Raw genomic sequence first — 57,671 nt, 5'->3', positions numbered from 1 at the left:
CGAGTCCAGTCAAAGGTGCCCGATGGCGGTCCCGAGGTGCCGATCAAGGCGACCGAGGCGACCTACGGCCTGATGATGCACATGGCAGGGTCGCTCGGGGTTAATTGCGACTATTGCCACAACAGCCGGGCATGGTCGGATTGGTCGCAGAGCCGGCCCCAGCGGGTCACCGCATGGTACGGCATCCGCATGGTTCGCAACATCAACAACGTCTATATCAACAAGGTCGCGTATGCGATGCCGGCGAACCGCAAGGGTCCGCTCGGCGACCCGTACAAGGTCAATTGCAACACCTGCCACCAGGGCGTGAACAAGCCGCTGTACGGCGTCAGCATGCGCAAGGAGCATCCGCAGCTCTGGGGGCCGGTGACGGCCGACACGAGCCACCAGATGGCTCCCGGCGTACCCGCGGCTGCGGTGCCGACCCCGACCGGGGCCGCGCCGAAGGTTGCTGCGGTAACCGCTCCGGCTAAGGGCGCGACCGCTGCCGCGACGCCTCAGGCGAATGGCAAGACCGCGTCGGCTCAGGGAGCTGTTCCGGCAGGCTGAACCAAATGGTAACTATCCGGGCCGGTCCGCCGATATGGCGGGCCGGTTTTTTTGTGTCTGGAGGTTCCGCCGATTCTCCAAACCGGCTGAGAGCGGACGGTAGAATGCGCGCTATCGGCAGGTCGTGTAGCTTGGGCCGTCGCGCGCACATGGTGCCGCACATGCCCGCACGTCGTCGCGATCAGCCTGCTCGCGCCAAGGCACACTTCGCGCGAGGCGATTTGAGTTAGGGCAGGGTTTCCTGAACCAGCGAGGCGTTATCGGAGCGATAAACGAATTTGCTAAGCGTGTGGGCTTCAAGACGGACCGGGTCCTGGCTTTCGCCTGGATGACGACGTCGCGCGAGTTCGTACGAACCGTCGCGGGCGTCGGATTCGAGCACGCCTCACGGACTTGCCTCCATCTGCGCAGCACGTCCAAGGCGCTAAGTTAGTATGTAGCGGTCATCCCGCGTAGGCGGGGACCCATCACGAATGTTGGAATTATGAGTCCCCGCCTTCGCGGGGGGGATGACGATTTATGGATTGCTTGTCGGGCCTCGTAGCGAACGGCAATCCGCCTCTACCTCACGCGGCGGCGGCGACCCGGGCCAGCGCGCACTGGCTCCAAATTTCCGACAGCGCGCGGACGAGCTTGTCGATGTCGTCGTCGCTGTGGACCGGCGACGGCGTGATGCGAAGCCGCTCGGTGCCCTTTGGAACGGTCGGGTAGTTGATCGGCTGGACGTAGATGCCGTGGTTGTCGAGCAGCCAGTCGCTGATCATCTTGCAGTGGCGCGGGTCGCCGACCATCACCGGGATGATGTGGCTGGGGTTGTCCATCACCGGGATGCCGATCGCGTTCAGGCGGCGGCGGACCTTGGCGACGCGCTCCTGGTGGGCAGTCCGCTCGGCGGACGACGCCTTGAGGTGGCGGACGCTCGCGGCGGCGCCGGCGGCGATCGCCGGGGGCAGCGCGGTGGTGAAGATGAAGCCACTGGCGAAGCTGCGGACGAAATCGACCATCGGCTTCGACCCGGCGATGTAGCCGCCCATGACGCCGAACGCCTTGCCGAGCGTGCCCTCGATCACCGTCAGCCGGTCCATCAGACCTTCGCGATCAGCGATCCCGCCGCCGCGCGGGCCGTACAGGCCGACGCCGTGGACCTCGTCGAGGTACGTCATCGCGCCGTGCATGTCGGCGACGTCGCAGAGTTCCTTGATCGGGGCGATGTCGCCGTCCATCGAATAGACGCTCTCGAACGCAACGAGCTTGGGCAGCGACGGGTCGAGCCGCGACAGGCGGCGGTCGAGATCCTCGGGGCTGTTGTGGGTGAAGACCTGGCGTTCGGCACGGCTGTGGCGGATGCCCTCGATCATCGAGGCATGGTTGCCGGCGTCGGACAGTACGACGCAGCCGGGCAGGCGCGCGGCGATCGTCCCGAGCGCGGCCCAATTCGATACGTAGCCGCTGGTGAACAGCAGCGCCGCATCCTTGCCGTGGAGGTCGGCAAGCTCGTTCTCGAGGAGAACGTGATGATGGTTGGTGCCGCTGATGTTGCGCGTGCCGCCAGCACCGGCGCCGCACTGGTCGAGCGCGGCGTGCATCGCGTCGAGGACGATCGGCGACTGGCCCATGCCGAGATAGTCGTTCGAGCACCAGACGGTGACCTCCGACTGCTCGCCATCGAGGTGGCGAGTCGCGCGCGGGAACTGGCCGTTGCGTCGCTCGAGATCGGCAAACACCCGGTAGGCGCCTTCGCCGCGGAGGGCGTCGAGCTGATCCTGGAATAGTGCGTCGTAGTTCATCGCAATCCCCATTCTTGTTCTTACTTGGCTTGTCCAGCCTTAGATGTCATCGCCCAACGCCAAAGTGCCGCATCGGGCAGCGGCAGTACCAGAAACCAGTGTTCGAGAATCGCCAACGCGACGAGCGCGAACAACAACGTCAGGCCGACGGCTTCGGCCCCGGCAGAGACCGCGCCGAACGCCGCTTCCGCCAACCCGACCGCAACGATCGTCGACGCGACGATCGACACCGGGAACAGCCAGTTGAAGCGCTTGGTGCGGAAATAGCTCTTCAGATAGCCGAGGTGGTCGGGCAGGAAGTCGACCGTCAGGTTCGGCACGCCGATGAAGATGTTGAGCTTGGTCGACAGCCGCATGACGAACAGGATCGCGAAAGTCGCGGCGGCGGTCTGGTTGGGCTTGCCCCAGCTCAGCGCAACGAGCACGGCGGCGGTCAGGGCGAGCGCGATCTCGTGGTAGATCAGCGTCGCGGCGGCGAGCTTGAAGCGCGTCCAGCCGGTCGCATGCGGCGGGCAGGGGGCTTTGCGCGGGCCGGTGATGATGCCCATCAGGAAGCTCATCTCGTGCCAGCCCCAGACGGCGAGGGCGCAGGTGAAGCCGAGGTACGCGCCCATCGCGCTCGGGTCGGCGGCGCTGCGGGCGACGCCGAACAGCGCGGCGACGGCGACGACGCTCGCGGCGGCAAAGCTCCAGCGGAAGGTACGCTTCGGCAGCCCGTCAAGCCAGATGATGACCCCGGTGCTGACGAACCAGATCAGCAGCGCGTAAAGCACGGGAAGGCCGTCGCGTGCGGCCATCAGTAGGCCGGCTGCAGGCGGATGGTGGCGGGAAGCGGGTTCTCGACGCTGCGCGAGGTCATCAGCCGGACGAAGGCGGCCCCAGCGGCGAGCATCCAGCCAGCCCGCTTGACGGCACCACCGATTCCGCCCTGCGCCTTGGCGCGGCCAAGGCCGTCCGACGCACGGAGCATCGCGTCGAGCCCGGCGCGAAACGCGGGGGCGTCGGCGTCGAGCGTGATCGGGAAAACCTGGCGGCTGATCTCGGACGTCACGCGGAAAACCTTATAGTCGTAATCGTCGATATCGACCCCGAGTGCCGTGTGGAATGCCGTCCGGCCATGATCCCGGACAAACATCGTCGCGTAAACCGATACGAGGAAGAAGCGGACCCAGAAGCGGTTGAACCCGGTCAGCAGCTTCGGGTCGGCGCGCATCAGCAGCGCGAAAGCGTCGCCGTGGCGGAACTCGTCGTTGCACCACCGGTCGAAGAACTTGAAGATCGGGTGGAAGCGATGCTCGGGATGCTGCGCGAGGTGGCGGAAGATCGTGATATAGCGGGCATAGCCGATCTTCTCCGACAGATAGACCGCGTAGAAGATGAATTTCGGCCGGAAATACGTGTATTTCTTGGTCTTGGTGAGGAAGCCGAGGTCGACGCCGATGCCGGCGTCCTTGAGCGTGTCGTTGAGGAAACCGGCGTGGCGCGCCTCGTCGCGGCTCATCAGCTTGAACAGGTTGCGGATGTCGGGGTTGGTCACGCGCTTGGCGATCTCGGCATAGAGGATGCAGCCCGAGAATTCCGACGTCATCGACGAGACGAGGAAGTCGATGAATTCCTTGCGGAGTTCGGGCTCGAGATTGTCGAGGACGCCGTCGAATTCGGGGGTGCGGCGGAAGTGGCGCTTGTTGGTGTCGGTCCGCATCTCGGCGATCAGCGAGTCCCATTCGGCGCGCACCGGCTCGACGTCGATCCGGTCCATCGCCGCGAAATCGGTCGTGTAGAAGCGTGGGCTGAGGACGGTGTCCTCGGTCGCCATGCCGAACGTGTCGGTGACGCGGCTACCCTTGGCCTGCGGCGCCTGGCTATTGGCGGCACCGTCGATCTTCGTGTGGGCGTTCACAGGCCCCTCCCGGTAAAGCTGACTTCGTAGAGTTCGCTCATGCCGAAATGCCCGGCGAAGCGCGTCCAGGCGCGGAGCAATGCCCCGGCGCGAGTGAGCGTGGCGTCACGCCGGACGACGATCTTCTCGCCGAATGCGACGCGGATCGCCGCGCCATGGACGAGGACGCGGTCGCCCGGGCCGATCGCCGGGTTGCCGTCGAGCGCGACATGCGCGTGGAGGCTTTCATTGCTGTGCTCGACCTCGACGGTGCAGGCGATCGTCTCGGCGGTGCTGAAGACGCCCATCACAGGTCGACCTTCCCGAGCACGGCTTCCTTGCTCGCGACCGGGCGGTGGGTCAGCAGCAGGTCGGCGAACGACTGCTTGTTGGTCGGGCCGAACGAGCCGAGCTCGACGTTACGCCCGGTCGACGGGTCGAACAGGGTCAACGCGCCGTCGCTGAACAGGGTCAGGCGGAACGGCGGGGTCTTGCCGATGCCGCGGAGCAGCCGGTCGCGCGCCATGCCGCGGAGGACGCCGCGGATGAAGCCGTTGTTGGTGCCGTGCGGCAGGACCGCGGCGACGGTGCCGCGCGTCGTATCGTCGATCACCAGCGCGCCGTCGGTGCGGTCGGTGAAGCGCAGGTCGCGGGTCTCGACGACGGTGACGTGATGCGCCGCGCGCTCGGTCGTCGCGGTCTGGATCGGCGGCAGATAGCCCAGCCGGGGGCCGGCAGCGAACAGGATCGTCACGCCGACGAGAAGCCCGGCGCCGATCAGCGGCGCCTTGGGAAATGGCTGGGAGTCGATCTCGCTCATGCCGCCAGCGATCCCTTCGACGCAGCGGGAGCGAAGACCTGCGCGGCAGTCGGCTCGGCGAAGCTGCCGCGGCGGCCGGGGACGGCGGCGGCGAGCGCCTCGCCGAGGATGCGGGCGACGGCACGCGGCTCGGGGAGCGAGCGCAGCATCGGCTCGGGCTTGCCCACCCGCCACGGGCGGACGTGCGGCCAGAGGTGGATGTAGCCGAGGCGGGTCTCCTTGACCGCGAGCGGCAGGTCGCCGGTGCCGTCATTGTGGATCTCGAGCCCGGCGGCGGCGATCTGGGTGAAGGGCAGGTTGACGCATTTCGGCAGCGCGATGCCGAAGCGCAGGACGACGCGCTTGTTGGTGATCGTGTAGACCGTCGCGCGCGCAGCCATCCAGCCGAGCAGCGTCAGCAGGCTGAACGCCGCCGCACCGACGCCGAGCGTGATCTCGAGACCGGGCAGCGCGCTCGCGAAGGTCTTGTGTCCGGTCGCGACGTTGAGCAGGCTCCACGCGATCAACACCGCGAAATAGCCGCCGACGAGGTACGTGTGCATCGCCTTGCGCGCGAGCGACCGCCACGCCGGGCTGCCCTGCCAGACGATATGCTCGCCCGGCGGCAGCAGCCCCGGCAGGCCGCGGATCGGCTCGTTGGCGTACTCGCTCACAGGAACGGCTCGATGCGCGAACGCTTGGAATAGAGGTATCCGCCGCCGAAGTAGCCGATCACGCGCTCCTCTTCGTTGAAGGTGATCTGGCTATCGCTGGCGAGCGCGGGCGCGGCGGCGAACTGGTCGGCGCGGATCGCATCGACCTTGACCGTGCCGCGCCGCGAACTGACCTGGCACATCGCCATCGGCGCGGTGACGGTCCGTCCGGCGCCGCCGGCGTCACCCATCAGCCGGACCTCGATGTAGCGGATGACCCGCTCCATCTGGTCGACCCAGACGTTGCTGACGACACCCGCCATGACGTTGTCGCAGCCGAACACGGGCATCCCGATCGGGTTGCGGTCCTGACGGGCGATCCAGAAGCCGTGGCTTTTGTCGAGCGGCACGATCTTGGGGCTGCCGTCGAGCATGATGTCGGGGGCATGTGCGCGCTCGGCCCACGCCGCCGGGCCGACGCCGTCGATCAGCGGGTTGCCGGTCGGCTCGATCGGCGCACCTTCATACGGCGACATCCGGCGGGTCTTGGGGTTGGGGGCCTCGAAGACGCGCTTGCCAGGGGCGTGTACGACGCCGCGGCCGTTCGACAGGATGAAGGTCTTGTCATCGGGGCGGAACAGCCAGCCGGGGTTTTCGAGGCGGCCGGTGACGTCGCTTTCGAGCGGATAGCCCTCGCGCCGGTCTTCGCGCCGCAGGTAGATGATCAGCCCGATGAAAAACAGGAAGAAGGCCCAGAGCGCCAGTTCGGCAAGGTCGGTGTTACCGACGAGATAATAGTTCACGGGCGTCTCCCCTCAGGCTGGAAGTTCGGACATGCCGAACTTCCGGTTTGCATTTTGCGGCGAATAGTTCGGCAACGCCAGCGGTCCGATCGCCGCAAGCGTTGCAAACAACAGAATAATCTCGATACCGTACAAAAGTCCGTAGGCGCTCGCCGGGCCGGTCAGCGCGGTGCCGAGATCGCCGCGCATCGCCATGCCGGTGACGACGTCGCGGAAGATGCCGGCAAGCGCGATCGCGACTCCGGCGCACGATGCCTGCACCGCGCCCCACGCACCGATCGCCAGCCCCGATTGACCGTTCGTCGACAGCGCCATCGCTGCGGTCAGCGTCCCCACCGAGAACAGCCCGCCGCCGAGGCCGATGCCCGCGACGCCGATTGCGAGCAGCCACGGCGACCCGAGCGGCCCCGACAAAGCGACCGCAGCGAACGCGATCAACCCCGGCACGACCCCGTAGCCCGCGAGGCGGCTCGGATCATACTGGCGGCCGAGCAGCCGCGCGGCGATGCCCAGCCCGATCAAGGTGCCGAACGCCCACAGCGCGGTCAGCGCGGTCGTCTCGCCGACGGTCATGTGGAGGACTTCGCCGCCATAGGGTTCGAGCAAGACGTCCTGCATGTTGAACGCCGCCGCGCCGAGCCCGACCGCCACCAGCAGGCGGACGGTGCGCGGCTGGGCGATGAAGTCGGCCCATGCCCCGGAGAACGCCTGCGCCTCGCCGACGGTGTCGACGCGGGTCGCGGCGGGGTTGCGTGCCTCCTGCTTCCACAGCGCGATCAGATTGACGACCATCGTCAGCGCGCCCGCGCCTTGGACGACCTTGACGAGCTTGAGCGCGTCGAAATGGTGGAGCAGCGCGCCGATCACGAGGCCCGAGATCAGCATGCCGATCAGTAGCATGACGTACATCAGCGCGACGACCCGCGGCCGCGAATGTGCGGGAGCGAGGTCGGTGGCGAGGGCGAGGCCGGCGGTCTGGACGGTGTGCATCCCCGCACCGGTCATGAGGAAGGCGAGCGCCGCGCCGATCTCGCCGACCACCGGCGAACCGTGGGTGTCGCCCGACATGATCAGCAGTGCGAACGGCATGATCGCGAAGCCGCCGAACTGGAGCAGCGTCCCGAACCAGATGTACGGCACGCGCTTCCAGCCGAGGATCGAGCGGTGGTTGTCCGACTTGTGGCCGATCAACGCGCGCAGCGGCGCGAACACCAGCGGCAGCGACACCATCATCGCAACGAGCCACGACGGGACGTGGAGCTCGACGATCATCACACGGTTTAACGTGCCGACGAGCATCACCGCCGCCATCCCGACGGTGATCTGGAACAGCGACAGGCGGAACAGGCGAGCGAGCGGGAGTTCTTCGGTCGCGGCGTCGGCGAACGGCAGGAACTGCGTCCCCATCCGCTGCCAGAACTTGCCCTTCGGCGCCGCACCCTCGCCGAGCAGCGGCATCGGCGGGACGCCGGGGAAGGACGAATGCGCGGTCACGGGCGGACCAGCTCGAGCGCCTGGCTCTTGTAGAAGCCGCCCGAAATGCGCTCGCACCGCGGCTGGCCCCAGCCCGGCAGCGCGGCATCGAAGCGGCGGCTGAGGTCGTCGGCTCCGGCGGGGATGATCGCCGGCGCGCGGTCCGAGCGGGGCAGCAGCTTGCCGACATTGTGCATGACCGTCAGCGCCGGGGTGCGCGGGGCGAAGGTGAATTCGACCGAGCGGTGCGTCCGCGCGGCGAGCGCGGCCACCGTCGCGACGATGTCGGCGACTGGATAATGGATCAGTGAGTCCATCGCGACGACATGGTCGAAGCTGCCGAGCGCGGGGTCGAGCATGTCGCCGACGCGCCAGTCGATGCTGCCTTCGCCGAGGTCGGCGGGTGCGCGGTCGCGGGCGATGCCGACGAGCTGCGCCGAAATGTCGATTGCGGTGACGCGCGCGCCGCGAAGCGCCGCCTCGACCGCGAGCGCGCCTGTGCCGCAACCCGCGTCGAGCAGCGTCAGCCCGGTCATGTCGCCCGGGAGCCAGTCGAGCAGCATCGTCCGCATCGCGTCGCGTCCGGCGCGGACGGTGGCGCGGATGCGGCTGACCGGGGCGTCGGTCGTCAGCGTCTTCCACGCATCGAACGCGGTGCGGTCGAAATACGTTTCCAGGCGGCCGCGGTAACGGTCCCAGTTCGCGCTTGGAGCGGGGGTGGGGGCGAGGCTGGCCATGCTGCTCACTCGAATCCGAGGAACTCGAAGATGTCGCGGTCTTTCATCGGCATCGCGTCGAGCGGCTCGGTCCCGGCGTAGAGCGTCGCTGCGAGGCGCATATATTCGAGCTTCACCGCCTCGAGCTCAGGCGTCGAATCCATCTCGAACACCGTGCACTTCTTGAGCCGCGAGCGGCGGATCGCATCGAGGTCGGGGAAATGCGCGAGCCGCTTGAGCCCGGTGGCGGCGTTGAAGCGGTCGATCTCGTCGGTCGCGGCGCTGCGGTTGGCGATCACGCCGGCCATGCGGACCTCGTAGTTCTTCGACTTCGCCTTGATCGCCGCGACGATGCGGTTCATCGCGAAAATGCTGTCGAAGTCGTTCGCTGCGACGACGACGGCGCGCTCGGCGTGCTGGAGCGGCGCAGCGAACCCGCCGCAGACGACATCGCCGAGAACGTCGAAGATGACGACGTCGGTGTCTTCGAGCAGATGGTGCTGCTTGAGCAGCTTGACCGTCTGGCCGACGACATAGCCGCCGCAGCCGGTTCCCGCCGGCGGGCCGCCCGCCTCGATGCACATCACGCCGTTGAAGCCCTCGAAGCAATAATCCTCGGGGCGAAGCTCCTCCGAGTGGAAGTCGACGGTTTCGAGGATGTCGATGACCGTCGGCATCAGCTTCTTGGTCAGGGTGAAGGTACTGTCGTGCTTGGGGTCGCAGCCGATCTGAAGGACGCGCTTGCCCATGAGCGACAGCGCCGCCGACAGGTTCGAGCTCGTCGTCGACTTGCCGATCCCGCCCTTGCCGTAGACGGCAAAGACCTTCGCCGCGCCGATCGTGTCGGTGGCATCGAGGTGAACCTGGACGCTGCCGTCGCCGTCTGCCCCGCGCATCGCCTTGAGCAGCGACGAGGAAACCGGGCGTTCGAGTTCGATGACTGCCATAATCTAATTCCTAAGCCGCCATCGCGTGTGCTGGGGCGGCGGTGATGCCTTCGAGCCGGTCTTCGAGGTCGTCGCTCGCCGCACGCAGCGCGGCGAGGGTGGCCGCATCGGGCGACCAGAAGTTGCGATCGTGGGCTTCGAGCAACCGGTTGGCGACGCGCATCGCCGCCTTCGGATTGAGCGTGGCGAGCCGCTCGCGCATCGTGTCGTCGAGGACGTAGGTCTCGCTGATCCGCTGGTAGACCCACGGCGCGACTGCACCGGTGGTCGCTGACCAGCCCATCGTGTTGGTGACGTGGACCTCGATCTGGCGAACGCCTTCGAACCCCGACTTGAGCATGCCCTCGGTCCACAACGGGTTGAGCATCCGGGTGCGGGTTTCGAGCGCAACCTGCTCGCCGAGCGTGCGGACCTTGCCCTCGCCCTGCGTCTGGTCGCCGATATAGACCGGGGCCGCCGACCCCTTGGCGCGCGCGATCGAGCGGCTGATCCCGCCGAGGCTGTCGACATACTGATCGACCGAGGTCACGCCGAGTTCGACCGAGTCGAGGTTCTGGTACGTCAGGTCTACCGTCGACAGGTTGCTGCTGAGCATCTTCGCCTGCCGCACCGGCGCACCGCTGCGGCCGTAGGCGAAGCCCTTGCGGGTCTCGTAGGCATCAGCCAGTTCGTTTTCGTCGTTCCACACCCCGGCGTCGATCATCAGGTTGACGTTCGCGCCATATGCACCCTCGGCGTTCGAGAAGACGCGGAGCGCGGCGGTGTCGAGGTCGCAGCCGAGCTTCGCCTGATGCGCGAGGCTGTGCTTGCGAATGAAGTTCATGTCCTCGGGCTCGTCGGCCATCGTCGCGAGATAGGCGGCTTCGGCGATCATCCGCGTCTGCATCGGCAGCAGGTCGCGGAAGATGCCCGACAGCGTGACGACGACGTCGATCCGCGGGCGGCCGAGGTCGGCGAGGGGGGTCAACTCGGCCCCGCACAGGCGGCCGTAGCCGTCGAAGCGCGGGCGCGCGCCCATCAGCGCCATGACCTGCGCGATCTGCTGCCCCTCGGTCTTGAGGTTGTCGGTGCCCCACAGGACCATCGCGATCGATTCCGGGGCTGCGGCGCCATCGGCCATGTGGCGGTCGATCAGGCGCTGCGCCTGTTGCGCGCCGTCGCGGCAGGCGAAGGCGCTCGGGATGCGGAACGGGTCGAAACCGTGGATATTGCGCCCGGTCGGCAGGACAGCCGGGGTCCGCAGCACGTCGCCGCCGGGGGCGGGCATGATGTACTTGCCGTCGAGCGCACGGACGATCGCGTCGAGTTCGGTGTCGACCGCAAGGAGCGCGTCGGTCGCGGCGAGGTCGGCGAACAAGGTGTCGCCGACGGCATCGTCGGGGACGTGCCCGGCGACGAGGCTTTCGACCTGGTCGCGGTAGACGATGCGGCCCTTGGCGTCGGCGATCGCAAGGAGGAGGTCGACCCGCTCGGCGGCGGTGCAGCCGCGCCCGACGATGTGGAGGCCGTGCGGGATCAGGGTCTGTTCGAGCTCGTAGATCCGTCCGGCGAGCGTCAGGACCGCTTCGCTCGCGTCGCCCTCCCACGTCGGTTCGGCGGAGACGAGGTCGAGTCCGGCGGCCTGCTCCTGGATCAGCAACGCGAGCATCGCGCGCTCGTTGACCGCGTCGGGAGTCGTCGCACGGAAGCGCTCGATCGAGGCATTGAGGTCGAGCAAGCCCTTGTAAAGTCCCGACTGCGCGATCGGCGGGGTCATGTAGCTGATCAGTGTCGCGTTCGACCGGCGCTTGGCGATCGTGCCCTCGCTCGGGTTGTTCGAGGCGTAGAGGTAGAAGTTGGGCAGGTCGCCGATCAGCCGGTCGGGCCAGCATTTCGCCGATAACCCGGCTTGCTTGCCCGGCATGAATTCGAGCGCGCCGTGGGTGCCGAAGTGGAGCGCGGCGTGGGCGCCGAAGTCTTCGCGGATCCAGCGGTAGAAGGCGCTGAAGGCGTGGGTCGGGCTGAAGGTGCCGTCGAACAGCAGCCGCATCGGGTCGCCCTCGTAACCGAACGGCGGCTGAATGCCGATGAAGACGTTGCCGAAAATACCGCCGAGGACGTTGATGCCGTGGCCGTCGGCGAGGCTGCGGCCCGGCGCGGGGCCCCATTGCGCCTCGATCTCGGCGAGATACGGTTCACGGCGGACATGGTCGTCGGTGGCGATCCGCGCGGCGACGTTGGCGTCGGCACCGAAACGCTCGGCGTTGCCGCGGAGGATGGTATCGCGCAATGCATCGACGCTGGCGGGCAGGTCGACCGCGTAGCCCTCGGCCTTCATCCGCTCCAACGTGTTGTAGACGCTGTCGAACACCGACAGATACGCGGCGGTCCCGACCGCGCCGGCGTTCGGCGGGAAGTTGAAGATGACCAGCGCGACCTTGCGGTTGGCGCGCTCGGCGACGCGGAGGTCGATGAGCTTGTGGGTGCGGGCGGCGAGGGCCTCGGCGCGCTCGGGGCACGGCTGCATGACCCGGGTGCCCTCCGACGCGGGGAACGAACAGCCACGCGCGCAGCCCGTGCACACGCTGCCCACACCGTCGGAACGGCCCCCGAACACCGTCGGCACCGTTGCACCGTCCAATTCGGGGATCGCGACCATCATCGTCGCTTCGAGCGGGAGCAAACCCTGGCTGCCCGCGCCCCACGCCTGGAGCGTCTGGAACTCGAGCGGGTGCGCCGCGAGATAGGGAATGTCGAGCTTCGCCAGCGCTTCGGCGGCGGCGGCGGAGTCGTTGTACGCGGGGCCGCCGACGAGGCTGAAGCCGCTGAGCGAGACCATCGCGTCGATAACCGGCTTGCCGTCGGCCATGAAGAACGCATCGATCGCCGGGCGCGCGTCGAGGCCGCTCGAGAAGGCCGGGATCACGCGCAGGCCGCGTGCTTCGAACGCTGCGATCACGCCGTCGTAATGGCCGGTGTCGCTGCCGAGGACGTACGACCGCAGGACGAGCAGCCCGACGGTGCCGGTGACAGGCACGGCGGGGAGCGGCAGGTCGGCGACGCGCTCCGACATGCGGGCCACCATGCGCGGGTGGTAGACGCCGAGTTCGGGATAATCAGCGGGGGCGGCGGCGGTCATCGTGCCGCGAAGCGCGCGGCGCGGGCCGTCGGCGTAGCGGTCGACCAGGTTCTTGACGAGATTGGTGAAATTCTCGTCCGATCCCGCCAGCCAATATTGCAGCGTCAGGAAATAGGCGCGGACGTCCTGCGCGGTGCCGGGGATGAAGCGGAGGATCTTCGGCAGCCGCTTGAGCATCGCCATCTGCCCCGACCCCGAACTCGACGTGCCGGGCTTCGACGAGCCGCGCAGCTTCTTGAGCAGCGCCAGCGGGCCCTTGGCGGGCTTGTCCATCCGGTACGCGCCGAGGCGGGTCAGCTTGACGACGGCGGCGTCGCTCATCACCCCGACCATCGCGTCGCACGCGTCGCGCCGCGCTTCGAGCGCGGGCATGACCGCCTTGATATGGTCGTCGAGGAACAGCATCGACGCGATGACGATGTCGCCGCGGCCGATGTCCTCCTGACACTGCGCGAGGCTCGCGGGTGAGCTTTCCCAATCGGCGGCGGCGTGGAACTGGAGGCTGAGGCCGGGGTGTTCGCGGCGCAGCGCGGTTTCGGCGCGGCCGGCGGCTCCCGACAGGTGATTGTCGAGCGTCACGATGACGACGCGAACCGGGGTTGCCCCCGACGCGTCGATCGCTGTGTCAGCGAGCGAAGTGCGACTTGGCATCATACAGCGTCTCGATGTTGATGGCGGCGAGCCCGCGCTCGCTGGCGAAGCGCTCGGTATTGCGGCGCGCCTTGCCGCGGACGAAAAACGGGATCTTGGCGAGTTCCTTCTGCGCGTCGGCAGTCCATTCGATGTCGTTTGCTGCGGCCGTCACCGGGGTCGCGGGATCGGCAACCAACTCGGGCGTCGCGACCGGCGCAGCGGCACCGTGGCCGCCGAGGTGCGACGCCCCGGCGGCGTCGTTGAACTCGAAATCGTCGCGGAACATCACCAGCAGATGCTCCTCGAGTCCCATCACCAGCGGGTGGACCCACGTGTCGAACAGCACGTTCGCGCCCTCGAACCCCATCACCGGCGAGTAGCGCGCGGGGAAATCCTGGACGTGGACCGGGGCCGAGATCACCGCGCACGGGATGCGCAGGCGCTTGGCGATGTGGCGCTCCATCTGCGTGCCGAGGACGAGTTCGGGGTGGAGGGCGGCGATCGCTTCCTCGACCTCGAGATAGTCGTCGGTGATCAGCGGCTCGATGTTGTATTTCTTCGCGGCGACGCGGATGTCGCGGGCGAACTCGCGGTTGTAGCAACCGAGCCCGACGACGTCGAAACCCATCTCCTCCGACGCAACGCGCGCGGCGGCGATCGCATGGGTCGCGTCGCCGAAGATGAAGACGCGCTTGGCGGTGAGGTAGGTCGAGTCGACCGACCGCGAGTACCACGGCAGCCGCGACGGGTTGGCGGCGATGAACGCCTCGGGGTCGATGCCGGCGACGCTGGCGACTTCGCGGACGAAGTCGATCGTCGCGCCATAGCCGATCGGGACGGTGCGGACAGTCGGCTGCTTGAAGGTCTTTTCGAGCCAGCGCGCGGCGGTGTCGCCGGTCTCGGGGTAGAGCAGGATGTTGAAATCAGCCGCCCCGAGGCGCTTGAGGTCGGCGGGCGACGACCCCATCGGTGCGGTGACGTTGACGTCGATCCCCATGCCGCCGAGCAGCTTGGTGATCTCGGCGATGTCGTCGCGGTGGCGGAAGCCGAGCGCGGTCGGCCCGAGCAGGTTGGCGAGGGGGCGACGCCCGGCCATCGGCGAGCGTTCGATCGACGTGTCGGCGAGTGTCCGCACGAGCGCGTAGAACGTCTCCGCCGCGCCCCAATTCTCCTTGCGCTGGTACGACGGCAGTTCAAGGTTGATCACCGGGATCGGCAGGTTGAGCGCCTTTGCCAGCCCCGCCGGATCGTCCTGGATCAGCTCGGCGGTGCACGACGCGCCGACGAGCAGCGCCTGCGGCTCGAAGCGCTCGTATGCGTCGCGGATCGCCGACTGAAGCAGCTCGGCGGTGTCCTTGCCGAGATCGCGCGCCTGGAACGTCGTGTAGGTCACCGGCGGGCGGGCATCGCGGCGCTCGATCATCGTGAACAGCAGGTCGGCATAAGTGTCGCCCTGCGGCGCGTGAAGGACGTAATGCACCTCCGTCATGCCGGTGGCGACGCGCATCGCCCCGACGTGAGGCGGTCCTTCATAGGTCCAGACGGTGAGCTGCATGACTACACCGCCAGCCGGTCGCGGCGGTTCAATGGCCGCGCGAAGAGTTCGGCGAGGTCGCCCGCTTGGTCGAAGCCGTGGACCGGCGAGAAGACCAGCTCGATCGACCATTTGGTCGTGATGCCCATCTTTTCGAGCGGGTTGGCGAGGCCGAGGCCGCAGACCGCGATGTCGGGAGCGGCGGCGCGGCAGCGATCGAGCTGGCGGTCGACGTCCTGCCCTTCGCTGAGCTGGGTGCCAGCGGGCAAAGCGGCGAGTTCGTGAACCAGATGCGCGCGGTGGAGGTACGGCGTGCCGACCTCGACCGGGATCATGCCGAGCTCGTTCGACAGGAAGCGCGCCAGCGGCACTTCGAGCTGCGAGTCGGGGAAGAAGAAGATGCGGCGTCCGCCGAGCTGCGCGCGGTGACGCTCGATCGCGCGCTTGGCACGCTCGCGTCCCGGTGCGACGACGCGGTTGAAGTGCATCTCGTCGATGCCGAACGCGACCGCCGCCGCGCGCAGCCACGCCGTCGTGCCCTCGGCGCCGAACGGAAACAGCGCGGGCAGGTGCGACGCGCCGCGGTCTTCGAGGGCGCGGGCGGTGTCGCCGAGGAACGGCTGAGCGAGAAGGAATACCGTGTTCGGCCCGACCGGGGCGAGGTCGGCGGCACGGCGCGGGGGCAGGGTGAAGACGTGGGGAATGCCGAGTTCGCTTAGCAGGCGGCGGAACTGGTCCTCGACGACATCGGGCAGCGCGCCGACGATCATCAGCGACCGCGCCGCTCCCGGGGCGGTGTCGGGCATCGACGGGACGAGCGCGGCGAGGCAGGCGTCCTCGCCCTGGGTGAAGGTCGTCTCGATGCCACTGCCCGAGTAATTGAGGATGCGGACGTCGGGGGCGTGCTTCGCTTCGAGGCGGCTTGCGGCGCGCGACAGGTCGAGTTTGATGACCTCCGACGGGCACGATCCGACGAGGAACAGCAGCTTGATCTCGGGGCGGCGGGCGAGGAGGCGGTCGACGACTCGGTCGAGTTCCTCGTTGGCGTCGGCGAGGCCCGCAAGATCGCGTTCCTCGATGATCGCGGTGGCGAAACGGGGTTCGGCGAAGACCATGACTCCTGCGGCGGATTGCAGCAGGTGGGCGCAGGTCCGGCTGCCGACGACGAGGAAAAAGGCGTCCTGGATCTTGCGATGAAGCCAGATGATGCCTGTCAGGCCGCAAAAAACCTCACGCTGGCCGCGCTCGCGGAGGACCGGCGGATTTGTACGGTCGAGGATTTCGACACTCATGCGGCGGCCATTTCGGCGGTAGTACCAACCGCCGGCGCCGCTGCTCCGAGCCGTGTCGCGCGCAGTTTGAGGATGAACTGTCCGGCGTTGATGACGTACGTCGCATACGCCGCGAGTGCGAGAATGAGCCGCGCGCGGTCGGTGCCGATGTCGAGCAGCAGCGCCGCGACATACGCGGTGTGCAGCGCGATCACGAGCATGCTGAAAACGTCTTCCCAGTAGAATGCCGGAGCGAACAGGTAGCGCCCGAACACGACCTTCTCCCAGATCGCGCCGGTGACCATGATCGTGTAGAGCGCGATGGTCTTGGCGATGACTGATCCGGTCGCCAGCGCCAGCCCCTCGCCGGTCGCGAGATAGCGGACCACGAGAGCGAGGCTAACCGCGAAAATCAGAAACTGGATAGGGGCGAGAATGCCCTGGACGAGGGTCCAGACCGACGCGTCGCGGCGCTCGCGTTCAGCGGGAGTGTACAGCATAGTACCTCCGCCTCGGCGTCCGTTCAGCTTGCCGTCACCCGACTGCATTCTTGTCGCCTAACCCGTCACTGCGATGCCGAAAGTTACGTCGCGAACGGGATGACTGTCAACACAGCTTTACGTCCAAAAACTTTGACACTACGGTGTGGGGATAGCACTCATGAAGCGTTGCAAAATGCCCAAGCTTTTTATAGCGTCGACAATATTGGGAGAAAGCGGTCGTTCAGACCGCTGTCCAATGGCGGCGACAGGGAATCGTTGTGATGGCCTCGATGCATCAGTACGAACAGCATCGCGGGCCCGACCCGCGCCGATCGCCAGAGGCGTCGCCGTTGCGAATGGCGCGGCTGATCGAGGGCGAGATTATACCGCGGCTGCTGATGGCGCACCGCGGCGATCAGGCCGAGCCGATCCAGCCGCAAGCACGGTTCACGATGGTCGAGCCGACCGAGCTGGCGCACATGACGCTGCGGCTCGAAGTGTTCAGCCTGTTGGCGCACATCGACGGCTATCTGAACAACGGCGTGGCGATCGAGTCGATCTACCTCGATCTGCTGGCCCCGACGGCGCGAGTGCTGGGCGATTTTTGGGACAACGACGTTTGCGACTTCGTCGATGTGACGATGGGGTTATGGCGTCTCCAGCAGGTGGTGCACGAGCTTGGCAGCCGGGCACCGTGTCCGAGCGTGCGGACGCGTGCCGACCGGCGGGTGCTGTTCACCGTGCCGCCGGGCGACCAGCACAGCTTTGGGCTGGTGATGATCGAGGACTTTTTTCGCCGCGCGGGATGGCGGACGTGGAGCGCGCCGGACGCTGGCCTGCCCGAGCTTTGCGCGATTGCCGGACGCCAGTGGTTCGAACTGATCGGGCTGACGGTGAGCAATGTCGACAATTTGATGCAACTGCCCGCGATGTTCCGCGACCTGCGGCGCGCCTCGCAGAATCCCGCGGTCGGGATCATGGTCGGGGGCAAGATCTTCAGCGACAATCCCGAGCTGGCGGAACGCGCCGGGGCGGATGCGACGGCGGCCGACGGGGCTTTGGCCCTGCTCGCAGCGGAGCGGCTCGTTGACCGTCTCGCTCATCGCGGCGGCGCCCCCGCCTGAACCGCGAATCGATTTCGCGACTCCCGAAGCGACTCTCGGCAGCTTCGATCCCGATCTCGCCGCCCGGCTGACGACGGTCTCCGCCGATATCGCGCTGGTGATCGACGCGGCGGGGGTCATCCGCGACTATGCGATCGGCGACCCGGGCCTTGCTCGGGCCGATCTCGTTCCGCTTGTCGGTCGGCGCTGGGTCGACACTGTCGGAGCCGACAGCCAGTTCAAGGTCGCCGACATGCTTCGCGAAACCCCGCCGCAAGGGGTCGGGCGCTGGCGCATCGTCAACCAACTTTCGGTCAGCGGCGACGCCGTGGTGACGCTGCGCTTCATGACGGTTGGCGCGGGCGAGGATGGCAAGATCATCGCGATCGGCCGCGACCTGCGCTCGACCGCGGCGATGCAGCAGCGGCTGCTCCAGGCGCAGCAGTCGATGGAGCGCGACTATATGCGGCTCCGCGCCGCCGAGTCGCGCTACCGCCTGTTGTTCGATCTATCGAGCGAGGCGGTGCTGATCGTCGATGCGACGACGAGCCGCTTCGTCGAGGTCAATCCGGCGGCAAAGCGCCTGATCGGCAACGACGCCGCGACGGGAGCCAGTGCCGCCTTCGCTGGGGTGTTCGACCTCGCGAGTCGCGACCGGGCGGGTGCGCTGATCGCTGCGGCGATGAATGCGGCAACAGTCGACCCGGTCGACGTCCGGCTCGCCGGCGGGCGCGAATGCCTGATGTCCGCCACGCTCTATCGCCAGGACAAGGCGACCTACGTCCTCGTCCGTCTCGCGCTCGCCGCGGGGACCAGCGAAGTTGTCCCCGACGGGCGGCAGATGCTGATCGACGTCCTCGAGCGGCTGCCCGACGCGTTCGTCGTCACCGACGAGTCGCTTAACATCCTCGCCGAGAATGGTGCGTTTCTCGATCTCGCCCAGCTTGCCCGGCGCGAACATGCGCGCGGCCAGTCGCTCGCGCGTTTCCTCGGGCGCCCGGGGATCGACGTCGACCTGCTCATTGCGCATCTCCGCGAGCACGGTTCGGTGCGCAACTTTGCGACGGTGTTCCGCAGCCAGTTCGATACCGTCGACGAGGTCGAGGTCTCGGCGGTCGCGGTGCGTGACGGCGAGCAGCCGTGCTTCGGCTTCACCATCCGCACCGTCGGACGGCGGCTGCGCGACGATCCGGCGGTCGGTCGCGACCTGCCGCGCTCGGTCGAGCAACTCACCGAACTCGTCGGGCGGGTATCGTTGAAGGAGATCGTCCGCGAGTCGACCGACCTGATCGAGCGGCTGTGTATCGAGGCGGCGCTTGCCTACACCGGGGACAACCGCGCCTCGGCGGCCGAAGTTCTCGGGCTGAGCCGTCAAAGCCTGTATTCGAAGCTCCATCGCCACGGCCTCGGCAATCTCAGCGGTGAGGAGCCGTGAGCCCGACGGCGGCCCTGACGCGGACGGCACCAGCCCCGGCGGCGATCCTTGAGCTCGCCAAGCCGGTGACGTGGTTCCCGCCGATGTGGGCGTTCATGTGCGGTGTCGTCTCGTCGGGCGTCGCGCTCGGCAGCCGCTGGCCGTTCCTGATCGCCGGGCTGCTCCTGACCGGGCCATTGGTTTGCGGCACGAGCCAGGCGGTCAACGACTGGTTCGACCGCCACGTCGACGCGATCAACGAGCCGAACCGACCGATCCCGTCGGGGCGCATTCCCGGCCGCTGGGCGCTGTGGCTGGCGATCGGCGGAACGCTGGTCTCGGCGATCGTCGCGGCGTTGACGGGGCCGTGGGTGTTCGTCGCCACGCTCGTCGGGCTCGCCTCGGGCTGGGCGTATAGCGCGCCGCCGTTCCGCCTCAAGACCAGCGGCATCTGGGGCCCTGCGGTCTGCGCATTAAGCTACGAGGGGCTGACGTGGTTCACCGGCGCCAGCGTGATGGCGGGCGGATTGCCCGACACGCGCATCCTGTGGCTGCTCGGCCTGTACAGCCTCGGCGCGCACGGGATCATGACGCTCAACGATTTTAAGGCGGTCGAGGGTGACCGCGTCATGGGCATCCGCTCGCTGCCGGTCGTGCTCGGCACCGATCGCGCCGCGCGGGTCGCCTGCGTCGTCATGGCGGTGCCGCAGATGGTCGTCGTCGGGTTGCTGTTCCACTGGCAGCTCTACTGGCACGCCGCCGGGGTTGGCGCGCTTGTTCTCGGGCAGCTCGGTCTGATGGTCCGGCTGCTCGGCGACCCGCTCGCGCGGACGCCGTGGTATAATGCCACCGGCACCTCGCTTTATGTCTTCGGCATGCTCGGCTCGGCGTTCGGGGTCGGCGAGATGATCAGGGCAGGGTTGTGACCGGACTCGGCTGGCCCTCGATTTTCCGGCTCGGGCTCGTCCAGAGCGCGATCGGCGCGATCGTCGTGCTGATGACCTCGACGCTCAACCGGATCATGGTCGTCGAATACGGTCTCGCCGCGACGGTCCCTGCGGGCTTCGTCGCATGGCATTATGCGGTGCAGCTCTCGCGCGCGCGCTGGGGGCATGGCTCGGACGGTGGATCGCGGCGGACGCCGTGGATCGCCGGCGGCATGGCGGTGCTGGCGGTTGGTGCCTTGCTCGCGACGGTGGCGACGACGCGGCTCGCCGGATCGCCCGCTTTCGGCGTCGCCCTCGCGGTTGTCGCCTTCGCTTTGATCGGCGTCGGAGTAGGCGCGGCGGGGACGTCGCTGCTCGCGCTGCTGGCGAGCCGGGTCGCGCCGGCGCGGCGTCCGGCGGCGGCGGCGATCACGTGGATCATGATGATCGTCGGCTTCATCGTCACGACCGCGGTCGCGGGCAAGCTGCTCGACCCGTTCTCGCCCGACCGCCTTCTCGCCGTCGTCACCGGCGTCGTCGTCATCGCGTTCATCGTCTCGCTGGTCGGTATCGTCGGCATCGAACGGCGCGATGCGATGCCCACTAGCACGCGTCCTGCGATCCCGTTCGCCGTCGCGCTCGCCGAGATCTGGGCTGACCCGCAGGCACGGCGCTTCACCATCTTCGTCGCGGTGTCGATGCTCGCGTACAGCGCGCAAGAACTCATCCTCGAGCCGTTCGCCGGGCTGTTGTTCGGCTTCACTCCGGGACAGTCGACAAGCCTCGCTGCGCTCCAGCACGGCGGCGCGCTCGTCGGCATGATCGCCGCCGGAGTCGCGGGCAACGCGTTTTCAGGGCGCGCAGGCTGGATGCGCGGCTGGACGATCGCCGGGTGCATCGGCTCGGCGGCGGCGCTCGGCGTCCTCGCCTTCGCCGCGACCGCCGGGCCAGCCTTCCCGCTGCGCCCGACCGTTTTCGTCCTCGGCCTCGCCAACGGCGTCTTCGCGGTTGCCGCAATCGGCTCGATGATGGGCCTCGCGGGCGGCGGCGGAGCGGGACGCGAGGGCGTGCGGATGGGTGTCTGGGGCGCGGCGCAGGCGATCGCCTTTGCGGTCGGCGGTTTCGTCGGCGCAGCAGGCATCGACGTCGGCCGACGCCTGTTCGGCTCGACCCCCGATGCCTTCGTCGCGGTCTTCGCCGCCGAAGCCGCAGTTTTCCTGATTGCCGCCGTCCTTGCCGCGCGGATCGATACGCAAGTCTCGGTGCGGTCGCCGCGCCTCAACCCCTCGTTCGCCAAAGGATAGATCATGCTGGACACCGATATCGTCGATGTCGTCGTCGTTGGCGGCGGGCCCTCGGGAGCCACCGCTGCCGCCGATCTCGCCCGCGCCGGTCGATCGGTCGTGTTGCTCGACCGCGCCGGGCGGATCAAGCCGTGCGGCGGCGCGATTCCGCCGCGGCTGATGAAGGATTTCGCAGTCCCTGAGTCGGTCCTCGTCGGCCATGCCAAGGCGGCGCGGATGATCGCCCCGTCGGACCGCGCGGTCGATATGCCGATCGAGGGCGGCTTCGTCGGGATGGTCGATCGCGGCGACTTCGACGAGTGGCTGCGCGAGCGCGCCGCCGCCGCCGGGGCAACCCGCCGGACCGGCACCTATGAGGCGATCGAGACCGATCCCGACGGCACCACCGTCGTCGTCTTCCGTCCCAAGGGCGCGGCGAAGCACGACGCGCTCCAGCGGCTACGGACGCGGTCGGTGATCGGTGCCGATGGCGCGCGCTCGGGAGTCGCCCGCGACACGCTCAAGGGGGCCGAGCGCATTCCGTGCGTCTTTGCGTATCACGAGATGATCGCGACACCGGTCGATAGCGCCTTCGACCGCGAGCGTTGCGACATCTATTACCAGGGCAAGCTGTCGCCCGATTTCTATGCGTGGATTTTTCCGCACGGCGACACGACGAGCGTCGGCGTCGGCAGCGCCAACAAGGGCTTTTCGCTCAAGGACGCGGTCGCGACGTTGCGCGCTGACACCGGGCTCGACACCTGCGAGACGATCCGCCGGGAAGGCGCGCCGATCCCGCTCAAGCCGCTCAAGAAATGGGATAACGGCCGCAACATCGTCGTCGCCGGTGACGCCGCGGGGGTCGTCGCCCCGGCGTCGGGCGAAGGGATTTATTACGCGATGACTGCCGGGCGCTATGCCGCCGAATCGGTCGATGCCTTCCTCGAGACCGGCAACCCGAAGGCGCTTGCGGGCGCGCGCAAGAAGTTCATGAAGGCGCACGGCCGGGTCTTCTGGATCCTCGGGATGATGCAGTATTTCTGGTATTCGAGCGACAAGCGCCGGGAGCGCTTCGTCAAGATTTGCGACGATGCCGATGTCCAGCGGCTGACGTGGCAGGCGTATATGAACAAGGAACTCGTCCGCGCCGACCCGATGGCGCATGCACGGATCTTCTTCAAGGATCTCGGTCACCTGTTCGGGATCGGCACGACGGCGGCATGACCCGGGACGGGGCCTAAGACCGTGAGCCGGGCGCGACCGCTGCTCAAGCCGATCGCTGTCGGCATCGGCGCGGCGTTTGCGGTCGCGGCAGTCGGCTCGACGATTACCGATCTCGGCCCGTGGTATCGTAGCCTGCGCCAGCCGGAGTGGGCGCCCCCCGACTGGGCGTTTCCGGTCGGCTGGACGACGGTCTACGTCTTCACCGTCGCCGCCGGGGTCACGGCATGGCGCGCGGCGATCGGTGACCGTGAACGAACGCGGGTCGTCGGCTTGTTTGCGTTCAACGTCTTTCTCAACGTCCTGTGGAGCCTGATCTTTTTCCGGCTCCACCGCCCCGACTGGGCATTTATCGAGGTCGGGGTCTTCTGGTTGTCGATCATGCTGCTGATCATCGTCGCCGCCGAGCGATCGTTGACCGCTAAATTCCTGCTGCTGCCGTATCTCGGTTGGGTCAGCTTCGCGAGCCTGCTTAACCTCGCGGTGGTGCGGCTCAACCCGCCATTCGCATGAGTTCATTGTTCGCGACCGGTCACGCGGTCGACATCGTGCTCGCCGTGATGCTGGTCGAAATAATCATTCTGATCAAGCGGCGAGGGCATGCCGCGACGATCATCTTGGCGTTCCTGCCCGGGGCGCTGATCCTGCTCGCAGTGCGGGCGGCGCTGACAGGGGCGGGATGGCAGTGGGTCGCGCTGGCGCTCGCTGCGTCGTTCCCCGCACATCTTGCCGATCTGCGCCGGCGCGGGTTGTAACCCGCGCCGGCCGAAGATCTTACGAGGTCGGCTTCGACTTCAGGTAAGCGATGACGTCGGCGCGCTTCTGCGCATCCTTGAGGCCCGGATAGGTCATCTTGGTGCCCGGGACGTACTTCTGCGGCGCGAGCAGATATTGATACAGCACCGGCTCGGTCCAGACGATGTGGCTGTTCTTGTTCGCGGCCGAATAGGTGTAGCCCGGAACCGAGCCCGAGGTCCGCCCGACGACGCCGTACAGCGACGGCCCGATCCGGTTCTGCCCCGGCGTGATGACGTGGCAGGTCTTGCACACAGTGAAGACGGCCTTGCCCGCAGTCGCGTCACCCTTGAGCGACGCATAGGCGGGGGTGCCGGGCGGCAACGGCGGCGGCGCGGCAACAGCGGCAGTTCCCACCATCGCGGCGGCAACTGCGGCGACTTTCAAAATCTTGGTCATTATCTCTCCCACGAACGACTTCCCCAGCACAGCGGCAACATACACGTATCGTTTCGGGCATCAACGGCGCGAAGCGACCATGCGGCATGACGCCGTAAACGGTCTACGCTCCGGCGGCTTGCGTGTTCCTGAATGACGGTAGTCTGTGAACCCGAACAATATTATCTTTGCGCGTTCAGCGGCTAAAATACTCGAGCGGGACGGCGTTCGCCATCGCCCGATAGCCGATCGCCGACGGATGCAGGTGATCGCCCGAATCGTATTGCGCGAGCATCCGGTCGGGGTGCGCGGGGTCGCGGGCAACGCGGTCGAAGTCGATGACGGCATCGAAATGGCCGGGCGTTCGGATCCACCGATTGACGGCCGCGCGGTCGGCCTCGGTTTCCGGACCGGGGTGATAATAGTCCGATCCAACGAACGGCAGGATGGTCGCGCCGATCATTCGGATGCCGTGCGCGCGTGCGCGCTCGATCATCTGGGCGTAGGCGTCGATCAGGCGGGCGACCAACGTGGAGTGAGCCTCGGCAGAAATCGCATGCTCCCGCGTCGCGCCGCCGATGTCGTTGATACCTTCGAGCATGATGACGAACCGGACCCCGGCCTGCGACAGGACATCGCGATCGAAGCGGGCGAGTGCGTTGGGGCCGAGGCCGTCGGTCAGAAGATGGTTGCCGCCGATCCCGCCGTTGACGACTCCGGTTTGCCGGCCGGCGGCACTCGCCTGCAAGCGGGCGGCAAGGACATCCGGCCAGCGGTCGTCGCCGTCGGTCGTTGCGCCGTGGCCATCGGTGATCGAATCGCCGAACGCGACGATCGTGGAGGATTTTGCTGGCGCGGCAACGTCGACGCCCGCGATCTGATACCAGTGTTCGACCGGCTTGGCGTCGGCGAGCTCGGAGTCGTCTGAGTGCGTACCATGCGCGATGTACGAGGTGGCGCGCGACCCCGGGTGTCCCGTCTGCACCGTCGGTGCTGCGTCGAGGTGCAGGCTGATCGCCAGCCGCGCTAGCGCAGGCGTGCTCATGTCGATCGGATCCGACCAATAATCGGCTCCCGCCGGTATCATGACCGACGATTTGCCGCCGAACAGAGCCGGCTTTTGCGATGATGAGATGATCGCCGACCCCTTGCCGGCGAGGGCGACGCGGACCGTATCGATTATCAGCGGCTGCGTACCGAAGGCGTTCGACAGGCGAACCCTCAGGCGCGGCCCGCCGACAGATAGCCGGATTGTCTGTCGTAAGGTGATGTCGATCGAGTCGTCGCTGGGCAGCGCGTTCGCTGGTTCAACCGCGAGCTGAGACGCCGCCCAGGACGCGCTCCACTCGGACCGTGCGACGTCCGCCGGCGCCGCCAGCGCGGGGGTCGACAGAAGGATGCTCGCGAGGAGCCAGGTGAGTTTCATCGGGTAAACATGCGCCCGTGCTTCCTTTGATTCCAGCGATGAATGGCGTGTCGCGCGCGGGCAGTGACCTTCGCCCCGTCGGCGGAACAGCTCGAAGTCATCGACATCCTCCGGCGCAACCCGACCGGCAATCCTCAAGCGCGTGCTGGCGCTGCAGATCGCGTCCGCGGCTGGCGTGAAGCCGCCTGTCGGCGCCCCCTGAACGGGACGTCGATACGATCACGGGCATTCACGCCGTCCACGCCGCCAATTCGGCCTGCTCGCCGATCAAGGCGAGACCGTGCGCGATCGACGTCAGCTCATTCCCCTTCGCCAGACGCTCGGCCCCGAAGCGCTCCTCGAACATCCGGACGATGCGCGGTGTCAGCGAGGTGCCGCCGGTGAGAAAGACATGGTCGATCGCGCCGGGGGTGGTCGTTGCCATCGCCAGCGCCCGGTCGACCGCCGCCTCGATCCGCTCGATATCCGCGGCGATCCAGCCTTCGAACGCCGCGCGGGTCACGTCCGCCTCGATCGTCAGGCCCGCGCCGCTGAAGCGAAAACAGGCCGTGTCTGCCGCCGACAGGTCGCGTTTGACCTGCCCCACCGCCTCGTGAAGGCGGAAGCCGAGTTCCTGCTCGATGACCGCGATCACGCGGCCGATCGCGTCGGGGTCGAGTGCTGACCGGCGGAGCGATTCGAGCTCGGCAAGCGTCCGGCGGTTGCGCATCAGTGCCAGTCGCGACCAGTCCGCGAAGTCGGCGAAATAACCGCCGGGGATTTCGAGAATCTTGCCGAACGATCGATAGAAGCCGCCTTTGCCGAGCAGCGGCATGACCAGCTGTTCGACGATCCGCGCATCGAATCGGTCGCCGGCGATGCCGACCCCGGCGTGACCGAGAGGGACACAGCGCCGCGTCGCCCCGGGTGCCTCGATCCGCACCACCGAAAAGTCGCTCGTCCCGCCGCCGAAATCGGCAACAAGAACCGTTGCCGGTTCGCTGACCCGCGACGCGTAGCTGAACGCAGCGCCGAGCGGCTCATAGACATAGTGCAAAGTCGCGCCGATGCCGGCGAACATCGCGTCGTAGCGCCGACGCGCGATCGCTTCGTCGGGCGCATGTCCGGCATAGACGACGGGACGCCCGACGACGACGCGCGCCGGCCCGGAAAAGGCTCCGCCGGCGCGCGCGGCCATCTTGTCGAGGAACAGCCGCCCCAGGTCTTCGAACTTGAACTGCCGCTCGAAGATCGTCGCGCGCTCGAAGGTCGCGCTCGCGGCAACCGACTTGAAAGACTGGATGAAGCGGCTCGCTCCTGGAAATTCGAGATATTCGGCGATTGCCCATGGACCGCCCGCGCTCGCGATCCCGCCGCGGACCGTGTCGTCTTCCCAGAAGCACAGCGCCGACCGAAACACCGCCGCAGTGCCTGCGGGTGATTCGAGTTCGACGAGGCTCGAGTGTCCGTCGCGCGCGATTGCCGCCACGGAATTGGTGGTGCCGAAGTCGAGTCCGAGAACATTAGGGGCCGGGCTGGACATTGACGCCCTCCGCTACACAGGCCGCGCGCGTTACGCAAAGCCGGCGTTACTGGAGCGGCGCGCAGACCTGGCCCTTGTGGTCGCCGACGGCGTTACCCTGGCGGCTTTATATCCCGCAGCATTTCATCCGCGGCATTGCAAAACGCCAGGTCAATCGGCTCCATTTCCCGTGCGCACATCAACCCAGCGTGAGACCTGGATAGATAGTTTTCGGGAGATGACCGCTCGCGTCGGTCTCGCGAGCGTTGATTTCCCGCCCTCTCTACTGCGCGGTGCCCCGGTCCGATCCGGGCGGGAGAATCAAGCGGTCGTCGTGCCGCCGCTGGCGGCATTCTTCCGCGAATGCTTCCGCCAGCCGATCGAGCTCAAAGAAGCGAGCGAATTCGTCCGAGTCGAGGCGGTAGTATTCTTCGTAATCGATCCTCGGATTGGCGAGCGGTATCGACAGGTAATAGGACCCGGTCCCGTCCCGTCCCAGGCTATATCTGCCCGATCGGCAAACCTTCGTGTCGACGAAGCGTGTCATGGCCCGATGATCCCGGTGGTTTAATTCGACGGCAACGCGCGATCGCCATCGATGACCGCTTCGTTTTGCCCTGAAGGTAGAAAGCCGTCGGGAAGCCATTGGTCGTTCGCGCCAGCCTCAGCCCCGCTCGGCATGCGCATGTTAAGATCGTTCATCGCTTCCGGCGTAAAGTCCACGCGCACGAGGCGATCGTTATCGAGCTGCCTGGCAGGAAGTCCCAGTAATGTTTCGAATTCACGTGGATCGCCGCCTGCTTCGGCCAGCATCGCGTCGGTATCGGAAGTGGTTGAAAAAAACGTGGTGTCGTCGCGCTGACCCAGCCCGTATTTATTGAGGTTGCCCTCTGTCATCAGGTGCGACCCACCGATTTTGAAGGCATTTGCATGCTCGGCCATGCGCTCGGGCGAAACGTAGGTTCATGCAACGGGCGATTGGCTGTGGGGTATCAAGGATCTCATGAATCCGACCCGGCGGCAGGCCGAGGCGCTTGGCGCCGGCGACGACCTCTGTGCGATAAGCCGGGGCGGGCGCCGCTGCAGATGCCGCAGGTTCATGCGCGACGCCCAGCGCGAAATGAATCCGAAGCCGTTGATCCGGAAGAGGCATCGATCGAGCGAAGCCGGTCGCTTCGTGTCGGCTTGGATATCCGAACGGTGTTACGGAACCGTGCTAGCGCCGGGCAGTGCCCAGCAAGCGTTGCGCGATCCGCGCTCCCCACGATGCGGATGGCTGACGCTCACCGGTCGCCGACAGGGTGAACATCACCGGCGCGCGCATCGTGCCGGTGTCGCCGTCGAGCGATGCGGCGTTGAGGTACAGCGTCTTGCCGACCTGTCGACGGCCTGCCGCCGCATGAACATGCCCGAAGCAGTGAACGCGTGGCGCAATGCGCTTCAGTTCGTCGGCGAGTGATGGGCACCCGCACGACCGGCCCCTGCTCGACGTGTCGAGAATGCCCTGCGGCGGCGTATGCGTGATCAGGATGTCGATATCGGCCGGAACCTGTGCCCACGCCGCGGTGAGGCCCGCTCGATCCTTGAAGAAGGCATGCGTTCGGAGCTCGGGCACCCACGGCGCACCGAAGATCTTGAGTCCGCGAAACTCGACGACTTCGTCTTTCAGGACATGAGCATTGCGAAACGGCTGCGGTCGTCGCTGCAGCTCGGCTTGGAGCAGACGGTCGTGATTGCCGCCCGTGCACAGGATCCGCGCGAACTTTTGCCGCCCGAACCACTCATCCATTGCCGCAAGTTGTTGCGGTGCCTTGCTCGACAGATTGAACATGTCACCGCAGTGGATCAGCAAGTCGCCAGCGGGCAGGTCGATCTCGTCGTGCCGGCAATGCGTATCGCTGATGACCGTAACGCGCGTATCCATGTGACTGCTTACCAGCGCGGGCGGGCGTTGCATAATATCACGCCGCGGTTCCGGTCGAATCTGGATCGGTTGGCAGCGTGACGGGCAGGGCCGTACTAGACCGTGCGCGGACGGGGAGAAACGATGATGCGGGCATTGATCTTGGCGCTGCTGCTTGCGACGGGGGCTGGTGCTGCGGAACCCATCGCTCCGCCGGAGTCCGCAGTTCAAAGCGCGCCCGCGGCGCTCAAGGGGCGGCTCGAGGGTCCGCTCGAACTCCAGTCGCGGGTCTATCCCGGCACCGTGCGGCGTTACTGGGTGTATGTTCCGGCAGGCTACGACGCGTCGCGGCCGCCCAACTTGCTGGTGTTTCAAGACGGGCAGCGCGCGATCAATCCGGGCGGGCCACTCGCAGTCCCGGCACTGCTCGACAAGCTGATCGAGCAGCAGGCTATTCCGTCGACGATCGGCATATTCGTGACGCCGGGCAATGTGTCGGCGCACTATCCCGACACCCTCGGCACGCAAAACCCGGATCATCGGGTCGAAGAATATGACGCACTGTCCGACTCCTATTCGCGCATGACGCTGGAGGAGTTGCTGCCGGCGGTGGCGCGGAAATGGCGGTTTGCTGCGGATCCAAAGCGGCGAGCGATCGGCGGCACCTCAAGCGGCGCAATCGCGTCGTGGACGGTGGCGTGGCGGCATCCGGAGGCGTTCGGCAACGTCATCAGCTTCATCGGCAGCTACACCTCGATCGGCCTTAAGCTCGGGGCGGATGGGTCGCCGCTGGTCTATGGCGGCGACACCTATCCGGGCCTAATCCGCAAAAGCCCGATCCGCCCCTTGCGCGTTTTTCTGCAGGACGGACGCAGCGACCTCGATAACGAGCACGGCAACTGGTTCCTCGCCAACCAGCAGATGCTCAAGGCGTTCGACTGGGCGAATACGCACGCCGATGCGGAGGGCGACAAGGGCGCGCGCTACGACGTGGATCATGCCTGGACCGAAGGCGCGCATTCGGATGCCGACGGCGGTGCGATCCTTGGCGACGTGCTCCGCTGGATCTGGCGCGATCAGCCGGCCAGCTGACCCGTGCCGCCGGCGGTGACCTTGCGCAACACCTTCGCCAGCTCGTCGATTGAATATGGCTTGTGCAACAGCTCGAAACCGTGCGCCCCGTCCTGCGCCAGCACGGTGCTGTAGCCGCTGGTCAGGATCACGGACAAATCGGGGTAGAGGCGGCGGATTTCTTGGCCCAGCTCGATGCCGCTCATGCCCGGCATGACCACGTCCGAGAACACCACGTCGAACCGTGCCCGGTCTTCGCGCAGCCGGTCGAGCGCCGTCATCCCGTCGGGCGCGAGGACCGCCGTATAGCCCATCTCGCTCAAGGCTTCGGTGGCGAAGGTGCCAACTTCGGGATTATCCTCGACGACAAGGATGCACGCGCCACGAGCCAGCGGCAGCCCGGTGTTGGTTGCAACGACCGGGGTATGGGCGTCGCTCGCGGATGCAGGCAGATACATCGTGAAGATCGCACCGGCGCCCAAATCGCTTTCGACGAGGACATCGCCGCCCGATTGCTTGGTGAACCCGAACACCTGGCTGAGCCCGAGGCCGGTCCCTTCGCCGACACCCTTGGTGGTGAAAAAGGGTTCAAAGATCTTGTCGATCTGGTCGCGCGCGATACCGGTGCCAGTGTCCCGAACCGCGACCGTGACGAAGCGGCCCGCTGCGGCCGGGTGCGCTCGAACGGCGGGCTTTCCGTCTGCGAGCCCGACCGTCATCGTCAACGCTCCTTCGCCGCCCATCGCGTCGCGGGCGTTGACTGCCATATTGACGAGCGCCGTGTCGAACTGGCTCCGATCGGCATCGACGACGCAGGCGTGATCCGGAATGTCGAGCGTGATCGCGATGCGTGATCCGACCAGCGTCCGGATCATTGGCTGGATCACGCGAAGGCTGTCGCAGGCATCGAACGCTTCGGGCTTGAGCGCTTGCCGCCGGGCGAAGGCAAGCAATTGACTGGTGAGCTTGGAAGCGCGCTCGGCCGTGTCGGCAATCGCGTCGATATAGCGGGTACGGCGCTCCTGCGAGACATCGGTTCGCCGCAGGAGGTCGACCGATCCGCGGATCACCGTCAGCAAATTGTTGAAGTCGTGCGCGAGACCGCCGGTGAGCTGCCCGACAGCTTCCATTTTTTGCGACTGCCGCAACGCTTCCTCGGCGGTCATCAATTCGGCGGTGCGATGCGCGACCTGCTGCTCCAGCGACGCCGCAAGATCGGCCAGCTCGCGTTCGGCGCGGCGCCGCTCCCGCGCGGCATGGGTGCGCTCGGCAACCTCGCGCATGAATTCGAAATCTTCCGGCTGCCAGCTCCGCGGCTTGGTGTCGGTAACGAACAGCAACGCCGCCATCTCGCCCTGATCGGAGACCGGCATGTTGATGAAAGCCCGCGCCGAAATGCCCTCGAGCGACGACGCGGAGCCGATTGTCCGCGGATCTATCCGGGCATCCTCGACGATGACGGTGTCGCCATGCTTGAGGTCGTCGATGTACGAGCCATAGTCACGAAACGACAGTGTCCCAGCGAGGCTGGCGAGGCCGGGTCCGGTCCAGTCGCGCGCAATGACGATCGTCTCGGATTCGCGGTAAACCGTGCCATAGCCAGCCCGGCTGACCTCCATCGTCCGTCCGAGCACCTCGGCTGCGACATAGGAAATGTTGGTCGCGTCATCGAGATCGCGCAACGTGTCGCTCAGCTCCGAAAGAGCCAGGCGGCGACGCTCGGCCCGCTTGACGTGCGTTATGTCGAGCGACACGCCCGCGAGCCGCTGTGGCTGTCCTTGCGCATCGAAAAAGGCCTGTCCCCGTGTCGCGAGCCAGCGCAAGCTGCCATCGGGCAACGCGATGCGGTATTCGACCTCGTAATCTGCCCCGTCCGCAATGGCGCGGGCGAGCGCATCTTCCGCCTTCCCCCTGTCTTCCGCGATCACTGCAGCGCTACGCTCTTCCAGGGTGAACGGCGCTTCCGGCGGGAGTCCAAACAGCGCCTTGCACTGGTCGGAACTGGTCAGCGTCTGCGTATGCAGATCGAGACTCCACGTCCCGAACCGGCCCGCCTTGAGGGCGAAATCGAGTTCGCGCTCGTGCTCCTGCTGTGTGCGGAACCGCGTCGTCAGTTCGGCCATCAGCGCGGCGTTATCGCTCTCGAGGCCGGCGAGCCGCTCGCGCTCAAGCGTGACATCGACCTGGCTCGCGAAAAAATAGGCGAGTTGGTGATCGGCATCGTAGACCGGTGCCATCAGCAGCCGGTTCCAGAACGGCTCCCCGTCCTTGCGGTGATTGCGGATATCGATCTCGAGCGCATCGACCCGGCGGACGGCATCGCGGATCGCCTGTGTCGTCGCCGGATCGGTCTCCGGCCCTTGGAGGAAGCGGCAGTTACGCCCGATAATTTCGTCCCGGGGATAGCCGGTCAGGCGACAGAACGAGTCGTTCGCAAACACGACCGGATTGTCGGGCAGGCGCGGATTCGTGATGATCATCGGCATCCGCGTTGCGTGGACCGCCGCGACGAAAGGATCGGTATGCCGGTCGATACCGGCGATCTCGGTCGAGATCCGCTGTTCGTCCCTGAGACTATTCTCGGACGGAATCTGATCAGGCACGCGCTGCTCCACTCGGTTGCCGTCCCTTAAATGCACGCGGCGTCGTCGCAAACCTTGAACGCGGCCAGCCGGCGTATCGACGCGTGGCCGCTCCCCGAAATCGGCGGCCGGTTCAAAAAATACGTTCCTGGCCCGTATCGTTCGCTCGATTGGTTATTTCGCATTGCCGCGGATATGACAGCCATGGCTGCGGCGCGCGCGTGCGCAAGATGCCGCGCAAGGGGTGGGCGACATGAAGCTTCTCGGTTTGGCATTGACCTTGGGCATCATCGTGGTGTCGCCGCCATTGGCTGGTGCCGCACCGGCTGCGGCCGCCGTCGCCAGCCCCGCCGATCAGCAGCTCAAGGCAATCTACGATGCCGAATGGGTGTGGCGCCAAAAGGAGTTCGCGCAGGTCAGCGAGGGTCTGCGCAGCAAGGACGACGATCATTTCCCCGCGGTCACCGCCGCCGACTGGACCCGTCGCCGCGCGTATTGGCAGGACGTGCTCGACAAGATCGGTCGCATTCCGGCCGCTCAATTGTCCCCCGAGCAACGGCTTAACGCTGCCGTGCTCACCGAATCGCTCCGCGCGCAGGTCGCCAATATCGACTACCGGACCTACGAGGCCCCGCTCAACAGCGATTCCTATTTCTGGGGCGATGTGAAGCCGTATTCGGCGCTCGAAACCGCCGCCGAGTATCGCCGCTACATCGGCCGGCTCAAGGATGTGCCACGCTGGTTCGACGAGAATATCGTGAACATGCGCGCTGGCCTGCAACGCGGTTTCACCCCGCCACGCGTCACGCTCGGTGGGCGCGACGCAACGATCGCTGCTTTTGCCATGGCCGGTCCGGCCAACCCGCTCAACGACCCATTCAATGCGATGCCGGCGTCGATTTCGGCGAGCGAGCAGGCGGCGCTCCGCGCGGAAGCCGCCGCGGTGATCGATGCGCAGACGGCTCCGGCGTATCGCAAGCTGCTCGGATTTTTCCGCGACACCTATCTGCCCGGCACGCGCCAGACGCTGGCTGCCAGCGCGCTGCCCGACGGCAAGGCGTTCTACCGCAGCCAAATTCGTGAATACACCACGCTCGACCTGACGCCCGAGGCAATCCACGCGATCGGTCTCAAGGAAGTCGCCCGGATCGATGCCGACATGAAGGCGACGATCGCGCTGACCGGCTTCAAGGGCAGTTTCCCCGAATTCCTCGCCTTCCTGCGCAGCGACCCGCAATTCTATGCGCGGACGCCCGACGAGCTGCTCGGCTTCTCGGCGCTCGTCGCCAAGCGGATGGATGGCCGGCTGAAGGACGTCTTTACCGTATTGCCGCGTTACCGCTTTACCATCCAGCCGGTGCCCGATGCGATCGCGCCGGTATACACCTCGGGCCGTGGCGGGCTCAGCGCCTGCCTGATGAACACCTACGATCTCAAGTCGCGGCCGCTGTATAATCTCGTCTCGCTGACGCTCCACGAATGCGTACCGGGGCACAGCCATCAGGCGGCGATGGCGCTCGAGGCCCCCGATCGCCCGGCCTTCCGTCGCGAAACCTATTTCTCGGGTTATGGCGAGGGTTGGGGCCTATATTCGGAATGGCTCGGGACCAAGCTCGGCATGTACCGGACGCCGTATGAGGAGTTCGGCCGCGAGACCTTCGAGATGTGGCGCGCGTGCCGTCTGGTCATCGACACCGGGCTGCACGAGGATGGCTGGACCCGGCAACAGGCGATCGATTATCTCGCCAGCCATACCGCGCTCGCCAAGCTCGATATCGAGATCGAGGTCGATCGCTACATCAGTTGGCCGGGCCAAGCGCTCGCCTACAAGCTCGGCGAGATGAAGATGCGCGAGTTGCGCGGCAAGGCCGAAGCCGAGCTTGGCGACCGCTTCGACCAGCGGCGCTTCCACGACACATTGCTCAACATGGGATCGGTGCCGCTGCCCGCGATGGAGAGCGAGATGCTGGCTTGGATCGCGGCGGAGAAGGCGAAACCGGCACGATAATCGTCGGCCCGCAATGGCTTTCCTTTTCCGACCAGCTGTATTACCCGAATAGTACAGGTGTCTAAAAAAAGGTTGCCGGATGCGGGTTTGGAAATTGTTCGTAGCGATCGCGGCTGTCGCAGGGACGTCGGTGGCGATGGCACAGGCCTATCGTCCGTTCGACACCAGTCAGCTCAAGGGTCCGCAGCATGGCCCGAAAAACCAGTTGCTCGTCCTTGGCAGCCCGCATCTGTCGAGCATGCCGGCGGCGTTTCAGGCGGGGCAATTGCAGCCGGTCCTCGACAGGCTCGCCGCTTGGGCACCGCAGGCGATTGCCGTCGAAGCGCTGTCGGGCGCGCAGTGCGATTTCATGCGGCACTATCCCGATCGCTTCAAGGACAGCGTCCAAACCTATTGCTGGGATCCGGCGCCCGCCGCCAAAGCCACCGGGCTCGATGTGCCCGCCGCAACCGCCGCGTGGGGCCGCCTGCTGGCGACGTGGCCCGCATCACCAAAAGCAGCCGATCGCCGCCGTCTTGCGGCGATGTTCCTCGCCGGCGGTGAAGGCGCGTCGGCGCTGGTCCAGTGGCTCCGGCTTCCCGAGGGTGAGCGACATGCCGGGGAGGGCCTCGACGACACGTTGGTCGCGCGGCTCGAAAAGCTGCGTACGAGACACGACGAGAGCTTGTTGATCGCCGCTGCGCTCGCCGCCCGGCTCGGGCTCGAGCGAGTGTATTCGATGGACGACCACACCGCCGACGCACCCGTTGCCGACGAAAAGCTGTTTGAGGCGGCGATCTCGAAGGCGTGGGACAACCCCGCCACCGCCAAGCGCAAGGCGATGAGTTCGGCGCTCGACGCCAAGCTGGGCCAGCCGGGCGCGATGCTCGCGCTGTACCGCGCCTACAACGCTCCGGGTGAAGAAAAACTGACATTCGACAGCGACTTCGGCGCGACCCTCGAAGAGCCGTCCGCGGCGCGCTTCGGCCGCAATTATCTCGGCGGCTGGGAGACCCGCAACCTGCGCATGGCATCGAATATCCGTGACATGTTCGCCGAAGCCCCGGGCATCCGTGGCCTGGTCATCGTCGGCGCCTCGCACAAGGGCTACCTCGAAAGCTACCTCAACCAGATGCACGACATGACCATCGTGGATGTCGAAAAAGTGCTCGAATAAAGCCACGCCTGTCTTTGTGCTTTACCCGACCCCACAGCGGGGTCGGGTAACCAAGAGGATAAGGTCGTTTGCCGCTTGCCGTCGGCCATGCGCTGACTCGACCCCGCCCCCGATCGCACCGAAAAAGCCCCCTACCACGCACGCGCTAATTGGTCTGGCAGATTATACTTGACTGTGTGACCACATCTCACTCATGTTACCGCTAACATGCCGAAAACGGTGGATGGTCGGGGAGGCGGGATGATGCAGTCCATTGATGTACGGCCATCGCTCCGCAATGGGCCGAGCCTGGCTGCCATGCGCGCCCGATTAGGCCGGCAGCAACATCGACCTCGTAAGGCTCGCAAGTCTCCAACATAAGTTGGAATGATTCTCGAATTTGTTGGTCGGCGCCGAGTGCAAGCCGACAGAATCAATCGGCCTAATCAAATCTAAATACAAAATCCAAGGGGAGTCAGTTATGACTGGGTATGCAATTCGACGCGTTCGGATCGCCGCGCTGCTCTGCGCGACGACGGCGGCCGCGATTTCTAGCCTTGCCAATGCGCAGACCGTGGCACCGCCGGGACAGTCTGTTCCGGACGGGCAGGACAAAGGGCCGTCGACGGCGCCGATCCCACAGACACTTGCAACGCAGGGAACCCCCGCGGGGGACTCGACGGCGAACGACCCCGAAAGCGGCGACATTATCGTGACCGGATATCGTTCCAGCCTGGCGCAGTCGACCAGCGCCAAGCGCGCGTCGACCGGCTTTACCGACTCGATTTTCGCCGAGGACATCGGCAAGTTTCCCGACACCAATATCGCCGAATCGTTCAATCGTATCCCCGGCATCACGATCACGCGCGACATCACCGGCGAGGGCACCAATGTCGCCATCCGCGGACTGGGGTCGAATTTCACCAACGTAACGCTCAACGGCACGCCGATTGCAGTCGCGTCGTCGGGGGCGACTGATGCGCAGGGCACCGACCGTTCGGTCGACCTGAGCTTTTTCCCGACTGATTTGTTCACCAAGCTCACGGTCAACAAGAGCTATACTGCCGATCTGCTTGAAGGCGGCGCGGCGGGTAACGTCGATTTGCGGTCGGCGCGTCCGTTCGACCGCGACAAGAATTTCCTCAACTATAATATTCAGGGCACGCAGCAGGGCGTCGACAATCACCTCGGCGTTCGTGGATCGGTGATCGGGAGCTGGCATAACGATACGATCGGCATCCTCGCCGGCGTTTCGGGCCAGCGGCTGCACACCGAAACCCGCGGTTACGAGACGATCGGCTACACGAATCCGGCGCTCTCCGCTGCGCAGTGCGGGGCGACGACGGGATGTAATTCGACGGGCGGCGGCAACTGGACGATCCCGTCGACCGTGCCGGTCGGCGCGGGCGCGGGTCTGGTCGCCGGCACGGTCATTGATCAGGCGTTCCTGCTCGCGCATAATCCCGGCGCGACGATCCAGCAGATCGATAACGCGTTGCTGCCACGGCTCGGCCGGCCGTCCGACGAGCGCGGGACGCGCGACCGCGTCAATGCGATCCTCAGCGTTGAATGGCGGCCGACCGACACGCTTCATTTCTATGTAGACGGTCTTTACGGCTACAAGCACAACAACTTGATCCGTGAAGACTTGGCCTGGATCGTCCGCAACAGCGCGATCATTCCGCTCAACCTCAAATTCGACAAGAGCGATTGCTCGGTCGGCTGCTCGGTAACCAGCGGTACCTTTGCCAATGCCCAGTTCTTCGACGAATTCCGGCCGTATATCGAGACGACGAAGCTGTTCAACATCAACCCCGGCGGCGAATGGGATATCGCCGATAATTTGAAGCTCAACGTGCAGGGAAATTACTCGCGCTCAACCTTCCACCGCGAGAACCCAACCGTCGGCGCAACGACGCCGCTCGGAGTGGGCAACACCGTTACGTACACCAACAATGGTAGCGGTATCCCCGGAATCACGAGCAATCTCGACCTGAACAGCCCGGCCAATTTCGGCTGGTACACCGGCAGCCGCGTCAGCGTGAACGACGAGCGCCGGATCAACGAGACGAAGGGCGGGCGGGGCGACCTGACGTGGGGCGGAACGGCGCTGAACCTCAAGGTCGGCGCGGCGTACGACGACGTTTCGCGCCGAATCGACGGCTTCGACAATAGCCAGGCGTGGCAGAATGCGGTCTGCGGAAACAATCCGAGCGCGTTCGTGCCGTCGCCGAACACGCAGCCGCCGTGCGCAGGTCTGTCGGCTCCCGGAGTGGCCCCGGCTGGCTATCCAACATATCCCGGCTACGGCACTGGCTCGACCGCAGGTGCGACGGGACCGGTGACCTACGGCGGCTCGCTCGTCCCCAATGCGGCGTTCCCCGGCTATCTGTCGCCGGGCCCGGGCGGGTTCGTGACCGTCAATTTTCCGGCGTTTGCCGGCGCGACGAAATACGGAACGTTCCATGCGACCGAGCCGCTCGCCGGCTCGTCGACGACCGGCGCGAACGGCGGGTCGATCAGGGAGGTCGCCAAGTCGGCGTTCGCCACGCTCAACGGCGCCCAGCCGCTCGGCGACAGCACGCTGCGGTTCGATGTCGGAGTGCGTTATGTCGACACGATCCAGACCATAGCCGGCATGGTCTCGCTGCCCGATCCGCGCAACACGAACGCGGCGGGGGTCAGCCTCGCCGATGGCGCGCGGTATCCGAATGTCGTCGGCATCGTGACGACCCGGAACCATTATTCGAACTGGCTCCCCGCCGCGACCTTTGCCTATGATCTCGGCGATCACGCAGTGGTTCGTGCCGCAGCATCGCGGACGATGACGCGGCCGGATCCGTCGGCGCAGCTTCCCGGCGTCGGCTTCAGCGCGCCGTCGGCCGATCAGGCCACCGTTGGCAACCCGGCGCTCAAGCCGTACCTGTCGACCAACCTCGACTTCGGGTTCGAATATTACACCGGTCGCGAAGGCGTCATCAGCGTCAATGCGTTCCGCAAGTCGATCGACGGCTTCACGACGACCAACATCACGACGGTGCCGTTTTCGAGCCTCGCCCAGTACGGCATCAACTATGACTCGATCAATCAGACGCAGCAGATCGCGATCAATGCGCGCGGCGGCCCGACTGTCGCGCAGGTGCAGTTAACGTCGCAGGTCAACGTCCCCGACACGTTGACGATCAACGGCCTCGAGTTTCAGTGGGTCCAGCCGCTCGACTTTCTGACCCGGCGGATCGGTATCACCGGTTTCGGCTTCAATGCGAACGCGACCATCGTCGACCAGACGAGCAAGGGTGCCGCGATCGCTTATGGTGTTGCGCCGTCGACGTATAACATCACGGCCTACTATGAGAAAAAGGGCGTCATGTTCCGGGTGTCGACGACCTCGCGCCAGGGCTCGCAAAGCAGCGGCGGCGCACAGAACGGTATTCCCGCCGCCGCTCTCTTCACGTCCGCCTATACGACGTACGACTTCTCCTCGTCGTTCGACCTCGACAAGATCTTCAAGATTGCCCATGCGCCGCAGCTGACGATCAACGTGTCGAATTTCACCGACGCGACGCTGCGGTCATACTTCCAGTTCAGCAACGACACCTTCACCCAGTATAAGCCGGGCCGGGAGGTTCTGATCGGGCTGCGCGGAACCTTCTAAGCGCGCGGGCAGGTACCGGGACACGCCCGGTGCCGCTGTGGGGTCCGGCCGCCCGTGCGGCGACCGGTGCCTCGACAGAGTGAAAGGAGCCGATGTTTACCAGGCGCAACGTGCTCGAAGGCGCGATCGCGAGCGGAGCCTTCGCTTCCCCGCTCGCCGCGGCGATGCGGTTCGATCGGCGCGCGCCCGGTTTCGATATCACGCTGCCCGGCGGGGGCGTGGTGCCGGTCTTCGTCGATGCGGCGGAGCCGGCGAGCGTCCGGCGCGTCGCGGCCGATCTCGCTGCCGACATCGGCCGGGTATTGGGGACGCCCGCCCGCATCGTCAACGATCGGCGGCTGCTTCCCGCTCGCTTCATTCTCGTCGGGACGCTCGGCAACAGCCCGCTGGTCGACCAGCTCGTGATGGCGGGCAAGCTCGACGTCGCTGACATCCGCGGCAAGTGGGAATCGTTCACCGTCCAGACGATCGCGCAGCCGATGCCCGGCGTGACCGAGGCCTTGGTCGTCGTCGGGAGCGACCGGCGCGGCGCGATTTACGGCGCGTACGACCTGTCGCGTTCGATGGGCGTATCGCCGTGGTATTGGTGGGCGGACGTGCCGGTGGTGCGGCGGAGCCAGCTTCGGCTGGCTCACGGCCATTATGTTCAGGGACCACCGGCGGTGAAGTATCGCGGGATTTTCCTCAACGACGAGGCACCCTGCCTGTCGGGCTGGACGACCGAGAAATTCGGCGGGATGAACGCCCAATTCTACGCGAAGCTGTTCGAGCTGATGCTCCGCCTCCGCGCCAACTACCTGTGGCCGGCGATGTGGAACAACGCGTTCGCCATCGACGATCCGGCAAATCCCGCTCTCGCCGACGACTATGGGATCGTCATGGGCACCTCGCACCACGAGCCGATGATGCGAGCGCACAAGGAATGGACCGACAACCAGCAACATTACGGCAACGGCGAGTGGAATTACGCGACCAATCGCGCCGCCATCCGCCAGTTTTTCGACGAGGGGATCAAGCGGAATGCGGGCAACGAAGTCGTCGTCACCGTCGGGATGCGCGGCGACGGCGATGTCGCGCTCGAAAGTACCGGCAGCCTGCAGTCAGACGTCAAGCTGCTCGAGGAGGTCATCGGCGACCAGCGCCGCATCATCGCCGACGGCATGCACATGCCCGCCGACAAGGTCCCGCAAGTATGGGTCCTCTTCACCGAGGTCTATAAATATTACGACGCCGGGCTGAAGCTGCCCGACGACGTCACGATCATGTTCGCCGACGACAATGTCGGCAATCTCAGGCGATTGCCGCTGCCGTCCGAACGCGGGCGATCGGGCGGGTTCGGCATCTACTTCCACATGGACATGCACGGCGGTCCGTTTGCGTATCAGTGGATCAACTCGAATCCGCTGCCGAAAATCTGGGAGCAGATGAACCTCGCCAACCAATATGGCGCGAACGAGATCTGGATCGCCAATGTTGGTGACTTGAAACCACTCGAACTGCCGATCGAGTTTTTCCTCGCGATGGCATGGAATCCAGCCGATGTCGGCAAGGACAAGATCGCACGATGGACGTGCGATTGGGCCGAGCGCCAGTTCGGCACCGAACACGCCGACGAGATCGCCTTTCTCGCCGCGCGTTACGCCAAGTATAATGCGCTGCCCAAGCCCGAGAAAATCACCCCCGGCACCTACAGCCTCGAACATTATGGCGAGGCCGAACGGGTCTGCGAGGCATGGGCCGGGCTCGTTCGCCGGGCAGATGCCGTCGACGCCGCACTGCGCCCCGACCAGCGCGACGCTTTCTACCAATTGGTCCTGTATCCCATCCGCGCCTGCGCCAACCTGACCCAGATGTATGTCGCGGCGGCACGCAATGCGCGCTTTGCCGAGCAGGCGCGAGCCAGCACCCGGATCGAGGCGGACGAGGTTCGCCGCCGGTTCCGCACCGACCACGACCTGCGCGACACCTACAATCACGTCATGGCGGGCGGCAAATGGAACCACATGATGGACCAGACGCACATCGGCTATTTCGACTGGTACCCGCCCATCGCCGACATCATGCCGCCGGTGGCCGACCTCGACCTCGATAACGCCTCGGGCTTCGGTGTTGCCGTCGATGGCGATAGCCGGTCGTGGCCTGGCTATTATCTGCCGCCGGCACTGCCGACGCTCGACAGCATCTCGCGGCGTCCGACTTGGCTCGAGGTTTTTCCGCGCGGAAACGGGGCGGCGCCGTTCACTGTGACGGCCGACCAGCCGTGGGTGACGATCCGCGAGGGCAAGGCGTTCAGCGCATCGCCGCGCGACCGCCGGTTCTGGATCGATATCGACTGGGCGAAGGCACCGGAGGGCAAATCGAGCGGCACCGTGACGATCGCGGGCGAAGCCGTGGTGAAGGCGCAGCTGACCGCGATCCGCGCGACGGCGCAACAGGAGCGCGAAGCACGCGGCGCATTCGGCGGTCTGGCCGGGGAATTCTCGGTGCCCGTCACTGCCTTTACCCGATCGGTCGCGGTCGACGGCGTGCGCTGGGAAGCGATCCCCGATTACGGTCGGGTCGATGCCGCGATGTCGATCTTTCCGGTCGACGCACCGTCGTTTGCCGACCCGGCTCGCGCACCCCGGCTCGACTATGCGATCTATTTGGCGGCCGCGGGAGAGTATCGCGTCGAACTCGTCACGAGCCCGACGCTCGAGGTTATCCCGGGCCGCAAGCTGAGCATCGCGGTCGGGCTGAATGACAAAGCGCCGGTCGTCCAGACGGTCTTCACGCCGCAGGATGCCGCGGCGCAAGATTTTCTCGGGGCCAAGCAGGCCGTCAACACCGCGAACAACGCGCGCACGATGCACTTCAACGTCATGGCCGACCGCGCCGGACGCCACACGCTGAAAGTCTGCATGATCGACCCCACTGTGGTGATACAGTCGATTATCGTGTCGAACGAAGAGCCGAAGAAGACATATTTCGGGCCGCCAGCGGCCGATCATCTTGCGGCACCGACAGGAGCGTAGAGAATGGCTGACGACACGCTTGCGGCTCTCTCGCGCCGGACATTGATGGGCAGCGCGGCCTTGGGCGCGGCGCTGGCAGCGTTACCCGCGCACGCCCTGGCGGCGCTCGAACCGCGGACCGGCACCGATCCACGCGCGGGCTTTAAGCTGATCGCCGGCGGCATCCCGGCGACAGTCGTGATCGACGCCGACGCCGACAGCGCGGTGCGCCACGTCGCGACCAACTTCGTCGCCGATCTCGAACGGGTCGGCGGTACGCGCCCGCAGCTGGTCGAGGGCACCGGACGGCTCACGGGCCCGGTCGTGCTGATCGGAGTTATCGGGCAGAGCGTCGCGATCGACCGGCTGGTGGCGGCCGGAAAGATCGATGCCGGCGACATCAAGGGCGAATGGGAGGCGTTCCGCCAGATCGTCGTCGACGACCCGATGCCGGGGGTGGCGCAGGCGCTAGTGATCGTCGGGTCCGACCGCCGCGGCGCCGTGTTCGGCACGTACGACATTTCCGCCCGGATCGGCGTCTCGCCGTGGCACTGGTTCGCCGACGTGCCCGTCCGCCGCCAGCACGACGTGACGATCCCGGCGGACGCCCGCCGCGACCAGCCGAAGGTGCGCTATCGCGGCTTCTTCATCAACGACGAGGACCCCTGCCTCAGCGGCTGGGCGAAGAAGGCCTTCGGCGGCGTCAATTCGGCGATGTACGCCCACGTCTTCGAACTGCTGCTGCGGATGAAGGGCAATTACCTGTGGCCGGCGATGTGGGGGAAGGCGTTCGCCGACGACGACCCGAACAGCCTGATCCTCGCCGACGCGATGGGCGTGGTAATGGGCAATTCGCATCACGAGCCGATGCTCCGCGCGCAGGCCGAATGGCACCGCCACAAAGAAGGCGGCATCACCGGCGGCGCGTGGGATTACAGCAAGAACGCCGCCAATCTGCGCACCTTCTGGCGCGGCGGCATCGAGCGCATGATGTCGAAGGGCGGCGGCAGGCCCTACGACTCGCTCGTCACGGTCGGGATGCGCGGCGACGGCGACGAGGCGATGGCGGAGGGTACCGCGACCGGCCTGCTCGAACGGATCGTCGCCGATCAGCGCCAGATTATCGTCGATGTCACCGGCAAGCCGGCGGAGGCGACCCCGCAGGTCTGGGCGCTCTATAAGGAGGTTCAGGATTATTACGACCACGGCATGAAGGTGCCGGCCGACGTCACCTTAATGTTCTCGGACGATAATTGGGGCCAGATCCGGCGCTTGCCCGACCCCGCCGCACCAGCGCGCAGCGGCGGTTACGGCATCTATTATCACTTCGATTATGTCGGCGTGCCGCGCAATTATAAATGGATCAATACCAACCAGGTCGAGAAGATCTGGCAGCAGATGGACCTCGCCTACCAGCGCGGTGCGCGAACGATCTGGATCGCCAATGTCGGCGATATCAAGCCGATGGAATATCCGCTCGGCTTCTTCCTCGCGCAGGCGTGGAACCCCGAAGCGATGACCCCGGCGGCGTTGGCGGACTACCCGGCGTCATGGGCAGCGGCGACATTCGGGGCCAATCACGCCGCGATCGGCGAGATCATCACCGCGTACAGCCAGTATACCGCGCGCCGGAAACCCGAACTGATCGACCAGGACAGCTTTGCGCTCGGCGGCATCATGCCCGACGGGCTCGATGGCGGCGAATTCGGCGCGATGATCGCCGAGTGGGATGCGCTGGAGGCGAAGGTACAGACGGTCCGCGCCCAACTCCGGCCCGAACAGCTCGATGCCTACTACCAGCTCATCGAATTCCCGGTACTCGCGATGGCGAACCTGTATCGCATGTATTATTGCACCGCTTGGGACCGGATGCTGGGAAAGCCGAACGACCCGCGCGCGAACTACTTCGCCGGGGAGGTCGAGACCGCGTTCAGGCGCGATTCCGAGCTGACCCGCCGCTACCACACGATCAACGGCGGCAAGTGGGACGGCATGATGGCGCAGGTCCACATGAACTATGTCCTCTGGAACGACCCGACGCAGCAGTCCTTGCCGAGCATCGTTCGCGTCGGCGGCGAGTCTGCGGCCGCGGAACGCCATGTCGCGCCTAAATTCGTCGCGGCGCGCGCGAAGTCCGAGGGCGTCGTGACGATCGAGGCACCGGCGTTCACCCGCGCAAACAACGCGAAGGGGCTGCGGTGGACGACGATTCCGCATCTCGGGTCGACTGCCGCTGCCGTGCTCGCCATGCCGCAAGGTGCGCCTTCGACCAGCCCGGCGGACGGGATGAGCCTCGAATATGACGTGACGGTGCGCAAGGGCGGCGCGGCGACGCTGACGCTATACCTGACGCCGACGCTCGATACCGTGGGCCATCGCGGCGTGCGGATCGGTGTCTCGCTCGACGGCGGCCCGGTCGAGGTGCTGACGGCGCAGCTCGAAGCAACCGGCGGCGATCAGGACACCCCGGGCAAAAAGCGCTGGGCCAAGGCGGTCTGCGACAATGTCGTCCAGCTATCGGCGGACATGCACGACGTTGCCGCCGGTCGTCATACGATCAAGGTCTGGCGGATCGACGATAACGTCGTGCTGCAGCGACTGGTGCTCGATACCGACCGTCCGGCAACGGCTTAGGTCCCGCCGTCGGTGTACTTGCGATGATTGCGCTGCGCAGCGATCATCTCGTTTTGCGCAACAGTCTGTCGCTCCGGCCAGCTATTCTCGCTTTCGGGCGGGGCGACTAGATTGTCTCTGACAAGCCCGGCGGCGAAACCGCCGGGCAGGCGGACGCGCAATAATGGCGACACAGCCGAGTTTCTTCATCCCGCACGGCGGCGGACCGTGCTTTTTCATGCCCGATCCGTCGGGCACCTGGACCGGCATGAGCGCTTTCCTGCGCGGCCTGTCCGGCACCCTCGCCGAGCAGCCGACGGCGATCATCGTCGTGTCGGGACATTGGGAAACCGACGGCTTCGCCTTCACCGGCGCCGAGCACCCGAAGCTCATTTACGACTATGGCGGGTTTCCGCCCGAGACGTACCGGCTGCGCTACGATGTACCCGGTGCTCCTGGCCTCGCGCGCCGCGCTGCGGAACTGCTCCGCGATGCCGGCCTCACTGCGAACGTCGATCCGGCGCGCGGCCTCGATCACGGCGTCTTCGTCCCGCTCAAGGTCGCGTTCCCCGATGCCGACATCCCGCTGATCGAGATGTCGGTCGACCGCACTCTCGACCCGGACCTCCACATCGCCGCGGGGAAGGCGCTCGCCCAGCTTCGCGACGACGGCGTGTTGATCCTCGGGTCAGGCATGAGCTTTCACAACATGCGCGGCTACGGCGATCCGCGCGCGACGGCGCCGTCGCAGGCGTTCGACGCGTGGCTGACCGCCGCGGTCGAACAGCCCGGTGCGGCGAGGGCGACGGCGCTGAACGCATGGGCCGATGCTCCCTCGGGCCGCTTCTCGCATCCGCAGGCGGAGCATTTGCTGCCGCTCATGGTCGCCGCCGGGACATCGCCGGCGGCAGGCACGCGCGTCTACAGCGAGCTCGTGCTCAAGACCGCAATCTCCGCCTTCCGCTTCGACTGACAGCCGTGCGCCGAACCCGGCACGAACGTGCCGGGATGAGCTGCAGACTTTAACTCTCTGAGATAATTGGAGCGGGCGAAGGGAATCGAACCCTCGTCGTAAGCTTGGGAAGCTTCTGCTCTACCATTGAGCTACGCCCGCATTTTAAAGGCATGTCGCCTTGAGCACGATCATGTTGCAACGTGTTTTGCAAAATGTTCCGGCCGTTTATACCGTCAATTCGCCGGGTGACAAGGCGATGCCTCGGCGTTTATCCGCTCGATGCCGCCAATCGCTCTCCGATCGAGATGACGACGCGCATACCGTCGCCATATACGCGGCGGATATCTGTCACGCGCGCCGGTGACTATCCCACGCTTCCAGCAATCTCGGCTTCGGTTAGGCCTGCCAGGCAGAGCTTGGTCATGAACGTCCTGGGTAGTCGTGTAGATGTTTATCCAAGCCGATGTTTGCACGTTCCTCGTCGAAACTGCTGCTGAACCCGTCGCCAGACGGCGCCCAGATTGACGTATGCGCTTTCGGGCAGCCGTAGCCGCTCGCACGCAGATGGAGCAGGCGGGGGGCGGGCAACGATCGCGATGTGCGATCGGAGCACCTATTTGCGCCGATCTTTCGAGGCTTTTGATTGCGACGGTAACGCTTGCGCGGCGTGCTACGCATGATTGCCAACGCCTCATGGATCACGCTGATGGTGTTATCGCCGATGGATCGGCGCGCATCAGCAGCTAGCGCGCAAGGCGTTTGTCAGCTGGGTAGCGGGCATAGGCAATCGCTGACGCGCCATCTGGATGGTAATACCTGGACCGATTTCCGATGGAGCGGGCAATTCACAGGTCGAGCGACATGAGACCCTTTGCACCCGCCGCCCGGAGATGGCCGTTCTGCGATTACCGGAAATAAATCCGGATTGGGAAGGAAGTCATCATGGCAGCAGCAAGCCACACGAAGGCCGCCGAGCATCACGAAGCGGCAGCCAAGTCGCACAAGGCGGCCGCAACGAAGCACACGTCGGGCAGCCACGACGAGGCCCATGCTGAGTCGACCAAGGCCCATGGGCATTCGGACGCGGCCCACAAGTCCTCGACCGAAGCTCACGGTAAGAGCGCCGCTACCGCAAAAAAGTAGCACGGTCATTCTTGGAGCGGCGGCGTCACCCGACGCCGCCGCTCTCTTATGCGACGTCGCTGGACGAAACATCCGCGTCAGGTCGGTGTTTCGGACGAGGTGAGGGGTCTCGTCACGCTCAGTAAATAAGCGGTGTCGGCAATGGCCAGCTACGAAGTCACGAAATACACAGCTGTCGTATTGTTCGCGCCCAATCTGCTCAATCGGGCTTTCGTTGGCCCAATTGGCGAGATGCCCGTACGCTGCAAACCGAATATCTTGGCCAAATACGCCAGGCGAGTGTAGTCACGCCGCCATGTCGATCTAAAATTCTTAAGGTATCGACCGGCGCGCAAATTGCTTTCAATACCAAGCGCGAGGACGTGGCCACACCGCAGCGCAGCAACTTGGAATTGGTTGTGCTTTCTATCCGCGATGAGTTGGCAACTCATGAATCCGCCTTAGCCGAGGACCGGCGATACCCGAAATGCAGCCGCCGCAGGCTCGAAGACGTGTCAGCCCGCCTTTGTACCTAGCGCGGCTGACCCCGGCTTATTCCAAGAAACGTGACAATGCGGCTGAGCAGGTTGCCGTGGACGTCGAGCGGCTCACACGTCCGCGCCGCGGTGTCGCGGTCGAGAAGCGCTAGCCCGCGCTCGACCGACCGTTCGAGTGCGGCGCTCAATTCGGGGTTATCGCGGAGGAGACCCTCAAGGACGGACTTCGGCAGTTCGAGTGCGCTCGCCTTGGTCAGCGCTTTCGCCCCAACCGGGCGCGGCTCGCCGCTCATCATGCTGATCTCGCCGAGATACTCGCCCGGTCCGATCTTGCCATAGACGTGCGACGGGCCGGCTGCGGTGTGGCTAGCGATCTCAAAGATTCCCGAATTGACGACGAACAGCGACAACCCGACGCCGCCTTGTTCGAACAGCACCGCGCCGGGTTCAAGTATGTGGTGATGGAGCCCCGCGGCGAGGACGCCGAGCTGGACGTCGTCGAGCGATTCGAAGAGTTCGATGCTCCCGAGCAGGGCTTTATCGGTCGGCCGCGCTCCGTCCTGGATACCGGCGTGGCGGAACAGTCGGCGGGTTTGGCGGAGCAACTCGCTCCGTGCCAATGTCATCGCGCTGGTCGAGGCGACGAAGTAATTGACTCCGAGCATCGTGGTCCGGGTGCCAATATATTTGACGAAGACGCTTGGCGTCGGGGTTTCCAACAGGCTCGGACAGAGCATGATCGCCTGGCGCACCAGCTCGATCAGGTGCTCGGAACGCGCTTGCGACAGCGTCGGAATATCGAGCGAGACGGCGCGGCGTGCGGTCGGAACGCTGCGGTTAATGATCTGGCTGCGCGCGACGATACTGTTGGGGATGATCGCGACATCCTCACCGTCGGTCTGGATGCGGATCGATCGCCAATTCATCTCGACGACGATGCCCTCGGAGTGATCGGCCAGCGTGATCCGGTCGCCGACGTGGAACGGCTGCTCCAGTCCGACCGCCACGCCCGAGAACACGTCGGCCAACGTATTCTGCAAAGCCAGTCCCAATACGATCGCGATGACGCCCGACGTTGCCAGTAGTCCTTTGATCGGTAGGCCCAGAACGGAATTCAGAATTATCAAGATTGCAGTCAGATAGATCGCGCCGGCCAAAAGATCTGAAAACAGCCGAGCGTGCTTCGATCGCGCGTCATGACCGAGACCGAGCGTCGTTAGTATCGCGATCGCACGCGCCGCGACGAGCCACCACACGACCGCGAGTGCGCGCAGAAGTGGAGCGTCGGCGTTTCGCGCCAAGGCGAGGTTGCCCGGCAGAGGGCTCAGACCGCGACTGAGGAGCAGGCCGCCGATGAGTCCCAGCAGCACGACTTCGGTGCCGAGCTTTATGGCGGTCGAGCGGGTGCGCACGACGATGACGCAAATGAGCGTCGCTACGAGCAAAATCGCTGGTGCAAGCGCTAGCCCAAGCGGCATCCCCATCCCCCAGTTTGTTCAAAAAGGTCGGTTGCGGTCGGCTGATCTCAATCGTGTACATCGCGCCGATCAAGCAAGCCACTGGGCATGCGGTCGGACCACGTCAGGAGATGATTGATCGCGGAAGCGATGTCGCTGTTCTGACCCGTGGCATGAAACCAACGAATCGGGCAGAAAACAACGATCGAAGCAGAACTTAAAGCGTGCCGTGAGCAAAGGTCGGCAAAAAGAATTGTAGTCGTTCATACTGCGCGCGAAAGGAATGTTTTCGTGATCCGGAGACTCGATGACGACAAGGTGGTTTGCCAGTACGGTATACGAGTATCGCTTAGCGACCTTGTACCGGTAGGTTCTACCTTTCTTGAAGGCCCCCGTGCACCGGCTGTGCCGTAATGCTTTAACGCACTACTCAATCTTAAGTTGACTGAATTATTGTCTCGAATGCTAGCCGCCCGGCATCACGCTCCTCGCTGCCCGAATCTGTTGCAACTCAATTGCACAAGTGGGAACGAAACCGACGCCTTCAGTGAGCGCCGCAGACATGTGCCATTTCGAAAGTTCCCGATGAGTATTTCGCGCCTCGAATGACGTCGCCGTCTCGACATCTCCTAAATGTGCCGATGCGCGTTGAACATGATAATCGAAGCGGTTCTCAAGCATCATGTTGCCGACCCTTATAATTAGCGGTCGGTTAAGAGCCCGATTCAAAAGTACATCAATGAGTTGAGAGCCTTGCGATTCTGCGTGTGAGCATTCGGATGCTGGCGATGGTTGCCCATGCCGTGGCGCTTTCGATGGATCGCTCCCAGTCTTTGGCGAGACGTCGGCAGCGGCCCAGCCACGCGAAGGTCCGCTCGACAACCCAACGGCGGGGCAAAAGCACAAAGCCCTTGGCGGTATCGGAGCGCTTGATGATTTCGAGGGTCCAGCTGCCATGGCCTTCAAGCGCGGCCTTGAGTTTGTCACCGGCATAGCCACCATCGGCAAACACATGGCGCAGGAACGGGAAACGGAAACGGATGGCTTTGAGGACATCGACAGCGCCGTCGCGGTCCTGAATGTCGGCGGCATGGACCAGGATAAACACCAGAAAGCCGCAGGTATCGGTGATGATATGGCGTTTGCGGCCCTTCACCTTCTTGCCGGCGTCATAGCCGCAAATTCCGCCGCTTTCCGTTGTTTTGACCGATTGGCTGTCGATAACGCCAGCACTGGGTGAGGCCTCGCGGCCGGCCTGTTCGCGTGCTGCCATTACCAGCAAGTGGTTGATTGTCGTCAGCAGCCCACTATCCCGCCAGCTGTAGAAATAGCCGCGCACTGTCGACGTCGCCGGAAAGCATTTGGGCAGCATCCGCCAGGCGCAACCGCTCGACGCAATATACATGATCGCATCCATCACCGCCCGAAGGCAGGTCGTGCGACGACGCCCGCCGCTGCGGGCTGCCGGAAACAGCGGCTCGATCAACGCCCATTCCGCATCCCGTAAATCGCTTGGATAGCGCCCCCCCTTGCGCATATGCTGACGGCGAGCGGTATCAGTCCAAGGCAAGTTCTTCTCCTATCGTCTCGACAACGACGGTGAATCACAACCTACTGGTATCGCTCAACTACTTTTCGTTCAGGCTCTAAGATACGGCGTGCTCGCAGACAAGGTTATTTAAAGGTTAATTGCGAGCCGCCACGCGGGTCGGGATGCCTACGCGACGGTTCTGGCCGTCCGGACGGGCAGCTGGTTTTGCGCCGGGGGGGGCGATACACCCTCCGCTGCTGCGGTGTGGTCAAAATGAGATCGGCGACCTCGTCAGTGGTGGCCAGTTTCGCAGCCGGACGATGGGTGTCCGAAAAAAGACCGGCAAACTGGCCAGTTCGAGATTGTCGAGCCAGCAACGACAACATTAATGAAGTGGCTCGAGCTGAGAGTGATGTGCTAGCAGCCACCGTGCGTTCGAGGAGCCGACCATCTTTCAGTCTATGCCGATCAGCGCCGCGACCAAAACCGAGTTCTACGCCGACCTCGCCGCGCAGTTGCGCGGGCTGCTCGGGGACGAGACGGATCCAGTTGCCAACGCGGCCAATACGGCAGCGCTCATCTTTATGAGCCTGCCCGACCTCAACTGGGCGGGCTTCTACTTCCTGCGCAGCGGTGAACTGGTCGTCGGGCCGTTTCAGGGCAAGCCGGCGTGCGTCCGCATCGCACTCGGCCGCGGGGTGTGCGGAACGGCGGCGGCGGAGCGCCGGACGATCGTCGTCGCCGACGTCCACGCCTTTCCCGGTCACATCGCCTGCGATGCGGCATCGCGGTCCGAGATCGTCGTGCCGCTGATACGCGAAAACGTCCTGATTGGCGTCCTCGACCTCGACAGCCCGCTGCCCGGCCGCTTCGACGACGATGACCGCGCCGGCATCGAGCGGCTGGCAGCGATCTATTGCCGGCAGTCCGCTGGATGAACAAGGCGTGGCTGCTCACCCAAGGCCTTTGCCAGCGTTGACGCGGCGGTCACCTGAGCCGACACAGATGTCATAGCCCGGCGGGCTGATCTGGGGAGGAGCGGCAATGGCGACAGCGATCGACGCATGGGATCAGCGCGATGCGGCGGCAATGCGTATCGCGCTCGACCTCCAGCGCGCGGCGTTTACGCACGAGTTGCCGGTATCCGCCGCGATACGCACCGACCGACTTCGCCGCGCCGAGGCGCTGCTGATCGACAATCAGGATGCGCTGGTCGCGGCAATCTCCGAGGACTTCGGCCACCGGTCGACCGAGATGTCGCTCATGACCGACATCATGTCGTCGGTGAAGCCACTGCGCCACGCGACCAAGCATCTCGCCGCGTGGATGAAACCCGAGAAGCGTAGCCTCGACTTTCCGCTTGGCCTGCTCGGCGCGCGGGCCCGCGTCGAATTTCAGCCAAAGGGCGTCGTCGGCATCATCTCGCCGTGGAATTTCCCGGTCAATCTGACCTTCGGACCGCTTGCCGGTATTTTGGCAGCGGGTAACCGGGCGATGATCAAGCCGTCGGAGTACACGCCGGCGACATCGACATTAATGGCGGCGCTGATCGCTGCCGCTTTCGACCCGGCCGAGGTGACGGTCGTCACCGGCGGCCCGGCGGCGGGCAAGGCCTTCGCCGAACTGCCGTTCGACCATCTCGTCTTCACCGGCGGCACAGCGGTGGGTCGGCATGTCATGGCCGCGGCGGCGGCAAACCTCGTGCCGCTGACGCTCGAGCTCGGCGGCAAATCGCCGACGATCGTCTCGCGCTCGGCCGACGTCGCACGCGCAACCGACCGGATCGCGCTCGGCAAGATGATGAATGCCGGGCAGATCTGCCTCGCGCCCGACTACCTGCTCGTGCCGCGTGAGCACGAGGATGCCGTCGTCGCCGGATTGCAGCGCTCTGTTGCGGCGATGTACCCGACGTTGCTCGCCAACCCCGACTATACCTCGGTTCTCGGCGCCCGCCACCGCGAGCGGCTCGAGGCCCATGTCGCCGACGCCCGCGCCAAGGGTGCTGAGGTCATCGTCGTCAATCCCGGAAACGAGGACTTCGCCGCGCAGAACGGCAACAAGATGCCGCTCCATATCCTGCGTCGGGTCGACGACAGCATGACCGTGATGCAGGAAGAAATCTTCGGTCCGCTGCTGCCGATCGTGCCGTACGACACGATCGACGAGGCGATCGACCGGATCAACCGCCGCGACCGGCCACTCGGCCTTTACTGGTTCGGCGACGATATAGGTGAGCAGCGGCGCGTGCTCGACCGGACGATCTCGGGCGGGGTGACGATCAACGACGTCGTGTTTCACGTCTCGGCTGAGGATCTGCCGTTCGGCGGCGTTGGCCCGGCCGGAATGGGCAGCTACCACGGCCACGACGGCTTCCGCGCGTTCAGCCACGCCAAGGCGATCTACTCGCAGCCGAAGATCGATCTTGCCAAGCTCGCGGGGTTCAAGCCGCCGTACGGCGACAAGACACGTAAGGCTCTTGCGCGCGAGTTGACTCGCCGTCGATAGATCTCCGTCGCGCCGGATTCCTAAATTGCGAGGATCTTCAAAAGCATTCTGCAGTTAGAAATCCTCGCTCCCGCCGGGCATGGGTCACTTGCCGCAAGTGAACTCCGGCAAGGAGAAGCGGGCGTCCATCGTAAAATGTCGATCCGTCAGCGAATTCAAGAATGCTACGATCTGCATCACCTGGGCGTCGCGTAGATCGCTCGTCCGCGGATGCAGACGAACGGCATCGGCGATCGTCTTCGCCGAGCCGTCGTGAAAATAGGGGCCTGTCAGTTCGACGTTGCGTAAGCTGGGCGTCCGGAAGCGCCCCACGTCTTCCGTCCGTCGCGTGATTTCGCCGAGACCCGCGTCCGGCCCCGGCGTCGATCGTATCCGATGAAATTTCTGGTCGGTGAGCAGCGGCCCAGAATGGCATGACCGGCAGTGGCGATCGAACACAGCGCTGCCGGCAACCGCCTCGGACGGCATTGCCGTCCGACCGCCGCGACCATTGGCATCATAAGCGGTGTCGAAGGAGACCAGCGTCCGCTCGAACGCGGCCAGCGCTTTAGCGACATGCTCGAAATCGATCGTCCCATCGCCGGGAAAGGCCTTGGCGAACATCGCTGGATAGCAACTGTCCGTGCTCAATCGACGGGCAATCTCGGCATCCTGGCCCGCCATGCCCATCTCGACCGGTGCCGTCCCGGTGACAGGAATTGCGGCCTGCGCTTCGAGCGATCCGATCCGGGGATCACCCCACGTCAGCGGCCGCAGCCACGCGACGTTCGCGAGCCCCGGCACGTTGCGGCGTCCGGGGTCGCCATGGACGCCCGCATGCGCCGCATTGCCGTCGGCGAACGCGCGATGCTGTTCGTGGCATGTCGCGCACGCCATGGTGCCGTCGACCGAAAGGTCGGCATCATAGAATAGCCGCCGGCCGAGCTCGACCTTTGCTGCCGACATCGGATTGCCCGAAGGCACGCGCGACGGCCGGAGCCCCGCTGGCGATCGCCAGTCCCACGACGGCGCCGCGGCCATCAGGATCAGCGCGGCGATCGCCAGTCCGAGCCGGCGCGCCATCGCTGTCAGGGCAGCTTCGCGACGAGCACCGGGATGCGCGCCTCGCCGTTACCCGCGACCTGCAGGATGTACGATCCCGGCTGCAGCGCGAAATCCACCATCTTGCGGATGCCCGAGCAATTCGGTCCATGGCCGTGCCCGACCGACTCGAGCGACGTCTTGTCCTTGATGAGATCGACCCATGCGCCCGACCCGATGGCGACGCGGTAGGTGCCGGCGGTGGCGATGACGAGACCTGTCATGCCACCATGACTGACCGATCCGCCGGGATGCGACGGACGGACGACGTATTGCACCGCCGGTGTGCCGGCGAGCGCGAGATCGACGGCAACGCCGGGCACGAGATTGGCTTGCCCGACCGATGCCGCATCGTTTGCCGCAGTCATCGGCGTCCTGTTGCTCCAGCCGGCGAGACCCGCTGGGATCGGCTCGGCGTCCCTCGGGCAGACCGGCGTCACCATCGGCATTCCCTGCGCCAAGGCAGGCACCGCGAGACTGGCTAACACAGAAAATACGAGCACCTTCATCATTCACCGATCCATTCCTGTGGCTATATTCATCTATATACAGCCCGTAATATTCCACCATATACAACGCTCGGTTCGCGGGCGACAGCGGTCCGTATGGGGGACACATGCGTCACTATCTAATTGCGACCGTGGCCGCGCTATTGCCCGCAATGGCCTGCGCGCAGACCTTGGTGCCCACTGTCGCGGCGACGCCGGCAGCCGAAGACAGCGCCTTTGGGCTCGGGCAGATCGTAATCACCGGCCATCGCGCCGAGGGCGTATTGATCGGCGGCGACACGATCGGGCAGGAGGCGATCTACAGCTTCAACCGGCTCGGCCTCGACGACGCGGCGAGCCTGATCCCGGGCGTAACCTCTGGCAACAGCGGCGGGTCGCGCAACGAGCGGCTGATCTTTGTGCGCGGCTTCAACCGCTTCCAGGTGCCGCTGACCGTCGACGGCATCCGAGTCTATCTGCCCGCCGACAACCGCCTCGACTACGACCGCTTCCTGACTCCCGACATCGCCGAAATCCAAGTCGCCAAGGGGTATGTCTCGGTGCTCAACGGCCCCGACGGCATGGGCGGCGCGATCAACCTTGTCACCCGCAAGCCGACCAAGGAACTGGAAGGGGGAGGGTCCGGTGGGCCGCAAGATCAGGATCGAGATGGCCGGGCTGCGCTACGGACGCCTCGTTGGGATCGAGTTTTCGCATAGCAGCGGCGGCATGCGCATTGGCTCTTCGCCTGCGACTGCGGCAACGAGACGGTCGCCGACGGGACCGCCGTGCGCGCCGGCACGACAGCCAGCTGCGGCTGCCTCCACCGCGAGATCTCGGCGGCGCGGTTGCTCAAGCACGGCTATCGTGCCGCCAGCAATTACGATGGACCCCAGCGACCAGACTCAACCGGCACTTCGCTTATGTTCTGGGATTGTCCATTTTGGCCGGTCAATTGGGATGACGGTGCGCCCAGTCCTGGCCGAGGGCGGCGACGCGAAGCTTGTTGCACGGAGCATCGGGCGCAACATTGCCGCGGTCGGCGTCGCTGTGCACCTTCAAGCTCTTCAGCACGTCGCCGACGCGACCGAGCAGACTCCGCTTCGGCGCCGAGCGGTCAACCGGCACGACGTCAAAAGTCGCCCTCGCCAGCGTGCCACCGATATGAATCGGCACCGTCGATTGAATGACGTCCGGGTGCTTCGATCGCCCCCGCAACGTCAGCGCCAGCGTCTCGTCGGGTAGGCGCAGCGTGCCTTCGCCGTCGGCGCGCATGACCATAGTGTCGAGAATTAAGTCGCGCGCGGTGAACACGCCATCGCGAGCGACAAAGCGAGCGTCGATACAGCGGATCGGCGTGAGGCGATCGCTGTCACCGCTGATAGCGAGGCCAAGCCCGCGAACGACGTCGCCAGCGGCGAGGGTCGCCACCTTATAGTCTATCCCGCCACCACGGCCCGACAGGTCGAGCGTCCCGCTTCCCCGGCCAAGCGCGGCACGCACGGTGTCGCCGCTACCGTGCAGGCGGATGCGGCCATCGACCGGCACGGTCGCGCGTTGCGGAGAAATGTTAAACAAGTCCTCGATCCGCGCGCCGACCAGGTCGAGGGTCGCTGTCAGCTTCGGACTGCCGCCGCGGTGATCGACGACAATGTCGCCGGTCAGCATGCCGTGGGTCAAGCGCGCCGTCAGCGGCTTCACCACCAGCCGGCGGTGGTCCATCACCAGCGTCGCATCGAGGGCGACAAACGGGCTCGGGCTCTTGCTCAGCAACTTTCCCGCATGGAAACGAATAACGCCGTCGGTCTGACCAAGCTTCTCGAAGTGGATTGCGGTAGCCGGCACGATCCGCTTGCCGATACGTGCCTCCTCGGCCTTGCCACGAGCGAGCTGCTCGTCGGAGGCGAGGTCGTCGAAGTCAAATGCGTTTGCCGTCACCGCGCCGTCGAGCAGGCTCCGGCTCTGCCGCCGCTTGACGCTCAATCGGCCGGCGAGGTCGGACCGCCCGATCGTCCCGGCAAGATCGGTGATCAACCAGTCGTAATCGTTGTGACGAACAGTAGCGGTAAGGGCGAACGCTTGGGTCGCCGGTACGCCAGCCTCGATAATGTCATCGAGATTGATAAGATCGTGCCCGCGTGTCGCAAGCCGCACCGTGAAGTGGCCTGCGTCAAGCGCATGATCCATCGTTCCGCGCCCGACGATGTTCACGAGTGGCGACGCGATTTCGACGGCAAACGGATAGCGCGTCATCGGATCGATCCGCTCGAGCGCGCCGCCGTGTGCGGTCACTCGCAGCGGCTGACCGCGCTGTGTGCCAGCGCCGATGATGGCCAGGCCGTGGCTATCGGAGGCGATGGTCGCGGTGATGTCGACGTGACGCTTGAGATCGTGCAGCCGAACCATAGTGTTAGCGATGCCAAGGTGGCGCAGACGCGGCGGCGTCGCGGGGCGAGGCTCGCCGCCAACGGCTCGGCTCGGCTCGCCGGCCCAATTCGATCGACCGGAGGCATCGCGCACCAGAGCCACTTGCGCTCCGTCGATATCGAGCGACAGTGGAACGAGATGGCCGCGGAAAAGGTCGGCGACGGCGAAGCTGATACGGGCGTCGGCGATTGTCGCCATATCGCCTGGACCCGCCCACGTTGGCTGCGCAATCCGGATGCCTTCGAGGCGGACGATGGGCGAGAGCGAGAAAGTGTTGAGCCGGGCCATGCCGGCGATCGACACCCGCCGGCCAAATGCATTCGATGCCGCCCGTTCGACCGGACTGCGGACCCAGTTCAACGGCAGTACGGCGACGACGACAACTGGAATGAAAACGACAGTAGCGACCGCGGCGGCGGCCAACGCCCAACGACGGCGAGACAAAATGTTCGTGACGTATCCGCTCCTTGAGGCCTAGGCTAATCAACGACTGTCGGCGCGCCGATCGGTTCCGCCCTGTCCGATCGCCGTCACGTTTGAGACAACGCCTGACCGGTCGACCAGCAGCCGCCAACAAGTCGGTTCGATCTTGGCAGTCGTGGACGGGAAACTGGCGCGCTGCGTCGAGAGAGCCGCACCCTGACGTTCGCGGCGCCATCGCCGCGTCCCGAAACCAGGCGCTCATCAAGTCGCAAGTGTGGGTATAGCTCCAGCTGGCCTCATAACGGCGCAAGAGCTGTGGAAACGGTCCGACAGCTGTTGACCTATTTCTGCGCTATTGCTGCCCCCCCTGAGCACGACGATTGCGCGCGAATTGTTGAAACCTGCCGTTCGCACATAGTCGAGCGCGGTCCGCCCGTTGCGATCCCGGGAATGGACGTTTGCACCGCCCCTTATAAGTGTCGTTTGGCATCATCTTGAGTTGCGCGACCCGAGGATGAACGCGCGCGGTCCCTAC

At 65.5% G+C, this 57,671-nt stretch carries 47 protein-coding genes, 1 tRNA gene and 1 pseudogene (2 of these 49 only partly in view); 19 read left to right on the top strand and 30 right to left on the bottom strand.

Annotation, left to right across the window (positions count from 1 at the left end):
* Nucleotides 1-549, top strand: the final stretch of a protein-coding gene (pufC, locus tag KTC28_RS16980) for a photosynthetic reaction center cytochrome PufC (protein ID WP_255602113.1). Its footprint begins 654 nt before the window's first position; the window shows 549 of its 1,203 coding nt (coding positions 655-1,203); its start codon lies beyond the left edge, outside the window; its stop codon occupies nt 547-549.
* A gap of 566 nt (nt 550-1,115) precedes the next feature.
* On the opposite strand, the gene hemA is transcribed toward pufC, so the two are convergent.
* From hemA to bchF, 14 genes are all read right to left on the bottom strand, one after another.
* Complete coding sequence (gene hemA / locus KTC28_RS16975; protein ID WP_216709299.1) at nt 1,116-2,336, bottom strand: 5-aminolevulinate synthase; 1,221 nt, start codon at nt 2,334-2,336, stop codon at nt 1,116-1,118.
* A gap of 20 nt (nt 2,337-2,356) precedes the next feature.
* The gene (puhE, locus tag KTC28_RS16970; protein ID WP_216709300.1) at nt 2,357-3,133 is read right to left on the bottom strand and encodes a putative photosynthetic complex assembly protein PuhE; all 777 of its coding nucleotides are present in this window, start codon (nt 3,131-3,133) and stop codon (nt 2,357-2,359) included.
* Nucleotides 3,133-4,152 (bottom strand): magnesium-protoporphyrin IX monomethyl ester (oxidative) cyclase, encoded by a 1,020-nt coding sequence (gene acsF / locus KTC28_RS16965; RefSeq protein WP_216709369.1) that lies wholly within the window; start codon nt 4,150-4,152, stop codon nt 3,133-3,135. Before acsF ends, puhE begins: the two co-directional genes overlap by 1 nt.
* 80 nt (nt 4,153-4,232) lie before the next feature.
* Complete coding sequence (locus KTC28_RS16960; RefSeq protein ID WP_216709301.1) at nt 4,233-4,523, bottom strand: O2-dependent cyclase accessory protein; 291 nt, start codon at nt 4,521-4,523, stop codon at nt 4,233-4,235.
* Nucleotides 4,523-5,035, bottom strand: a complete 513-nt coding sequence (gene puhC / locus KTC28_RS16955) for a photosynthetic complex assembly protein PuhC (protein WP_216709302.1) — start codon at nt 5,033-5,035, stop codon at nt 4,523-4,525. Before puhC ends, KTC28_RS16960 begins: the two co-directional genes overlap by 1 nt.
* Nucleotides 5,032-5,688, bottom strand: coding sequence for a photosynthetic complex putative assembly protein PuhB (puhB, locus tag KTC28_RS16950; protein WP_216709303.1), 657 nt, complete (start codon nt 5,686-5,688; stop codon nt 5,032-5,034). The genes puhC and puhB overlap by 4 nt, the downstream gene beginning before the upstream one ends.
* Nucleotides 5,685-6,470, bottom strand: a complete 786-nt coding sequence (gene puhA, locus KTC28_RS16945) for a photosynthetic reaction center subunit H (RefSeq protein ID WP_216709304.1) — start codon at nt 6,468-6,470, stop codon at nt 5,685-5,687. The genes puhB and puhA overlap by 4 nt, the downstream gene beginning before the upstream one ends.
* 12 nt (nt 6,471-6,482) lie before the next feature.
* Nucleotides 6,483-7,964 (bottom strand): BCD family MFS transporter, encoded by a 1,482-nt coding sequence (locus KTC28_RS16940; RefSeq protein WP_304610424.1) that lies wholly within the window; start codon nt 7,962-7,964, stop codon nt 6,483-6,485.
* The gene (gene bchM / locus KTC28_RS16935) at nt 7,961-8,680 is read right to left on the bottom strand and encodes a magnesium protoporphyrin IX methyltransferase (RefSeq protein WP_216709305.1); all 720 of its coding nucleotides are present in this window, start codon (nt 8,678-8,680) and stop codon (nt 7,961-7,963) included. Before bchM ends, KTC28_RS16940 begins: the two co-directional genes overlap by 4 nt.
* A 5-nt stretch (nt 8,681-8,685) precedes the next feature.
* Nucleotides 8,686-9,555, bottom strand: coding sequence for a ferredoxin:protochlorophyllide reductase (ATP-dependent) iron-sulfur ATP-binding protein (gene bchL / locus KTC28_RS16930; RefSeq protein WP_216709371.1), 870 nt, complete (start codon nt 9,553-9,555; stop codon nt 8,686-8,688).
* Nucleotides 9,556-9,616: 61 nt separating this feature from the next.
* Entirely contained in the window at nt 9,617-13,378 is a 3,762-nt protein-coding gene (locus KTC28_RS16925; RefSeq protein ID WP_439650105.1) for a magnesium chelatase subunit H, read from the bottom strand.
* Entirely contained in the window at nt 13,350-14,912 is a 1,563-nt protein-coding gene (gene bchB / locus KTC28_RS16920; RefSeq protein WP_216709306.1) for a ferredoxin:protochlorophyllide reductase (ATP-dependent) subunit B, read from the bottom strand. Before bchB ends, KTC28_RS16925 begins: the two co-directional genes overlap by 29 nt.
* Before the next feature lie 2 nt (nt 14,913-14,914).
* On the bottom strand, nt 14,915-16,183 hold the full coding sequence (locus tag KTC28_RS16915; protein ID WP_216709307.1) for a ferredoxin:protochlorophyllide reductase (ATP-dependent) subunit N: 1,269 nt from the start codon (nt 16,181-16,183) through the stop codon (nt 14,915-14,917).
* The gene (gene bchF, locus KTC28_RS16910; RefSeq protein ID WP_255602112.1) at nt 16,180-16,662 is read right to left on the bottom strand and encodes a 2-vinyl bacteriochlorophyllide hydratase; all 483 of its coding nucleotides are present in this window, start codon (nt 16,660-16,662) and stop codon (nt 16,180-16,182) included. Before bchF ends, KTC28_RS16915 begins: the two co-directional genes overlap by 4 nt.
* Before the next feature lie 263 nt (nt 16,663-16,925).
* On the opposite strand from bchF, the gene KTC28_RS16905 reads away from it, so the two are divergent.
* From KTC28_RS16905 to KTC28_RS16875, 7 genes are read left to right on the top strand one after another with little or no spacing between them, the layout of a single operon-like run.
* On the top strand, nt 16,926-17,768 hold the full coding sequence (locus KTC28_RS16905) for a cobalamin B12-binding domain-containing protein (RefSeq protein WP_216709309.1): 843 nt from the start codon (nt 16,926-16,928) through the stop codon (nt 17,766-17,768).
* On the top strand, nt 17,731-19,182 hold the full coding sequence (ppsR, locus tag KTC28_RS16900) for a transcriptional regulator PpsR (RefSeq protein ID WP_216709310.1): 1,452 nt from the start codon (nt 17,731-17,733) through the stop codon (nt 19,180-19,182). The genes KTC28_RS16905 and ppsR overlap by 38 nt, the downstream gene beginning before the upstream one ends.
* Nucleotides 19,179-20,087, top strand: coding sequence for a chlorophyll synthase ChlG (gene chlG / locus KTC28_RS16895; RefSeq protein WP_216709311.1), 909 nt, complete (start codon nt 19,179-19,181; stop codon nt 20,085-20,087). Before ppsR ends, chlG begins: the two co-directional genes overlap by 4 nt.
* On the top strand, nt 20,084-21,391 hold the full coding sequence (locus KTC28_RS16890) for a BCD family MFS transporter (protein WP_255602111.1): 1,308 nt from the start codon (nt 20,084-20,086) through the stop codon (nt 21,389-21,391). The genes chlG and KTC28_RS16890 overlap by 4 nt, the downstream gene beginning before the upstream one ends.
* A gap of 3 nt (nt 21,392-21,394) precedes the next feature.
* Nucleotides 21,395-22,594, top strand: a complete 1,200-nt coding sequence (locus KTC28_RS16885; protein ID WP_216709312.1) for a geranylgeranyl diphosphate reductase — start codon at nt 21,395-21,397, stop codon at nt 22,592-22,594.
* A 21-nt stretch (nt 22,595-22,615) separates the two neighbouring features.
* Nucleotides 22,616-23,104, top strand: coding sequence for a TspO/MBR family protein (locus KTC28_RS16880; RefSeq protein WP_226896052.1), 489 nt, complete (start codon nt 22,616-22,618; stop codon nt 23,102-23,104).
* On the top strand, nt 23,101-23,346 hold the full coding sequence (locus KTC28_RS16875) for a hypothetical protein (RefSeq protein WP_255602110.1): 246 nt from the start codon (nt 23,101-23,103) through the stop codon (nt 23,344-23,346). The genes KTC28_RS16880 and KTC28_RS16875 overlap by 4 nt, the downstream gene beginning before the upstream one ends.
* A gap of 19 nt (nt 23,347-23,365) precedes the next feature.
* Here the strand turns inward: KTC28_RS16875 and KTC28_RS16870 are convergent, their stop codons facing one another.
* The 6 genes from KTC28_RS16870 to KTC28_RS16845 form a co-directional block, all read right to left on the bottom strand.
* Nucleotides 23,366-23,785, bottom strand: coding sequence for a c-type cytochrome (locus KTC28_RS16870; protein WP_216709313.1), 420 nt, complete (start codon nt 23,783-23,785; stop codon nt 23,366-23,368).
* Between the two features lie 175 nt (nt 23,786-23,960).
* Nucleotides 23,961-25,190: an SGNH/GDSL hydrolase family protein gene (locus KTC28_RS16865; protein ID WP_216709314.1), complete on the bottom strand. Its 1,230-nt coding sequence runs from the start codon at nt 25,188-25,190 to the stop codon at nt 23,961-23,963.
* A gap of 229 nt (nt 25,191-25,419) precedes the next feature.
* The gene (locus KTC28_RS16860; protein WP_216709315.1) at nt 25,420-26,712 is read right to left on the bottom strand and encodes an Hsp70 family protein; all 1,293 of its coding nucleotides are present in this window, start codon (nt 26,710-26,712) and stop codon (nt 25,420-25,422) included.
* Between the two features lie 262 nt (nt 26,713-26,974).
* Nucleotides 26,975-27,238: a hypothetical protein gene (locus KTC28_RS16855; RefSeq protein ID WP_216709316.1), complete on the bottom strand. Its 264-nt coding sequence runs from the start codon at nt 27,236-27,238 to the stop codon at nt 26,975-26,977.
* A 20-nt stretch (nt 27,239-27,258) separates the two neighbouring features.
* Nucleotides 27,259-27,633 carry a hypothetical protein gene (locus tag KTC28_RS16850; RefSeq protein WP_216709317.1) on the bottom strand — a complete coding sequence of 125 codons (375 nt, stop codon included), beginning with the start codon at nt 27,631-27,633 and terminating at the stop codon, nt 27,259-27,261.
* Nucleotides 27,634-27,907: 274 nt separating this feature from the next.
* A complete protein-coding gene (locus KTC28_RS16845) occupies nt 27,908-28,615 on the bottom strand; it encodes a metallophosphatase domain-containing protein (protein ID WP_216709318.1) in 708 nt (235 codons plus the stop codon).
* A 126-nt stretch (nt 28,616-28,741) separates the two neighbouring features.
* Between KTC28_RS16845 and KTC28_RS16840 the strand changes: the two genes are divergently transcribed.
* A complete protein-coding gene (locus tag KTC28_RS16840; protein ID WP_216709319.1) occupies nt 28,742-29,686 on the top strand; it encodes an alpha/beta hydrolase in 945 nt (314 codons plus the stop codon).
* Here KTC28_RS16840 and KTC28_RS16835 read toward each other — a convergent pair.
* Nucleotides 29,671-32,268, bottom strand: coding sequence for a PAS domain-containing protein (locus tag KTC28_RS16835; protein ID WP_304610483.1), 2,598 nt, complete (start codon nt 32,266-32,268; stop codon nt 29,671-29,673). The genes KTC28_RS16840 and KTC28_RS16835 overlap by 16 nt on opposite strands.
* Before the next feature lie 232 nt (nt 32,269-32,500).
* Here KTC28_RS16835 and KTC28_RS16830 point away from each other — a divergent pair, with 232 nt between their 5' ends.
* The 5 genes from KTC28_RS16830 (at nt 32,501) to KTC28_RS16810 (ending at nt 44,672) form a co-directional block, all read left to right on the top strand.
* The gene (locus tag KTC28_RS16830) at nt 32,501-34,255 is read left to right on the top strand and encodes a DUF885 domain-containing protein (protein WP_216709321.1); all 1,755 of its coding nucleotides are present in this window, start codon (nt 32,501-32,503) and stop codon (nt 34,253-34,255) included.
* 79 nt (nt 34,256-34,334) lie between these two features.
* A complete protein-coding gene (locus tag KTC28_RS16825; protein WP_216709322.1) occupies nt 34,335-35,411 on the top strand; it encodes a DUF5694 domain-containing protein in 1,077 nt (358 codons plus the stop codon).
* A 460-nt stretch (nt 35,412-35,871) separates the two neighbouring features.
* The gene (locus tag KTC28_RS16820) at nt 35,872-39,045 is read left to right on the top strand and encodes a TonB-dependent receptor (RefSeq protein ID WP_216709323.1); all 3,174 of its coding nucleotides are present in this window, start codon (nt 35,872-35,874) and stop codon (nt 39,043-39,045) included.
* Nucleotides 39,046-39,137: 92 nt separating this feature from the next.
* Nucleotides 39,138-42,059: a glycosyl hydrolase 115 family protein gene (locus tag KTC28_RS16815; protein WP_216709324.1), complete on the top strand. Its 2,922-nt coding sequence runs from the start codon at nt 39,138-39,140 to the stop codon at nt 42,057-42,059.
* 3 nt (nt 42,060-42,062) lie between these two features.
* Nucleotides 42,063-44,672: a glycosyl hydrolase 115 family protein gene (locus KTC28_RS16810; protein WP_216709325.1), complete on the top strand. Its 2,610-nt coding sequence runs from the start codon at nt 42,063-42,065 to the stop codon at nt 44,670-44,672.
* Here the strand turns inward: KTC28_RS16810 and KTC28_RS16805 are convergent.
* Nucleotides 44,669-44,845 carry a hypothetical protein gene (locus KTC28_RS16805; RefSeq protein WP_216709326.1) on the bottom strand — a complete coding sequence of 59 codons (177 nt, stop codon included), beginning with the start codon at nt 44,843-44,845 and terminating at the stop codon, nt 44,669-44,671. The two genes, KTC28_RS16810 and KTC28_RS16805, sit on opposite strands and share 4 nt — an antisense overlap.
* On the opposite strand from KTC28_RS16805, the gene KTC28_RS16800 reads away from it, so the two are divergent.
* A complete protein-coding gene (locus KTC28_RS16800; protein ID WP_216709327.1) occupies nt 44,836-45,624 on the top strand; it encodes a DODA-type extradiol aromatic ring-opening family dioxygenase in 789 nt (262 codons plus the stop codon). The two genes, KTC28_RS16805 and KTC28_RS16800, sit on opposite strands and share 10 nt — an antisense overlap.
* A gap of 67 nt (nt 45,625-45,691) precedes the next feature.
* Here KTC28_RS16800 and KTC28_RS16795 read toward each other — a convergent pair.
* Nucleotides 45,692-45,765 (bottom strand) — tRNA-Gly (locus KTC28_RS16795).
* A gap of 783 nt (nt 45,766-46,548) precedes the next feature.
* Between KTC28_RS16795 and KTC28_RS16790 the strand changes: the two genes are divergently transcribed.
* Nucleotides 46,549-46,749, top strand: coding sequence for a hypothetical protein (locus KTC28_RS16790; RefSeq protein ID WP_216709328.1), 201 nt, complete (start codon nt 46,549-46,551; stop codon nt 46,747-46,749).
* A gap of 511 nt (nt 46,750-47,260) precedes the next feature.
* On the opposite strand, the gene KTC28_RS16785 is transcribed toward KTC28_RS16790, so the two are convergent.
* The 3 genes from KTC28_RS16785 to KTC28_RS16775 form a co-directional block, all read right to left on the bottom strand.
* Nucleotides 47,261-48,703 carry a mechanosensitive ion channel family protein gene (locus tag KTC28_RS16785; RefSeq protein ID WP_216709329.1) on the bottom strand — a complete coding sequence of 481 codons (1,443 nt, stop codon included), beginning with the start codon at nt 48,701-48,703 and terminating at the stop codon, nt 47,261-47,263.
* Between the two features lie 444 nt (nt 48,704-49,147).
* Nucleotides 49,148-49,366, bottom strand: coding sequence for a hypothetical protein (locus KTC28_RS16780; RefSeq protein ID WP_223132260.1), 219 nt, complete (start codon nt 49,364-49,366; stop codon nt 49,148-49,150).
* A gap of 52 nt (nt 49,367-49,418) precedes the next feature.
* Entirely contained in the window at nt 49,419-50,252 is an 834-nt protein-coding gene (locus KTC28_RS16775) for an IS5 family transposase (RefSeq protein ID WP_216711713.1), read from the bottom strand.
* Between the two features lie 422 nt (nt 50,253-50,674).
* Between KTC28_RS16775 and KTC28_RS16770 the strand changes: the two genes are divergently transcribed.
* Together KTC28_RS16770 and KTC28_RS16765 are read left to right on the top strand one after the other, a co-directional pair.
* Complete coding sequence (locus KTC28_RS16770) at nt 50,675-51,151, top strand: free L-methionine (R)-S-oxide reductase MsrC (protein ID WP_216709970.1); 477 nt, start codon at nt 50,675-50,677, stop codon at nt 51,149-51,151.
* A 106-nt stretch (nt 51,152-51,257) separates the two neighbouring features.
* Nucleotides 51,258-52,718, top strand: a complete 1,461-nt coding sequence (locus KTC28_RS16765; protein WP_216709969.1) for a coniferyl aldehyde dehydrogenase — start codon at nt 51,258-51,260, stop codon at nt 52,716-52,718.
* 84 nt (nt 52,719-52,802) lie between these two features.
* Here KTC28_RS16765 and KTC28_RS16760 read toward each other — a convergent pair whose 3' ends face one another.
* Nucleotides 52,803-53,780 (bottom strand): cytochrome-c peroxidase, encoded by a 978-nt coding sequence (locus KTC28_RS16760; RefSeq protein WP_216709968.1) that lies wholly within the window; start codon nt 53,778-53,780, stop codon nt 52,803-52,805.
* A gap of 5 nt (nt 53,781-53,785) precedes the next feature.
* The gene (locus tag KTC28_RS16755; RefSeq protein ID WP_216709967.1) at nt 53,786-54,310 is read right to left on the bottom strand and encodes a homogentisate 1,2-dioxygenase; all 525 of its coding nucleotides are present in this window, start codon (nt 54,308-54,310) and stop codon (nt 53,786-53,788) included.
* A gap of 104 nt (nt 54,311-54,414) precedes the next feature.
* Here KTC28_RS16755 and KTC28_RS16750 point away from each other — a divergent pair, with 104 nt between their 5' ends.
* The gene (locus KTC28_RS16750) at nt 54,415-55,005 is read left to right on the top strand and encodes a TonB-dependent receptor plug domain-containing protein (RefSeq protein ID WP_216709966.1); all 591 of its coding nucleotides are present in this window, start codon (nt 54,415-54,417) and stop codon (nt 55,003-55,005) included.
* A 232-nt stretch (nt 55,006-55,237) separates the two neighbouring features.
* Here the strand turns inward: KTC28_RS16750 and KTC28_RS16745 are convergent, their stop codons facing one another.
* Nucleotides 55,238-57,136 carry an AsmA family protein gene (locus KTC28_RS16745; RefSeq protein ID WP_216709965.1) on the bottom strand — a complete coding sequence of 633 codons (1,899 nt, stop codon included), beginning with the start codon at nt 57,134-57,136 and terminating at the stop codon, nt 55,238-55,240.
* A gap of 526 nt (nt 57,137-57,662) precedes the next feature.
* Nucleotides 57,663-57,671: pseudogene (locus KTC28_RS22905) on the bottom strand (winged helix-turn-helix domain-containing protein); its annotated part runs 236 nt beyond the window's last position; the annotation flags it as partial.

This window comes from Polymorphobacter megasporae (genome assembly GCF_018982885.2).
GTDB lineage: Bacteria > Pseudomonadota > Alphaproteobacteria > Sphingomonadales > Sphingomonadaceae > Polymorphobacter_B > Polymorphobacter_B megasporae.
The sequence above is the reverse complement of the archived record's forward strand: the minus strand, read 5'-3'. Positions and strand labels throughout refer to the sequence as shown.

What these genes read in the sequence shown, in the direction of transcription:
- hemA (WP_216709299.1), bottom strand. Translation starts at nt 2,336, where the DNA reads ATGAACTACGACGCACTATTCCAGGATCAGCTCGACGCCCTCCGCGGC.
- puhE (WP_216709300.1), bottom strand. Translation starts at nt 3,133, where the DNA reads ATGGCCGCACGCGACGGCCTTCCCGTGCTTTACGCGCTGCTGATCTGG.
- acsF (WP_216709369.1), bottom strand. Translation starts at nt 4,152, where the DNA reads ATGGCGACCGAGGACACCGTCCTCAGCCCACGCTTCTACACGACCGAT.
- KTC28_RS16960 (WP_216709301.1), bottom strand. Translation starts at nt 4,523, where the DNA reads ATGGGCGTCTTCAGCACCGCCGAGACGATCGCCTGCACCGTCGAGGTC.
- puhC (WP_216709302.1), bottom strand. Translation starts at nt 5,035, where the DNA reads ATGAGCGAGATCGACTCCCAGCCATTTCCCAAGGCGCCGCTGATCGGC.
- bchM (WP_216709305.1), bottom strand. Translation starts at nt 8,680, where the DNA reads ATGGCCAGCCTCGCCCCCACCCCCGCTCCAAGCGCGAACTGGGACCGT.
- bchL (WP_216709371.1), bottom strand. Translation starts at nt 9,555, where the DNA reads ATGCGCGGGGCAGACGGCGACGGCAGCGTCCAGGTTCACCTCGATGCC.
- KTC28_RS16925 (WP_439650105.1), bottom strand. Translation starts at nt 13,378, where the DNA reads ATGATGCCAAGTCGCACTTCGCTCGCTGACACAGCGATCGACGCGTCG.
- bchB (WP_216709306.1), bottom strand. Translation starts at nt 14,912, where the DNA reads ATGCAGCTCACCGTCTGGACCTATGAAGGACCGCCTCACGTCGGGGCG.
- KTC28_RS16915 (WP_216709307.1), bottom strand. Translation starts at nt 16,183, where the DNA reads ATGAGTGTCGAAATCCTCGACCGTACAAATCCGCCGGTCCTCCGCGAG.
- bchF (WP_255602112.1), bottom strand. Translation starts at nt 16,662, where the DNA reads ATGCTGTACACTCCCGCTGAACGCGAGCGCCGCGACGCGTCGGTCTGG.
- KTC28_RS16905 (WP_216709309.1), top strand. Translation starts at nt 16,926, where the DNA reads ATGGCCTCGATGCATCAGTACGAACAGCATCGCGGGCCCGACCCGCGC.
- KTC28_RS16885 (WP_216709312.1), top strand. Translation starts at nt 21,395, where the DNA reads ATGCTGGACACCGATATCGTCGATGTCGTCGTCGTTGGCGGCGGGCCC.
- KTC28_RS16875 (WP_255602110.1), top strand. Translation starts at nt 23,101, where the DNA reads ATGAGTTCATTGTTCGCGACCGGTCACGCGGTCGACATCGTGCTCGCC.
- KTC28_RS16870 (WP_216709313.1), bottom strand. Translation starts at nt 23,785, where the DNA reads ATGACCAAGATTTTGAAAGTCGCCGCAGTTGCCGCCGCGATGGTGGGA.
- KTC28_RS16865 (WP_216709314.1), bottom strand. Translation starts at nt 25,190, where the DNA reads ATGAAACTCACCTGGCTCCTCGCGAGCATCCTTCTGTCGACCCCCGCG.
- KTC28_RS16860 (WP_216709315.1), bottom strand. Translation starts at nt 26,712, where the DNA reads ATGTCCAGCCCGGCCCCTAATGTTCTCGGACTCGACTTCGGCACCACC.
- KTC28_RS16855 (WP_216709316.1), bottom strand. Translation starts at nt 27,238, where the DNA reads ATGACACGCTTCGTCGACACGAAGGTTTGCCGATCGGGCAGATATAGC.
- KTC28_RS16850 (WP_216709317.1), bottom strand. Translation starts at nt 27,633, where the DNA reads ATGGCCGAGCATGCAAATGCCTTCAAAATCGGTGGGTCGCACCTGATG.
- KTC28_RS16845 (WP_216709318.1), bottom strand. Translation starts at nt 28,615, where the DNA reads ATGGATACGCGCGTTACGGTCATCAGCGATACGCATTGCCGGCACGAC.
- KTC28_RS16840 (WP_216709319.1), top strand. Translation starts at nt 28,742, where the DNA reads ATGCGGGCATTGATCTTGGCGCTGCTGCTTGCGACGGGGGCTGGTGCT.
- KTC28_RS16830 (WP_216709321.1), top strand. Translation starts at nt 32,501, where the DNA reads ATGAAGCTTCTCGGTTTGGCATTGACCTTGGGCATCATCGTGGTGTCG.
- KTC28_RS16825 (WP_216709322.1), top strand. Translation starts at nt 34,335, where the DNA reads ATGCGGGTTTGGAAATTGTTCGTAGCGATCGCGGCTGTCGCAGGGACG.
- KTC28_RS16820 (WP_216709323.1), top strand. Translation starts at nt 35,872, where the DNA reads ATGACTGGGTATGCAATTCGACGCGTTCGGATCGCCGCGCTGCTCTGC.
- KTC28_RS16815 (WP_216709324.1), top strand. Translation starts at nt 39,138, where the DNA reads ATGTTTACCAGGCGCAACGTGCTCGAAGGCGCGATCGCGAGCGGAGCC.
- KTC28_RS16810 (WP_216709325.1), top strand. Translation starts at nt 42,063, where the DNA reads ATGGCTGACGACACGCTTGCGGCTCTCTCGCGCCGGACATTGATGGGC.
- KTC28_RS16800 (WP_216709327.1), top strand. Translation starts at nt 44,836, where the DNA reads ATGGCGACACAGCCGAGTTTCTTCATCCCGCACGGCGGCGGACCGTGC.
- KTC28_RS16790 (WP_216709328.1), top strand. Translation starts at nt 46,549, where the DNA reads ATGGCAGCAGCAAGCCACACGAAGGCCGCCGAGCATCACGAAGCGGCA.
- KTC28_RS16785 (WP_216709329.1), bottom strand. Translation starts at nt 48,703, where the DNA reads ATGCCGCTTGGGCTAGCGCTTGCACCAGCGATTTTGCTCGTAGCGACG.
- KTC28_RS16780 (WP_223132260.1), bottom strand. Translation starts at nt 49,366, where the DNA reads ATGATGCTTGAGAACCGCTTCGATTATCATGTTCAACGCGCATCGGCA.
- KTC28_RS16770 (WP_216709970.1), top strand. Translation starts at nt 50,675, where the DNA reads ATGCCGATCAGCGCCGCGACCAAAACCGAGTTCTACGCCGACCTCGCC.
- KTC28_RS16765 (WP_216709969.1), top strand. Translation starts at nt 51,258, where the DNA reads ATGGCGACAGCGATCGACGCATGGGATCAGCGCGATGCGGCGGCAATG.
- KTC28_RS16760 (WP_216709968.1), bottom strand. Translation starts at nt 53,780, where the DNA reads ATGGCGCGCCGGCTCGGACTGGCGATCGCCGCGCTGATCCTGATGGCC.
- KTC28_RS16755 (WP_216709967.1), bottom strand. Translation starts at nt 54,310, where the DNA reads ATGATGAAGGTGCTCGTATTTTCTGTGTTAGCCAGTCTCGCGGTGCCT.
- KTC28_RS16750 (WP_216709966.1), top strand. Translation starts at nt 54,415, where the DNA reads ATGCGTCACTATCTAATTGCGACCGTGGCCGCGCTATTGCCCGCAATG.